At 60.0% G+C, this 57,671-nt stretch carries 45 protein-coding genes (1 of these 45 cut by a window edge); 27 read left to right on the plus strand and 18 right to left on the minus strand.

Annotation, left to right across the window (positions count from 1 at the left end; translation table 11 throughout):
* Positions 1-427: 427 nt before the first annotated feature.
* From H8F23_RS10285 to H8F23_RS10315, 7 genes are all read left to right on the plus strand, one after another.
* Positions 428-781: a hypothetical protein gene (locus tag H8F23_RS10285; protein WP_099758857.1), complete on the plus strand. Its 354-nt coding sequence runs from the start codon at positions 428-430 to the stop codon at positions 779-781.
* 269 nt (positions 782-1,050) lie between these two features.
* Positions 1,051-2,010, plus strand: coding sequence for an AAA family ATPase (locus tag H8F23_RS10290; protein ID WP_007913915.1), 960 nt, complete (start codon positions 1,051-1,053; stop codon positions 2,008-2,010).
* A 5-nt stretch (positions 2,011-2,015) separates the two neighbouring features.
* Positions 2,016-2,960, plus strand: coding sequence for a DUF58 domain-containing protein (locus tag H8F23_RS10295; protein WP_093437905.1), 945 nt, complete (start codon positions 2,016-2,018; stop codon positions 2,958-2,960).
* Entirely contained in the window at positions 2,957-3,454 is a 498-nt protein-coding gene (locus H8F23_RS10300; RefSeq protein WP_194934296.1) for a DUF4381 domain-containing protein, read from the plus strand. The genes H8F23_RS10295 and H8F23_RS10300 overlap by 4 nt, the downstream gene beginning before the upstream one ends.
* The gene (locus H8F23_RS10305; RefSeq protein WP_194934297.1) at positions 3,447-4,526 is read left to right on the plus strand and encodes a vWA domain-containing protein; all 1,080 of its coding nucleotides are present in this window, start codon (positions 3,447-3,449) and stop codon (positions 4,524-4,526) included. The genes H8F23_RS10300 and H8F23_RS10305 overlap by 8 nt, the downstream gene beginning before the upstream one ends.
* Positions 4,523-6,262, plus strand: coding sequence for a vWA domain-containing protein (locus H8F23_RS10310; RefSeq protein WP_194934298.1), 1,740 nt, complete (start codon positions 4,523-4,525; stop codon positions 6,260-6,262). Before H8F23_RS10305 ends, H8F23_RS10310 begins: the two co-directional genes overlap by 4 nt.
* Complete coding sequence (locus H8F23_RS10315; protein ID WP_194934299.1) at positions 6,259-7,896, plus strand: BatD family protein; 1,638 nt, start codon at positions 6,259-6,261, stop codon at positions 7,894-7,896. The genes H8F23_RS10310 and H8F23_RS10315 overlap by 4 nt, the downstream gene beginning before the upstream one ends.
* Positions 7,897-8,112: 216 nt before the next feature.
* On the opposite strand, the gene H8F23_RS10320 is transcribed toward H8F23_RS10315, so the two are convergent.
* The 4 genes from H8F23_RS10320 to H8F23_RS10335 all read right to left on the minus strand — a co-directional run bounded on the left by H8F23_RS10320 (position 8,113) and on the right by H8F23_RS10335 (position 22,815).
* Complete coding sequence (locus H8F23_RS10320; protein ID WP_194934300.1) at positions 8,113-8,415, minus strand: hypothetical protein; 303 nt, start codon at positions 8,413-8,415, stop codon at positions 8,113-8,115.
* Positions 8,412-9,143 carry a DNA/RNA non-specific endonuclease gene (locus H8F23_RS10325; protein ID WP_194934301.1) on the minus strand — a complete coding sequence of 244 codons (732 nt, stop codon included), beginning with the start codon at positions 9,141-9,143 and terminating at the stop codon, positions 8,412-8,414. The genes H8F23_RS10320 and H8F23_RS10325 overlap by 4 nt, the downstream gene beginning before the upstream one ends.
* Positions 9,144-9,271: 128 nt before the next feature.
* Complete coding sequence (locus H8F23_RS10330; protein WP_122599504.1) at positions 9,272-9,745, minus strand: hypothetical protein; 474 nt, start codon at positions 9,743-9,745, stop codon at positions 9,272-9,274.
* Positions 9,742-22,815, minus strand: a complete 13,074-nt coding sequence (locus H8F23_RS10335; protein WP_194934302.1) for a hemagglutinin repeat-containing protein — start codon at positions 22,813-22,815, stop codon at positions 9,742-9,744. Before H8F23_RS10335 ends, H8F23_RS10330 begins: the two co-directional genes overlap by 4 nt.
* 351 nt (positions 22,816-23,166) lie before the next feature.
* On the opposite strand from H8F23_RS10335, the gene H8F23_RS10340 reads away from it, so the two are divergent.
* Genes H8F23_RS10340 through H8F23_RS10350 form a run of 3 tightly spaced genes read left to right on the plus strand, consistent with a single transcriptional unit; the run spans position 23,167 to position 28,630 of the window.
* Positions 23,167-24,411 (plus strand): exonuclease SbcCD subunit D C-terminal domain-containing protein, encoded by a 1,245-nt coding sequence (locus tag H8F23_RS10340; RefSeq protein WP_194934303.1) that lies wholly within the window; start codon positions 23,167-23,169, stop codon positions 24,409-24,411.
* Positions 24,408-28,049 (plus strand): SbcC/MukB-like Walker B domain-containing protein, encoded by a 3,642-nt coding sequence (locus H8F23_RS10345; RefSeq protein ID WP_194934304.1) that lies wholly within the window; start codon positions 24,408-24,410, stop codon positions 28,047-28,049. Before H8F23_RS10340 ends, H8F23_RS10345 begins: the two co-directional genes overlap by 4 nt.
* Positions 28,046-28,630 carry a glutathione S-transferase gene (locus H8F23_RS10350; RefSeq protein ID WP_194934305.1) on the plus strand — a complete coding sequence of 195 codons (585 nt, stop codon included), beginning with the start codon at positions 28,046-28,048 and terminating at the stop codon, positions 28,628-28,630. Before H8F23_RS10345 ends, H8F23_RS10350 begins: the two co-directional genes overlap by 4 nt.
* A gap of 138 nt (positions 28,631-28,768) precedes the next feature.
* On the opposite strand, the gene H8F23_RS10355 is transcribed toward H8F23_RS10350, so the two are convergent.
* The 8 genes from H8F23_RS10355 to H8F23_RS10390 form a co-directional block, all read right to left on the minus strand.
* Entirely contained in the window at positions 28,769-29,026 is a 258-nt protein-coding gene (locus H8F23_RS10355) for a hypothetical protein (RefSeq protein ID WP_038368124.1), read from the minus strand.
* Positions 29,023-29,235, minus strand: a complete 213-nt coding sequence (locus H8F23_RS10360; protein WP_194934306.1) for a hypothetical protein — start codon at positions 29,233-29,235, stop codon at positions 29,023-29,025. The genes H8F23_RS10355 and H8F23_RS10360 overlap by 4 nt, the downstream gene beginning before the upstream one ends.
* A 271-nt stretch (positions 29,236-29,506) precedes the next feature.
* Positions 29,507-29,686: a hypothetical protein gene (locus H8F23_RS10365; RefSeq protein ID WP_007917967.1), complete on the minus strand. Its 180-nt coding sequence runs from the start codon at positions 29,684-29,686 to the stop codon at positions 29,507-29,509.
* 156 nt (positions 29,687-29,842) lie between these two features.
* Positions 29,843-31,018: a lactonase family protein gene (locus H8F23_RS10370; protein WP_194934307.1), complete on the minus strand. Its 1,176-nt coding sequence runs from the start codon at positions 31,016-31,018 to the stop codon at positions 29,843-29,845.
* On the minus strand, positions 31,005-31,316 hold the full coding sequence (locus tag H8F23_RS10375) for a DUF5629 family protein (protein WP_008088034.1): 312 nt from the start codon (positions 31,314-31,316) through the stop codon (positions 31,005-31,007). The genes H8F23_RS10370 and H8F23_RS10375 overlap by 14 nt, the downstream gene beginning before the upstream one ends.
* A 164-nt stretch (positions 31,317-31,480) precedes the next feature.
* Complete coding sequence (locus tag H8F23_RS10380; RefSeq protein WP_194934309.1) at positions 31,481-33,061, minus strand: aldehyde dehydrogenase (NADP(+)); 1,581 nt, start codon at positions 33,059-33,061, stop codon at positions 31,481-31,483.
* Between the two features lie 9 nt (positions 33,062-33,070).
* A complete protein-coding gene (gene araD1, locus H8F23_RS10385; RefSeq protein ID WP_194934310.1) occupies positions 33,071-34,063 on the minus strand; it encodes an AraD1 family protein in 993 nt (330 codons plus the stop codon).
* Between the two features lie 147 nt (positions 34,064-34,210).
* Positions 34,211-35,533, minus strand: a complete 1,323-nt coding sequence (locus H8F23_RS10390; RefSeq protein ID WP_194934311.1) for an MFS transporter — start codon at positions 35,531-35,533, stop codon at positions 34,211-34,213.
* A gap of 193 nt (positions 35,534-35,726) precedes the next feature.
* On the opposite strand from H8F23_RS10390, the gene H8F23_RS10395 reads away from it, so the two are divergent.
* Complete coding sequence (locus H8F23_RS10395; RefSeq protein ID WP_194934312.1) at positions 35,727-37,463, plus strand: IlvD/Edd family dehydratase; 1,737 nt, start codon at positions 35,727-35,729, stop codon at positions 37,461-37,463.
* Between the two features lie 186 nt (positions 37,464-37,649).
* Positions 37,650-38,369: a FadR/GntR family transcriptional regulator gene (locus H8F23_RS10400; protein ID WP_007917986.1), complete on the plus strand. Its 720-nt coding sequence runs from the start codon at positions 37,650-37,652 to the stop codon at positions 38,367-38,369.
* A gap of 263 nt (positions 38,370-38,632) precedes the next feature.
* Here H8F23_RS10400 and H8F23_RS10405 read toward each other — a convergent pair whose 3' ends face one another.
* Complete coding sequence (locus tag H8F23_RS10405) at positions 38,633-41,017, minus strand: efflux RND transporter permease subunit (protein ID WP_095050102.1); 2,385 nt, start codon at positions 41,015-41,017, stop codon at positions 38,633-38,635.
* A complete protein-coding gene (locus H8F23_RS10410) occupies positions 41,014-42,057 on the minus strand; it encodes a WD40/YVTN/BNR-like repeat-containing protein (protein ID WP_194934313.1) in 1,044 nt (347 codons plus the stop codon). The genes H8F23_RS10405 and H8F23_RS10410 overlap by 4 nt, the downstream gene beginning before the upstream one ends.
* A 435-nt stretch (positions 42,058-42,492) precedes the next feature.
* Between H8F23_RS10410 and H8F23_RS10415 the strand changes: the two genes are divergently transcribed.
* The 7 genes from H8F23_RS10415 to H8F23_RS10445 all read left to right on the plus strand — a co-directional run bounded on the left by H8F23_RS10415 (position 42,493) and on the right by H8F23_RS10445 (position 47,822).
* Positions 42,493-43,083, plus strand: coding sequence for an amino acid synthesis family protein (locus H8F23_RS10415; RefSeq protein ID WP_103305754.1), 591 nt, complete (start codon positions 42,493-42,495; stop codon positions 43,081-43,083).
* Between the two features lie 31 nt (positions 43,084-43,114).
* Positions 43,115-43,948 carry an alpha/beta fold hydrolase gene (locus H8F23_RS10420; RefSeq protein ID WP_194934314.1) on the plus strand — a complete coding sequence of 278 codons (834 nt, stop codon included), beginning with the start codon at positions 43,115-43,117 and terminating at the stop codon, positions 43,946-43,948.
* Positions 43,945-45,426: an aldehyde dehydrogenase gene (locus tag H8F23_RS10425; protein ID WP_194934315.1), complete on the plus strand. Its 1,482-nt coding sequence runs from the start codon at positions 43,945-43,947 to the stop codon at positions 45,424-45,426. Before H8F23_RS10420 ends, H8F23_RS10425 begins: the two co-directional genes overlap by 4 nt.
* A 12-nt stretch (positions 45,427-45,438) precedes the next feature.
* Entirely contained in the window at positions 45,439-45,924 is a 486-nt protein-coding gene (locus tag H8F23_RS10430; RefSeq protein WP_194934316.1) for a flavin reductase family protein, read from the plus strand.
* A gap of 133 nt (positions 45,925-46,057) precedes the next feature.
* Positions 46,058-46,462, plus strand: a complete 405-nt coding sequence (locus H8F23_RS10435) for a carboxymuconolactone decarboxylase family protein (RefSeq protein ID WP_016984498.1) — start codon at positions 46,058-46,060, stop codon at positions 46,460-46,462.
* Positions 46,463-46,504: 42 nt separating this feature from the next.
* A complete protein-coding gene (locus tag H8F23_RS10440) occupies positions 46,505-47,257 on the plus strand; it encodes a GntR family transcriptional regulator (protein ID WP_116256671.1) in 753 nt (250 codons plus the stop codon).
* 1 nt (position 47,258) lies between these two features.
* Positions 47,259-47,822, plus strand: coding sequence for an NUDIX hydrolase (locus tag H8F23_RS10445; protein WP_095050096.1), 564 nt, complete (start codon positions 47,259-47,261; stop codon positions 47,820-47,822).
* 112 nt (positions 47,823-47,934) lie between these two features.
* Here the strand turns inward: H8F23_RS10445 and H8F23_RS10450 are convergent, their stop codons facing one another.
* The gene (locus H8F23_RS10450; RefSeq protein ID WP_194934317.1) at positions 47,935-48,243 is read right to left on the minus strand and encodes a DUF1330 domain-containing protein; all 309 of its coding nucleotides are present in this window, start codon (positions 48,241-48,243) and stop codon (positions 47,935-47,937) included.
* A 68-nt stretch (positions 48,244-48,311) separates the two neighbouring features.
* On the opposite strand from H8F23_RS10450, the gene ribBA reads away from it, so the two are divergent.
* The 5 genes from ribBA to H8F23_RS10475 all read left to right on the plus strand — a co-directional run bounded on the left by ribBA (position 48,312) and on the right by H8F23_RS10475 (position 53,699).
* Positions 48,312-49,421, plus strand: coding sequence for a bifunctional 3,4-dihydroxy-2-butanone-4-phosphate synthase/GTP cyclohydrolase II (ribBA, locus tag H8F23_RS10455; protein WP_194934318.1), 1,110 nt, complete (start codon positions 48,312-48,314; stop codon positions 49,419-49,421).
* 320 nt (positions 49,422-49,741) lie between these two features.
* On the plus strand, positions 49,742-50,767 hold the full coding sequence (locus H8F23_RS10460; protein ID WP_194934319.1) for an ABC transporter substrate-binding protein: 1,026 nt from the start codon (positions 49,742-49,744) through the stop codon (positions 50,765-50,767).
* Complete coding sequence (locus tag H8F23_RS10465; protein WP_194934423.1) at positions 50,764-51,711, plus strand: ABC transporter permease; 948 nt, start codon at positions 50,764-50,766, stop codon at positions 51,709-51,711. Before H8F23_RS10460 ends, H8F23_RS10465 begins: the two co-directional genes overlap by 4 nt.
* A 6-nt stretch (positions 51,712-51,717) precedes the next feature.
* Positions 51,718-52,527 (plus strand): ABC transporter permease, encoded by an 810-nt coding sequence (locus H8F23_RS10470; protein WP_007918021.1) that lies wholly within the window; start codon positions 51,718-51,720, stop codon positions 52,525-52,527.
* Between the two features lie 17 nt (positions 52,528-52,544).
* Positions 52,545-53,699, plus strand: coding sequence for an ABC transporter ATP-binding protein (locus tag H8F23_RS10475; protein ID WP_194934320.1), 1,155 nt, complete (start codon positions 52,545-52,547; stop codon positions 53,697-53,699).
* Between the two features lie 202 nt (positions 53,700-53,901).
* Here H8F23_RS10475 and map read toward each other — a convergent pair whose 3' ends face one another.
* From map to H8F23_RS10490, 3 genes are all read right to left on the minus strand, one after another.
* Positions 53,902-54,693, minus strand: coding sequence for a type I methionyl aminopeptidase (map, locus tag H8F23_RS10480; protein ID WP_194934321.1), 792 nt, complete (start codon positions 54,691-54,693; stop codon positions 53,902-53,904).
* Positions 54,690-54,917: a ParD-like family protein gene (locus H8F23_RS10485; protein ID WP_007918027.1), complete on the minus strand. Its 228-nt coding sequence runs from the start codon at positions 54,915-54,917 to the stop codon at positions 54,690-54,692. The genes map and H8F23_RS10485 overlap by 4 nt, the downstream gene beginning before the upstream one ends.
* A gap of 64 nt (positions 54,918-54,981) precedes the next feature.
* On the minus strand, positions 54,982-55,839 hold the full coding sequence (locus H8F23_RS10490; RefSeq protein ID WP_194934322.1) for a LysR substrate-binding domain-containing protein: 858 nt from the start codon (positions 55,837-55,839) through the stop codon (positions 54,982-54,984).
* A 109-nt stretch (positions 55,840-55,948) separates the two neighbouring features.
* Between H8F23_RS10490 and phnD the strand changes: the two genes are divergently transcribed.
* The 3 genes in view from phnD to phnE are tightly spaced (at most 2 nt apart) and all read left to right on the plus strand, a layout consistent with a single transcriptional unit that may run on beyond the window.
* On the plus strand, positions 55,949-56,815 hold the full coding sequence (phnD, locus tag H8F23_RS10495; RefSeq protein ID WP_194934323.1) for a phosphonate ABC transporter substrate-binding protein: 867 nt from the start codon (positions 55,949-55,951) through the stop codon (positions 56,813-56,815).
* Complete coding sequence (gene phnC / locus H8F23_RS10500) at positions 56,812-57,603, plus strand: phosphonate ABC transporter ATP-binding protein (protein WP_194934324.1); 792 nt, start codon at positions 56,812-56,814, stop codon at positions 57,601-57,603. Before phnD ends, phnC begins: the two co-directional genes overlap by 4 nt.
* A gap of 2 nt (positions 57,604-57,605) precedes the next feature.
* Positions 57,606-57,671: the 5' portion of a phosphonate ABC transporter, permease protein PhnE gene (phnE, locus tag H8F23_RS10505; RefSeq protein ID WP_194934325.1), read on the plus strand. It continues 753 nt past the right edge of the window; the window shows 66 of its 819 coding nt (coding positions 1-66); the start codon lies at positions 57,606-57,608; the stop codon falls past the right edge of the window.

The following is a 57,671-nucleotide window of genomic DNA, read 5'->3' on the forward strand; positions in this document are numbered from 1 at the left end:
TTCCTGATTCTCGGGCAGAGGAAACAGGGGGACAGGTGGGTGAAGCTGGACGGGACACTCAGGTCACATTCACCTTCCATAGAATGAGCATCTGCAAAAGCGACTGCCAGCGGTGCCGACAATGCCTTTACGGGTGCTCATCCGTTGCGCAGCTTAAAGGGTGCGACAATGTGTCTGCTTGCGGTGCTGCGACATATTCGGTCATTGGCACGTAAACCGAGGGTCTGGCACCGGTAAACACTAGCAGTCGTGGCGGAAAATGTTGGTCTGAAAGCCCGTTTTTACGGTACATGCGTGCCAGAAATGACCATTGATCCATGTCGCGTTCACGACACATCCTCTGACACTCTCACATGCAGAAATTCCCGAGGACTGGCAGAATCGCGCCCATTAGCGAACTACACGCCCCCAGAGGCAGGAATTGACCATGCAAATGACCACCGCCCTACTGATCGTCAACCCGTGCGATGACGAAGAAGACAACATGGCCATGCTCTGCTGCCACAGCGACAAGGGCGACATGTTCCTGATGAGTCGTTATCCGGATGAGGACGAGCTGGAGATCACTCTGGATGGCGAGCCTTCGACGCTGGACGGGGTGAAAGTCACCCTGACTTCGAATCTGCTGAAGATCGAGATTGGTGCGGCGGATGCCGATGCGTTGAACGGGGATGATGTGCTGGAGATCAGCTTTAACCCGGATATGGTGGATATGGATGAGGTGGTCGAGACCTTGACGAATATCCTGGATGGGACTGGCACCTTCATTAACGAAGTTTGATGGCGCCCAGACTGGCCTCATCGCGAGCAGGCTCACTCCTACAGGTCGGTGTACGACGATCCAATGTAGGAGTGAGCCTGCTCGCGATGGGGCCAGCACAGGCAACCAATCACTCCCCCGCTACTAAATTCCAACAAATCCCCCAGTCATTTCCCGCACTTTGCGCAAAATGCCGTTAGTCGCCACCCCCCGCGATGGATTAAAGTAACGCCCCCAGCCCCGGCGTTATCCGAACGCCTGTGGCCACCCCTTTCCAGGAACAGTCACCGATGGAACATCGTGAAGCGCTGCTGGCGCTGCGAACCTTTCTTTCAACGCAGATTCTCGGCCAGGAAAAACTCATCGAGCGTTTGCTCATCGCCCTGCTCGCCGACGGCCACATGCTGGTCGAGGGCGCTCCGGGTCTGGCCAAGACCAAAGCGATCAAAGAGCTCGCCGAGGGCATCGAAGCCCAGTTCCATCGCATCCAGTTCACCCCGGACCTGCTGCCGGCCGACATCACCGGCACCGAGATCTATCGCCCGGAAACCGGCAGTTTCGTGTTCCAGCAAGGGCCGATCTTCCACAACCTGGTGCTGGCGGACGAAATCAACCGTGCCCCGGCCAAGGTGCAATCGGCGCTGCTCGAAGCCATGGCCGAGCGTCAGGTCAGTGTCGGCCGCAGTACCTATGAGCTGTCGCCGCTGTTTCTGGTGATGGCCACGCAGAACCCGATCGAGCAGGAAGGCACCTATCCGCTGCCGGAAGCGCAACTCGACCGTTTCCTGATGCACGTGAAAATCGGTTTCCCGGACGCTGCCGTCGAACGCCGCATCCTCCAGCAGGCCCGTGGCGAAGCGCTGAACGGCGAGACCAAGCCTGAACGCCGCGTCAGCCAGCAGGCGATCTTCGCTGCGCGCAAGGAAATCCTTGGCCTGTACATGGCCGACGCCGTGGAGGAATACCTCGTGCAACTGGTCATGGCCACGCGCAACCCGGCCAAGTTCGACCCGGAAATGGCCGAGTGGATCGCCTATGGTGCCAGCCCGCGTGGCTCGATCGCCCTCGACCGCTGCGCCCGCGCCCACGCCTGGCTGGCCGGTCGCGACTTCGTCAGCCCGGAAGACATTCAAGCGGTGCTGTTCGACGTGTTGCGTCACCGCATCATTTTGTCGTTTGAAGCCGAAGCCGCCGGCATCGATCAGGATCGGGTGGTGCAGCGGATTCTCGACGTCGTAGCCGTCGCTTGACCCCCATGAACGCCCCCCTGCCGTCCGAACCGGGCATCCGCGTCAGCCTCGCCGAGCTGATTGAGATGCGCCACCGAGTGCGCGAAGTGCAGCTGTTTTCCACGCCGAGTCAGCGCAGCCCGCTGATCGGTCTGCATCACTCGAAATTCCGTGGCCGTGGCGTCGACTTCGATCAGGTGCGGGTCTATCAGGCCGGCGACGACGTGCGCACCATCGACTGGCGCGTCACGGCGCGCACGCAAGAGCCGCACACCAAGCTGTTCCATGAAGAACGCGAACGACCGATTTTCATCATGGTCGAGCAAAGCACACGGCTGTTTTTCGGCTCGGGGCTGATGTTCAAATCGGTACTGGCAGCGCAAGTAGCGGCGCTGATCGGCTGGGCGGCGCTCGGCCACAACGACCGCGTTGGCGGGCTGGTGTTCGGCGACAACGAGCACTACGAAATCAAGCCTCGGCGCAGCAAACAGAGCCTGCTGCAATTGCTCAACCGTCTGGTCAAGGTCAATCAGTCGCTGCACAGCGAACGTGAGCCGGATCGCGATGCGTTTGGCGTGGCGCTGCGCCGTGCCCGTGAAGTGCTGCGCCCGGGCAGTCTGGTGATCGTCATTTGCGATGAGCGCGCGCTGTCCGACAGCGCTGAACAACAATTGAGCCTGCTCTCGCGCCATTGCGATTTGCTGATGCTGCCGCTGTCCGATCCCCTCGATCACGCCCTGCCCGCCGCCGGTCTTCTCCGATTCGCCGAACGCGGCGCGCAACTCGAACTCGACACCCTCAACTTCGACCTGCGCCAGACTTATCGCGCCCAGGCCGAAGCACGCATCGCGCGCTGGGAATTGCTCGCGCAAAAGCTGCGGGTATTGCTGATGCCGCTGAGCACGCAAAGCGAGATGGTCGAGCAGATGCGCGAATTCCTCAATCCGCAGCGTCCGGGGAAAGGTCGATGAACGGCCTCGAACAACTGCAACCGCTGATCTCGCCGCCACCGATTGCCTTCTGGCCGCCGGCCCCGGGCTGGTGGCTGCTGCTTCTGTTGCTGCCGCTGCTGGGCTACGCCGTATGGCGTCTGCGCCGTTTCATCCCGATGAAGAAACGCCCGATCGTCCGTGCCGAACAGCCGCTCGACCCGGTGCGCATTGCCGCCCTCGCCGAACTGGCGCAAATGCCCAAACCCTACGACGGCGCGCCGGCCGGTGCGTGGTTGCAACAACTCAACGGGCTGCTCAAGCGTTTGTGCCGCAACCACTATCCCTACAGCCAGAGCCACACCCTCAACGGCCGAAAATGGCTCGCCTTTCTCGACAACCGTTGCCCGGCTGCCGGCCTCACCCGTTGGATGGTGCTGGTCGAAGGCGCGTACAAACCGGAATGCAAACTCGACGACAAAGCCATCGCCGGCCTGACCCAAGCGGTCGACACGTGGATTCGCAAACATGTTTGAGTTCGCCTGGCCGTGGATCTTTGTGCTGTTGCCGCTGCCGTGGCTGATGCGTCTGGTGCTGCCAGTGGCCGACAGCGGCGAGCCGGCCTTGAAAGTCAGTTTCCTGTCGGACCTCGAAGGCCTCGCCCGCCGTCGCGCCCGCGCCAACCTGCCGGCGTGGCGCCAGCAAGCACCGTTCATGCTGCTATGGCTGTTGCTGTTGACCGCCGCCGCCCGTCCGCAATGGCTCGGCGAGCCGCTGCCGATTGCCGCCAGCGGGCGTGATCTGCTGGTCGCGGTGGATGTGTCCGGCTCGATGGACTTCCCCGATATGCAATGGCAGGACGAAGAGGTCAGTCGTCTGACGCTGGTGCAGCATCTGCTCGGTGATTTCCTTGAAAGCCGCGACGGCGACCGCGTCGGCCTGATCCTCTTCGGCAGTCAGGCTTATCTGCAAGCGCCGCTGACCTTTGATCGCCACACCGTGCGCGTCTGGCTCGACGAAGCGCGCATCGGCATTGCCGGCAAGAACACCGCCATCGGTGACGCCATCGGTCTGGCGCTGAAACGCCTGCGCCTGCGTCCGGCGCAAAGCCGCGTGCTGATTCTGGTCACTGACGGCGCCAACAACGGCGGCGAAATCGAGCCGCTGACGGCGGCAAAACTGGCCGCCAGCGAAGGCGTGAAGATTTACCCGATCGGCATCGGCGCCAATCCTGAGGACAGCGGTTCAACCGGCCTGCTCGGCGTCAACCCGAGTCTGGACCTCGACGAACCGGCGCTCAAAGCCATCGCCGAAGTCACCGGCGGCCAGTATTTCCGCGCCCACGACGGCAAAGAACTGCAAGCGATCAAAGACACCCTCGATCAGCTCGAACCTGTTACCCAGCAACCAACCCAGGCGCGCCCGGCACAAGCCTTGTATCACTGGCCTCTGGCGCTGGCGTTGTGGTTGAGCCTGTTGCTGGTCGCCCGTGAGTTGTGGCCGGACAACCCGCTGCAACGCCTGTTTACCAAGGAGCTGTATCTGCAAAGTCCGCTGCCTGACTGGCGTGAGCGCCTTAAGCGCCTGCGTCTGCGGAGGCGCCGATGATCGCGCTCTGGCCGCACTGGTTCCGTCCGTGGTGGTTGCTGTTGCTGCCGCTGCTGGGCTGGCTGATCTGGCAACTCTGGCATCGACAGAAACGCGCCGGGCGCTGGCAGATGATTTTGCCGCCAGCGTTTCATGCCACCCTGCTCAGCGGCGGCAATGGTCGCGACAGCAAACTGCCGTGGGTTGCCCTTGGCGTGGCGTGGCTGCTGACGGTTCTGGCGCTGCTCGGACCGAGTTGGGAGCGCGTCGAACAGACCAGTCAGAAACCCGCCGATCCGTTGGTGGTGGTGCTGGAACTGACCCCGGAAATGCTCGCCACCGACTCGCCGCCGACGCGACTGGAGCAAGCACGACGCAAACTCTTCGACTTGTTGCAGGCGCGCAGCGATGCGCAGACCGCCATCGTCGTCTACGCCGGCAGCGCGCACACGCTGGTGCCGCTGTCGGATGACCTGGCGACCAGCCGCAATCTGCTCGATGCGCTCAAGCCATCACTGATGCCGGAAAGCGGTCATCGCGCCGATCTTGCCGTGAGTAAAGCACTGGCCCTGCTGAAACAGGGCGCGCTCGGTCAGGGGCGGATTCTGTTGATCGGCTCGTCGCTCGATGAAGAAGAACGCCAAGGCATTCGCCGCGCCCTCAGCGGGCAGTCGACGCAGTTGCTGATGCTCGGCGTCGGCACTGCGGAAGGTGCGCCGATTGCCCAGGAGGACGGCAGTTTCCTCAAGGACGAACAAGGCGCGATTCGCGTGCCGCAACTCGATAGTCCGGGTCTGAGCGCATTCCTCAACAGCGTCGGCGGCGAATACCACCCGGCCCGCCTCGACGAAGCGGATCTTGGCGCGCTCGGCCTGCTCAACGGTCCGCGCAGCTTGCGTGACGATGGCCAGACCGTGCGCCTCGACACCTGGGCCGATCAGGGTTACTGGCTGCTGTTGCCGTTATTGCTGCTCGCCGCGTGCGCCGGGCGCCGTGGCTGGTTGTTCTGCCTGCCGCTGCTGTTTTGCTTGCCGCAGCCCAGCTACGCTTTTGACTTCGAAGACCTGTGGCTGCGTCCCGACCAACAGGGACTGCATTTGCTCAAGCAAAAGCGCCCGGTCGAAGCCGCCCAACATTTCGAAGATCATCAGTGGCAAGGGGTGGCGTTGTACGAGGCCGGCGACTACAGTGGCGCCGCCCAGCGCTTCGCCGAAGGCAGCGATGCCCGCGCCCACTACAATCGTGGCAACGCGTTGGCGAAAAGCGGTGAGCTGGAAGCGGCAATCGACGCCTATGAACAGGCCCTGGAACTGCAACCGGATTTGCGTCCGGCGCAGACCAACAAGGCGCTGGTGGAAAACCTGCTCAAGCAGAAAAACACACCGCCGCCCGCCGAGCCGGACACCAAACCGAGCGAACAGCAAAGTCTGCCGGGCGACGAACCACCCCCAGCGACCGCACCGCCACCGGCGGTAAAAAGTGAAACCCAGAGCGAGGCGCAACCGAGTGAATCGGCCAGCGAACCGCCACCGACCACGCCGCCGCAGCCAGGCCCCAACGAGGTGCCGGGCAGCGGCGAGGAAGAACAAACGGACACCGTGCCGACGCTGCGCCCGAGTGAAGACAACCTCGAAGGCGAGCAGCGTCAGGCACTGGAACAATGGCTGGGCAAGATCCCGGATGATCCGGGCGAACTGCTGCGACGCAAATTCTGGTACGAACAGCAACAACATCAGGATCAGGAAAACACTCGATGACCCGCTTCACCGCTCTCTTGCTGCCCCTGCTGCTCTGCACGGCCACCGCCCACGCGGCCGAGCTGACGGCCAGCGTGGATCGCAGTCGCCTGAACTCCGGCGAGACGGTCGAACTCACCCTCGAAACCAGCGACGTCACCCAGTTCGGCAAACCTGACCTGACCGCGCTGGAAGCGCTGTTCGAAGTGCGGGGCACGCGGCAGGTCAACCAGCTCAATACCCTCAACGGCGACAACCGCGCGACCACGCGCTGGATCATCACCCTGCTGCCGAAAGAGAACGGCAGCGTGGTGATCCCACCGCTGCAACTGGGCGACGCGCAGAGCCAGCCGATCACCGTGCAAGTGGTCGAGAGCGATACCCGCGAGAACAAGAACAGCCTTGATCCAGTGTTCATCGAAGCCAGTCTCGATCAGTCCAGCGTCTACGTGCAGGCGCAGGCGATCCTGACCCTGCGCATCTACCATTCGGTGTCGCTGTACGACGACAGCAGCCTGACACCGCTGCAAATCGCCGATGCGCGCATCGAGCAACTCGGTGACACACGCACCTACGAGAAAGACCTCAACGGTGTCCGTCATGGCGTGATCGAGATGCGCTATGCGATCTACCCGCAACACAGCGGTTTGCTGACCATCGCCCCGCAGACTTTCAGCGCGACACTGGTCGATACGCAGCCGTCACAGGACGCGAATGCGCAGGGGCCGAAACCGGGCAAACTGATGCGCGTCAGTTCCGCCGAAATCCCCCTGACCGTCAAACCCAAACCGCTGACCTACCCGGTCGACGCGCCATGGCTGCCCGCGCGCAGCCTGAGCCTCAGCGAAAGCTGGAACCCGGAACCGGAACACACGCAGGTCGGCGACTCGATGACCCGCAGCCTGACCCTGAAAGTCGAAGGCCTCGCCAGCTCACAACTGCCAGCGCTGCCCGCCACCGAGGTCAACGGCCTGCGCCGCTACCCCGACCAACCGGTGCTGTCCAACCAGAGCACTGACCGGGGCATTGTCGGCAGCCGCGAAGAACGCGAAGCGCTGGTGCCGAGCCGCAGCGGCGCCATCGACTTGCCGACGGTGGACGTGGTTTGGTGGAACACCTTCGAAGACCACCTGGAACACAGCAGCCTGCCGGCGCGCACTCTGCAAGTGGCCAACAACCCGAGCCTGCAAGTCGACACCCCGACCGGCAACCTGCAGCCGAGCATCGCCGATAACGATATGTTGTGGTGGTGGAAACTCAGCACCCTGACCCTCGCCTGCACCACCCTCCTCGGCTTCGGCCTGTGGTGGCGCGCACGCTGGCAACCAGCGGTGCATCGCGCCGCCCAAACCGGCCCGAGCCCGCGCACCTTGATGGATGACATCAAGCGCGCGAGCCAGGCGAATGACCCGCAGGCGACGCGGCAGGCACTGGATGCGTGGGCGCGGCAGCAACCGGAAACGCTGGCGGACATGGCGGCGCGGTTTGTGCCGTTGTCGGATGCGCTGGATGGGCTTAATGGTGCGCTGTATAGCGAGACGGGGCAGCACTGGCAGGGTGAGGATTTGTGGCGGGCGATCCGCACGATTCCAGCGGCGGAACGGGTGCAGGATCCGGTGGGTGACAGTGGGTTGCCGCCGCTTTATCCGAAGTGAACGCCCGATCCCTCAACGAACACTTGATGGATGTATTGGCAGGTCGGACTTGCAACGATCTTGACGTTCGCTTGCCGAAGGGCAGGAAGAAACTTCCCCCTCGGGCTGGATAAACAGGCATCACTCTGGGCCTGTCCTGCTGCGCCGCTCAGACAAACGACAGGCGGCCAGAGCCACCCGTTCGTTTCCCGGAACGCGGAAATGCGGCGTCCCCGATCAATACTTGAATTTCGTTTTCACTTGTTCGCCTTCGCGATAAGATAGGATAAAGGATGTCCATGGCTCGCCGCGAGCGTCTGCATTCTCATGTAACTTTTCTACAAGCGCATAGATTTTCGAATTATTGAAATCAGTTTCAGCGTCCCAGATTTCTGCGCCATTTCTTTCAACGGCGAGGTCGGCCTCCATGTAATTACCCCCCCACTCAACGCTATACCGAAAGGCGTCATAACCTTGAATAATTCCCGCTTCAACAAGTTTAAAAATCTCTTTGACGAGTTCGAAATCTTCAGTAATCACCCGCTTACCTCCGGAGTTTGATGGGCTTCATTTTTGAAAGTCACGGTTTTTGGTTTACCGTCAATGATGTACGTCAATATTAGCGAATCAGGTCGTATTGAGCCGGGATCAGCACGCTCAAACTTGACTGTCGTCGGCCCTACAGTGCGGGCAGGATCGTCCAGCGCCTCTCTGACCCTGTTTTCATAGAACACTTTGTAGGCCGAATTGTTGAAGTTCTTGTCCTGTGGGAAGAGATTATACTGATCGCAGGTTCCGCCCTGGCTGCATGCCTGAGCATGCCCGCCCACGTCGCTATCCCGCCCTTCTTTACCCGCCTCCGTCTGCCTTGAGTCCCGAGGCACCTTCTCTTTGGTCGGGGTGAACGTCAGCTCTTCCACCATACCCTTACTGTTGGTCGTAAACGTATTGCCATTATCCAGCTCATAACGGGTATTGGGGCTTCTGGCAGCAGGATTGTTGAGCAGTTCATATTCATGACTGCCTTTGACGGACTTGGCAGTCTCGACTTTTACCACCGCCTCGACGTGAGGTTTCGCCCCGTCACCATGCACTGGCGAAACAGGAGGTTTGACCGTCGGCCCGTCTACCCATCCTTTGCCCGAAGTATCACCAAACTCATTTGCCCAGCCCGGGTGCTTGGGTTCAATCGGATCGGTAAGTTTTCCGCCGGTAGTGCCCTTGTTTCCTGCGACACTGAAGACCTTGCCAGTGACACTGCCTGCCATGTTGGCTGCGGTGCCCAACGCGATGTTCAGCAGAGTGGTGGCGCCGCGTACATAGATGTAAGAACTGGGGGACAGACCACGTTTTATTTAAACGTGGTCTGTCCCATCGATACTTTCTTTCGAGCGAGTTACTCACCCACCTGAAAAAACGTAATGACGGGGCCGTAGTCACTTTCTGAATTCGAGACTTCCACAAAGAATTTCTGGTCGGGAAATTTCTCTTTCAGCACCATTCTCCAAGAGAAAGCAATTACATTGCACAGCTGAAAAAAAACGCTGTCCGATACATTATCTGCGCACTGATCAAAAAGATCATAAACATGCACATTGTTAATGATCCGTTCGACTTCGCGAACATCATTCATCTCAGCCATTCGCGCAGAGAATGTTTCAAAAGCAAAATTTCGCTCCAGAAAAACTCCCTCCCCAACCGTCAAAAAGTCTGGGAAAAACACCTTCGAAAATAACAACATTTGCTCAGGATGACATTGATCACTGATATATGAAAAAACATCCAGCCCCTCTTGTTCAGTCCACTGTTTTTTCCAGGTCTCGTAGTTTACGGCGTCCTTAACAGGGGGAATTGAGTAGATCCCATTCATGGTATTTCTTCCGGATTGACGCTTCTTGGAGGCGCTTTGGTGGATGGTGACTGAACTCTGACTGACCCATCAGGGAGGGTATTTCTACCATACTCAATAACATGAGGCGTTGGTACACCTGCGTGAGCGGCACCCGTGACATCCACGCGTTTGATGATCATGCCTTGCGAATCGTATACCGCATAACTGGTGATGTTTCCTCGATTATCAGCACGATACAGGGTCGCCCCCTTAGGCCCCAACAGGCTGAATCTACCGCTGACTTGTGTGGCATGCTCCAAGGGGCCTCCAATCAGATTCGCGGCATTTCGCGGGGGGGTCAATACAGACGGAGTATGAGGCGAACCTCCGCCCGTCGGTCCTTTGTTCGTCACCGTGAGAACTCGCCCACCCACTTTTACACCGAGCGACTTAAACTCACCCAACGCCGCATCGATAAGGAAACGCGAAGCAACGACATAGTTATCACCTTCCAGAGGATACTTAACGGTGTTGCCATTCTCATGCTCACCCTTTGCAAGCTCGTTGCTCTTCCTCAGGCTTTCCTCAGATTTACCGGTAAAGAAAGCTGCCAATTTAATCGCTGCGCCATCTTTTAACTCTTCAACTTCCTTACCTGCTGCAGCATTAATCAGAGCGTTTGCAGTAAAGCTCACCATGAATTTCATGGGTCCCATTACAGCTTGAGCTGCAATGGCAACGGTTTTGAGCTGATCACGTTTATCAGCCGGCAACGAATTGGCCACCACGAGCAGGTCACCCAGTTCTGAAAGGGCCGCCTGCCCCATGGGAATGACCTTCTCGTTCACTGTGGTCGTATCGAGATAGACGACCTTGGTTCCCCCACTACCGTCGTTCTTGGGCTCCATGATGATGTTGCCTTGGTCAACCTCCTTCGCCATTTCCTTATCGTAGTCGGCTGCCAGATCGGCAAATCGCTTGAGTCCAGCACGCACTTCGGGGTCAAGGGAATCCATATCCGATGGATTTTTTCCCTGTCGAACAAAGTTTTTTGTGACGGCCAATGCCTGCTCATCACCAAGCTCATTGCGAAGCGAAGGAGACACCTCACTGATATCAACTAGCTGAGCATTGATTGCCAGTTTCAGATTTTGCAGAAAGCTGGCACCGGCCAAAGCCTGTTTGAGCATGTTCTTCTTGAAATCAGTAACGCTTTCGCCCCAACGCTCCAGCGTCTCTAACGGATGGCTAACGGCATCAATGGAGGAACTGCTCGCATACAACGTCGTGCGATGTTCCTCATCCTTGGTGATCTCATAGGCCTTGTTCACATCACGATTAAGACCCGCCGTGGAATCCTGACCGGTGACCTTGTCGTTACGCACGACAATCTGACCTTCACCCACGGTGGCATTCAGCGTCTGCTGACGGTCCTTGTCGTACTTGTAGCCCTCCACGGCCCAGCTGTTTTTGCTCTCGCCTTCCATGCCCTTGTTCGGCTTGTCGGCTTGGGCGCCACCGCCCCCGCCATAACTGCCGCTGACATTGAGGTAATAACCGTGCTCGTTATCCTTGCCGGTGATGTTGCGGTAGCCGAGGGTGTCAGTGTCGAGTTTCAGGTTGCCGTTGTCGGCACTGATCACCGAGCCATCGAGTTGCGTATGTTTTTCGGTACGGATGTCGACTTTGCTTTTGCCACTGATAACAGTCTGATTGTCGACCCAGTTGGTCTTGCCATTGGTCTCGCCATAACCCAGCGAGCCGCTGACCGTTGCACCGAAGCTCACCGCGACCGTCAGGCTGGCGTCGAACTCCTTGCCTTCGACCTTGCCGGTGTTCGGCACAGACGTCACGGTCAGGTTGCGACCGACATCACCGATGACTTCGTCGCCGCGCAGGGTCGCGCCAGCGACATTGGTATCGCGACCGCTTTCGAAACCCAGTTTGTTGCCGGCATACAGATAGGCTTCTTGCTGCTTGACGCCCTCACGGTTGAGATCGCCGATCCCCACATTCGCCGAACCATAAACACCGAAGCCGTCCTGGCCGGCGATGATGCCGCCCTCCGCGCCCCAGCTACGCCGATCGTGTGAACTCTCATAGGCGTTTTGCGCCGAGAGAATGTTCAAATCGTTGCCGGCCTTGAGGGAAATATCCCGCTCGGCGGTGGCCCGGGTGCCGATCAGCGTCAGATCATTTGTCGCGTCCAGATTGATACTGCCGCCGGCATTGAGCTGCGTAGCAGTTGAAGTACCCTGGTTCGATTTGTCTTCTGTGCCGGCATTGCTGACACCTACGCCCAGTTTGAAACCGCCGGTGGTGCCCCCTTTGACGCCGCCCTTGCTCTGGGTTGAATGCCCGTCACTGCTTTCCGAACCGTGCGCAACGTCAAAGGTGATGTCCTTGCCTTTGACGTTGATGTCACGTCCGGCATTGAACTGGCTACCGCTGACATTGACGTTATTGCCAGCGTCCAGCGAGATGTCATTACCTGCAGAAAGTGTCGACGGACGTTGAGTGACCGACGTCTGAGTCTGGCTGGAGCTGACGCTCGAGCCACCGATATGTCCGTCAAATTTCGGTCCACTGAAGAACTGATCCAGCGTATCAACCGACTTCAGTACGCTTGAGCCTTTGCTGACCCCATCCTCACCTTTGCCAGTGCCTTTGAGGCCATCCATGGTGTTGCCGATGTTGTAAGCGGTGGTCACGGTGATGCCGTTGCGCTTGATGCTGTCACGGATGGTGACTTCGCTGGCCTCTTCCTTGGCATCGATGTTGATGTCGCGATCAGCCTTGAGCCGGATGTTGTTCTCGGCGGTCAGATCGGAACCTTGCTGGTTGATGTCGCGACCGGCGTTTACATTGATGTTCATCCCCGCATCGATGGAGCTGCCCGCTGCGGTGTAGCCCTTGCTGTTGACGCCATGTTGAAGGGTTTCGCTGCCAACGAACGTGGTGAAGGCATTGCTATCGATGGTCTGTTTGATCCCGACGCTTTTGTCCGTATCCCAAGTATTGCTGCGCTGCTGATCGATCGAGGCGACTACGTTGACATCGCGGCCGGCATCGAGCGAAACGCTGTTATCGGCACTGATTCCACTGCCAATGACATTGATGTCGCGAGATGCATTGAGAATCGCATCGTGCCCGGCATTGACCTGGCTGCCAATGCTGTTGGAACTGACGACTTCACGTCCGCCATTGTGCGAGGCACCGACGGTAATATCGGCTCCCAGCCCCGGAGTACCGGCAAAGACACCAATGGTGTCCTTGAGCGACATACCCAGTTTTTTCTTGTATTCCTCGGCTCGGTTGTACGCTTGGTCATCCGCAGACGACAGGGTGATATCACCCTCCTTGTCCACGAGACCCGCATGCAGTTCAGCATCATTGTCAGCGTTGACTTCACTGGCGTTCAGACGAACATCTCGTCCTGCCAGCACCACGGCATCATGCCCGGCGTTCAACTGGCTACCAACTTGAGTAACAGCAGTCTGTAAGTGGCTGCTGCCACTTTTCGACAGGCCGAAAGTACCGGTCTTGGTTTTCTTGGTGTAAGAGCCGGATTCTTCTGTAGCGGAAAGAACAGCCACATCGTTGGTCGCACCGACGACGAGGTCTTTGCCGGCGTTCAATTGACTACCGATGATGGTGACATTGCGCCCGCCATCCAGACTCACGGCGCCGTCTTCGTCCTTGGACGAGTTGACAGTCAAGTCACGTCCAGCCTCGATCACGGAAGCGACGTTCTCGCTCTCATAACTTTCTGTCGTGGTGGTTTTGCTGCGCCCGAACGAACCCTTTTTCTTCTTGTAGTAATAAGAAGAACTTTCGTCTTTGGCTGAGGCAACGGTGATGTCCTGAGCCGCATCGAGGCTGACATCTTCCGTAGCCTTGATCCGACTGGCGATGATGCCCAGATCGTTACCCGCGTTCAGCGCGATATCGCGTCCGGCGTTCAATACCGACGACTGTTGCGTGATGCTGTGGGTTTCGTTCGCGCGCTTCTTGCTGCGCGAGACGTAGTCACTCTCGTCGGCGGCCGAAGTAATGACAATGTCATGGCCTGAATCGACGCTGAGATCGCGCTTGGCATCCAGTCGACTGGCAACAATCGCCACGTCACGATCAGCGCTGATCGACAGGTCCCGCCCGGACGTCACTTCAGCGCCGTGCTGCGTAATCGTCTGATTGAGGTAACTGCCGCCCCGTGCATCGGTGCTGCGATTCTGCACTGAGGTGATGTTCACATCGCGATCAGCATCGAGCGTCATGTCCCGACCGCTTTGCAGCACGCCGCCAATGTTGTTGATGTCTTGGCCGGACTCGATTGTCAGATCATTGGCCGCCTCGATCCGAGCAGCGTTATCGAGATAGTCGCGGTGGTACACACTGCCACCGCGGCTGACATCGACACTGGTCACATCACGCTGGTTGATCACGCTGCCGTTGGTGGCCGTCAGGCTGACGTCCTTGCCGGAGATGATGCCGCCGGACTTGTTGATGATGTCGTTGCCGGCCTTGAGCGTGAGGCGTTCGCCAGCTTCGATCAGTCCGGTGTTGGTGAGGTTGTTACCGGCTTCGGCCGACAGGTTGTTTGAGGCTCGCAGCGTGCCAGCGTTATCGAGGTTGCCGCCAGCGATCAGAGTGACGTCGCCGCCCTGAATCAATGCCCCGTTTGGCGCCAGGCGGTTATTCGCCTGCGCCAGATACAGCACCGGTACCAGCACTTTTTCGCCGTTCACTTCGTGCTCTTCGAGCCAGACGATGTCGTGGGTCAGTGCCGCCACCTGTTGCGCGGTCAGGGTGACGCCCACCGACAGGTTGAGCTGATCCTTGCTGGCGATGGCATTGTTCATCAGGTACTTGAACATGCCTTCGTCAGAGGTCTGGCCATCAATGAAGCGTTGGCCGGTGCGGGCGACCACGGCCTGCTGCACCATGCGCTGCTCGAACAGACCATCGCCCAGACGTTTGGCGCTGGTGTCGGGGTCGTAGCCAAGCTTGCCCAGCAGATAGTCCGAGCTCATGAACTGCTTGAGGTTGGTCAGTACCGGGTTGGTTTCGATCAGGTATTTGTGCGGGTTTGAGCGCACGCTGGTATCGGGCAAACCTTGTACGCGCGGTACGTCAAAGGAAGGGCTGCCACGGCCGGGCACCAGCACACCGACTGGACCGTCAGCGGCGGTTGCACCCACGTTGAACTGAGCCGTTCTGTCGTTGAGATTCAGCGACGCGGCATCACTCAACGCCAGGTCGCGTTTTTTCATCGAGACCGGATCGGTCTTGTCGATCTGGAAATCGGTGGCATGTCTGACCGGCATTCCGGTGGTATGTCCAGAGGATGCAGCAGTGATCGAGCCGATTGCCCAGTCTTTGATCGGCGAGATCGCTTGCTCGCTGCCGTCCTTGCGGCTGAGGCGGAACAGACCGTTATCGCCGGTCGGCAGGGTGAAGCCCGGCAAGGCCAGGGGGTTGACCTGTTGTTGGGCCAGGTCTGGCGGTAGCTGTGAGTTGATGCGGATGACGGTCGGCGTGACCTGGCCGGCCAGTTGGGTGGAACCCAGACGCGATGCGCCGGCGGCCGATGCATTGCCGTTGCGAACGACACCGTTGTCCAGTTTGTTGGTCGCGTTTATGTAAACGGTGCCGCCTGCCTGAACCACGGCGTTGGCATTGGCTGTCGGGCTACTTTCGGTAGTAAAGGTGTTGAAAGGTGTCGCGTTCTTGATGATGTCCGGAGCTTCTGCGCGCACGCCAGCGTCGTAGCCTGGAGGAGCGTAACGGAGATTCCCGGAATCGTATTCGATGGCGATCGAACCAAACAGAAGGTACCTGATAGCCTCGCGACCACCTTGACGCCCGCCTATCCGGGTGAGTGATTCAACCGCATTCATATCCCAAGTGTGGATATTGGGAACCATTTTGATCTTTCCGTCCACGACACCGGTTTGGCCCGAGTCATAATCCGGATCGTTTGCGGCGTTGTAATTCAAGACGTCCTGCCAGAAGTCCGGGCCTCTGCTCGCCCTGGGTGCATCAATCCAGCGCGTGATGGTGTAATCCCCGACCGTGGCTCCTTGGTTAGTGAAATTCTCCACGTTGAACGTAAGATTTCGGCCAGCGCTGACAACTGACGCATTATTGATGAATTCGCGCCCGTTCCCCGTAAGATCGCGCCCGGCCGTCAATGTGCCCGAAGCCGAATCCTTGACAATGGTTGAATGGTATTTTTCAACCCAGACCAAGTGGCTCGGGAGACGACTCTCGAAGTTGATGCCGCTAAATGAAGTACACGTCGTGCAGCGAACGCCAATCGTTCCCGAAACGAGCCCGCCACCCGCGGCAACCTCAAACACATCCTTGCGGTTCTCGATGTGATCAGCCGCCAGACTCAGATCGCCCACGCTTTCAATCGTTGCCGAAATGTTATTGATCGAAGAACTCCAGGCGTTGCTGTCATTGCGCGCAATGCTGATGTTGCCCATGCCATAAATATCGGCGTAACGGTTGGTGAGCGACCCCACGCGCAGGTTCATGTCGCGGCCGCTGAAGATCAGCCCGTTCTGGTTGAGCAACGAGTCACTGGTGACCCGCAGATTGCCGGCACTGCCCAACGTCCCGTTGTTGACCAACGACGCGGCGTTGACGGTCAGGCTGTCAACAGCTGTGAGGCGCCCCAGATTGGTCAGGTTGCCGCGACTGGTCAGCGTGGCGGTGGATGCCCCGGTGATACTTGCAACACTGCTCAAGTCAATGCGCGAAGCAAGCAGTCCCAGATCGCCGACGCTGCTCACCCGACCGTTGCCGCCATAGTTGCCAGAGAGCTGGATATCCATGTTGCCATCACTGGCGATCAAGCCTTCGTTGCTCCAGTTACCGCCACGCCCCACCAGTTGATTGGAAGCGAGCAACTGCCCGCTCGCGGTTTGCACAAAATTGCCGACATTCACCGTCAACCGCCCGGCCTGGATCACGCTGCTGTTGGTCCAGCTGTCCGCGTTCAGCGTCAGGCCGCCACGGGTCACCAGCGAGCCGCCGGCGTTCATCACGTTGGCGGTGGAGATACCGAATTCACCAAGGCCGACATGCGTCACCGAACCGCCGGCATTGAGGAAGCTCGGGGCTGCAAGGGTGAAATCAGTGTTGGCGGTTTCCACCAGTCCGTTGCGATTGTCGAACTGGCTGCCGATCTGGAAGTCGGTTTTGCCGCTGGTGCCGAGCGCGCGCAGTTTGCCGCCCTGGTTGTCGAGGTTGGCCGCGCGAATGGCTAAGGTGCTGGCGCTTTCAATCAGGCCGTTGCGGTTGCTCAGGTTGCCATCGGCACCCAGCTCGATGCTGCTGCCGCTGATCTGGCCGCTGTTGTTGCTCATCAGACCGGCGATGGTTTTCACCACGCCTTTGGCATAGATCCCGCCGCCGCTGTTGTCGAGGGTATTACCGCCGGCATTGAGCAGGATGTTGCCGGTGTTGGCGGCGATTCGCCCGCCGTCGCTGTAGATACCGCCGAGCGCTTGCAGGTCGAGGCGACTGCCCTCGATCTTGCCGCCCTGGCCGTTGCGCAACACGCCGCTCAGACGGGTTTGAAGCAAACCGTTAAGGCTTGAGAGCACCCCGCCACGGCTGTCGAGGCTGGCAGCGTTGAGGGTCAGGTCGCCGTTCTGGGCGATGATTTTGCCGCCCTGGTTGTCGATCGCGCCGCTGCCGGTGTTCACGGTCAGCGCGGTCATGCTTTGCACTGCGCCTTTGGCGTTGTTCAGCGCGGTGGCGGTGATGGACACACCGGCATCGCGGCTGGACAGCAGGCCGTCGGCGTCGTTGCGCAGAGTGCCCGCCACGGTGAGGTCCAGTTGGCCGTTGGCCGAGACGGTACCGCGCTGGCTGTTGTTCAGGTCGCCGCTGGTAAGCAGGCTCAACAGGGTTTGGCTGATCAACTGGCCGCCCTGGTTGTCGACGCTGGCGGCGCGTTTGATCAGCAGCGCAGCGCCGCTGCCGAGTGCGCCGTTGACGTTGGTCAGGGCGCCGAGCAGATCGAGCGTGACGCTGTCGTCACCGACCAGACTGCCCTTCGTATTGTTCAGCGGACCACCGGTGAAGGTCAGGGCTTTTTTCGCCATGACGTTGCCGGAAGTGTTGTCCAGACCGGTCGCGCGGATGTCGAGGGTGTCGCCGCTTTTGATCAGGCCACCGGAGGCGTTGCTGATCGCGCCGCCGCTCATGGTCAGGGTTTGTTTGCCGTCACTGCTGACCGTGCCGGCGCTGTTATCAAGACTGGCGGCGGTGATGGTCACTTCGCCGAGGCCGCCGATGCCGCCCTTGCTGTGGTTGAGCAGCGCGCCGCTGAGGTCGATGTTGACATTGCCGAGCTGGCTGGAGATCGCGCCTTCCAGGCTGTTGTCAAGGGTGCCGCCGCTGAGGCTCACGCCTTTCCAGCCGGAGAGCAGACCGTTCTGGTTGTTCAGGTCGGCCGCCGTGATGGTCAGTTGATCGTTGCTGATCAGGTTGCCGCCACGGTTATCGAAACGGTTACCGGTGAGGCTGAAGCTGTTGACGCTGGAGATTTCGCCCTGCTGGTTATTCAGGTCACGCAGGGTGGCGATGCTCAGCACGCCTTTGCTGTTGATCACGCCGTTCTGGTTATTCAGGTCGCGCAGATTGGCAATGCTCAACCCACCTTTGCTGCTGATCACACCGTCCTGGTTATTCAGATCCTGCGCGGTGGTGCCCAGGTCCATATTCAGGCCAGAAACGCCGACCAGCGTGCCGCCCTGATTGTTCAGGCCGGTGCTATTGAGGATCAGTTGTTGGGCGGCGCGGATGCTGCCTTTATTGGTGTTTTTCAGCAGGCCATCGACAGTCACCTCGATGTCGCTGTCACTGAGCAACACACCGCCATCGCTGTTATCCAGACTTGCCGCGCGAACCTGCAACGCAGCGGCGGCAATCGTGCCTTTGATCGAGGTCAGCGCGTTGTCGAGGGTCAGGGTGAGTTTCTGGTTGCTCAGCAGTTGGCCGCCACTGTTGTCCAGCGACTTGGCGATCAGTTCAAAAGCCTGATCGCTGGAAATCTCGCCGCCACGGTTGTTCACGTCGGTGAGGTTTTTCAGTAGTAACTGGTCCGGCGCGTTGATCACGCCGCCCTGATTGTTCAGCGCGCCACCGTTCAGATCGAGGCTGACGGTAGCTCCGCTGAACAGCTTGCCGCCCTGCTGGTCGAGGCCTTGAACATTGGCGTTAAGCGAGTTGCCGGCGCCGAGGCTGCCACCGGTGTTGGTCACCTGAGCGGCACTGACCTCGACGTGGTCGTCAGCGTAAATACTCGCCTGGCTATTGTTGAGTGCACCGGTGCTGATGTTCAGTTTGGTCTTGCTGCTGATCGCACCGTTTTGCTGGTTGTCGAGTGTGCTGCTGTTGAGCGTGAGATCGCTGTTGGTCAGCAGTTTGCCACCCTGGTTGCTGACGGCGCCGCGCGTGTCGACGGTGAGCGTTTTGGCGCTGGAGACCGTGCCGGCGTCGTTGTTGAGGCTAGCGGCGTTGATCGCCAGGGCGCCTTCGTTGACGAGGCTGCCTTGCGCGTTGTTCAGATCCCCGGAGAGATTGATCGCTAGGTCTTTCTGGCTGGTCAGGCGACCACTGTTTTCCAGTGTCTTGCCAGTCAACGTCAGTCCGCTGTCACCGGACAGCAGGCCTTTGTTGCGGTTGATGACGTCGTTGACCGTCAGCGCCAGATTGCCACCGGCGAGCATGTAACCGCTGTCGCTGTTATCCAGCCACGCACCGATCAGGCTGACATCGCTCTTGCTCGACAGCTCGCCGCTGCGGTTGTCGACACGCTCGACGCTGAGCTTCAGCGCATTAGTCGAACCGATCAGACCTTCCTGACGGTTATCCAGACTGGCGGCGGTGATCGTCAGGCCGTTGTCGGCGATGACCACACCGTTGTGGTTATCGAACATGCCAGTCACGCTGAAATCGACATCGCCGCGCACACGAATGTCACCGCTGCTGTTATTCAAACTGTCGCTGCGACTGTCGAGGCTGGCGGAAGCGATCACACCTTTGACGTTGCTCAGGGCACGGTCGATGACGAGGCTGAGTTTTTCATTGCTGAGCAGTTTGCCGTCGTCGTTATTCAGGCTTTGCGCGTTGACGCTCCAGGCCTTGGCGGCGGAGATTTCGCCGGCGCTGTTGTTGACGTCCTTGAGGTTTTTCAGCAGCAACTGGCCCGGCGTATGGATGTTGCCGCGCTGGTTGTCGAGCAGACCGTTGTGCATGTCCAGGGTCAGGTCGCCATTGCTGAACAGCTCGCCGCCGTCCTGCGCCAGTGAGGTCAGCGAGACTTCGAGTTTCTGCTGACTGCCGAGGCTGCCGCCGGAGTTATCCAGGTGCGCAGCGGTGAGCAACAGCGTGCCGTCGCTGGCGATACTGCCGCCCTGTCGGTTCTTCAACTCACCGGTAGTCAGGGTCGAATCGGCCTTGGCGCTGATGATGCCGTTGGCGCTGTTATCGAGACTGCCACTGTTGAGGGTCAGAGCTTTCTGCGAGGCGATCAGACCGCCCTGGCTCAGCACGGAACCGGTAGCGGTCAGCGCCATCGCTTCAAGGCTCGACAGTTTGCCCAGACGGTTGTCGAGGCTGCCGGCAGTAAGGGTCATCTGCCCTTCGCTGCTGATCAGGCCTTGCTGGTTGTCCATGGTCTCGCCAAAGGTCAGCCCGAGCGTGTTCTGGCTGACGATGCGCCCGCCGACGTTGCTCAGACCGATGCCGCTGAGGGTGCTCGCGCCCTTGCTGAAAATCAGGCCGTTGGTCGCGTTGATGATCTGTTCGACTTTCAGCGCCAGTGTGGTGTCGGACAGCACCTTGCCGCCGTCGCTGTTGTCCAGACGCGCGCCGTTGATGTGCAAATCCAGCTGGCTGGACAGTGTGCTGGCGCGGTTGTCGATCTGCTCGACGTTGACGGTCAAAGACTTGAGCGAACCGACCAGACTGTCCTGATGGCTGTTGAGGGTTTTGCCGGTCAGCAGCAGATTGCCTTCGGCGACCAGTTCACCGTGCTCTTGATTGAGGGTGTCGATGTTGGCGTCGATATCGCCTTTGGCGGACATCCGTCCGCCATCGTTGGTGACTGTCTTGGCTTTGAGGCTCAACACACCGCTCGAGGTCAGCAGGCCGCCATTGCTGTTGTTCAGCGTATTGCCTTCGAAGGTCAGCGCCGTCTTGCTTTCGAGGCGGCCCTTGTCGCGGTTGTCCAGGTTGTCGATCAGCAGTTTGGCGGCCTGGTCGGCGCGAATCGTCCCGCCGCGGTTGTCGGTGTTAGCGCTGCTGACGGTCAGGGTGTCGAGACTGGAAATCTTGCCGGCGCGGTTATCCAGGCGCGTGGCCTGCACGTCCATGGCGCCGTTGGCCTGCATCAGGCCTTTGCTCTGGTTGTTCAGTTGCTCGCTGATCCGCGTGGTCAGCGTGCCTTCGCTGGTCAACTGGCCTTGCTGGCTGTTGTCGAGTTGTTGGGCTTTTACCAGCAAGGTCTGTTTGGCGCCGATCTTGCCGGTGCGGTTGTTGATCGCGCCGAGGGCGCTGATGTCGAGCAGACGGCCGGCGCTCATCAGACCGGCAACGTTGTCCAGCGAGGTGACGTTGAGAGCCGCGTCGGTCTGGCTGCTGAGTTCGCCGTTGCTGTTGATCAACTGGCCGATGTTGGCGGTGAGGCTGGCGTTGCTGGTGATCACACCCTGACTGTTCAGCACCTGAGCGGCGTTGAGGTTCAGGGTGCTGTTGCTCTGCACTTTGCCGGCGTTGCGGTTGTCCAGTGTGCCGGCGCTGATCGCAGCGGTTTGCCCGCTGAGCGTGCCGCCCTGGTTGTTCAGGGTTTGCGCGGTGTTGACCGTCAGATTGCGGCTGGCGGTGAGGCTTTTGCCGGTGTTGTCGAGGTTCTGCGCGGTCAGGCTCAGATCGCCGTTGGCATTGCGGCTGCCGTCGGCGTTGACGCCGGCTTCGATGGCACCGGCGTTGGTCAGTTGCCCGCCAGCGCTGAGGTTAATGCTGTCGCGAGCCGCGAGGGTCTGGCGGTTGGTCAGGTTGCCCTGGGTTTGCACGTTGAGCGCGGTGCCGGCGTAAACCGGGCCGCGTGCATCAAGGCTGGCGGCTTTGACGTTGACTGCACCCGTGGCCGAAGTGTCGGCCAGACTCAACTGGCCGTTGGCGTCGAGCTGGATATCGCCGCCGCTGGCAATCAACTTGCCGTCGAGCTTCACCCCGACCCCGGCCTCGGTGCCGACCAGTTTGATCGCCCCGGCGTACATACCGCCGAGCGCCGAAGAATCGATCGCCAGTTGCGGCTTGGTGCTGCCGTCATCGGCCCGCGCCGTGGCATTGAGGGTTTGTGCGTTGACGTCGTTGCGACCGGCGACAATCGTCAGGTTCTGCGCCTGAATCTCGGCGTTGATCTTCGCGCTACGGGTGATGATTTCGAAGCGGTCGACATTGGTTGCGTTAAGGCCCGCGCCCTCGATGGCCACCGAACCCTGATCAACCTGAAAGCGATCCAGTCGGCCGTTATCGAGCACTGGTTTGCCGGTCGTCAAGGTCACACGCGGAGAGTTGATGAAACCGCACCCGTTGCAGGTAATGCCATAAGGGTTGGCAACAATCACCCGCGCCGACTGCCCCGCCACTTCGGTGTAGCCGCGCAACTGACTCGGGTTGCCGCTGATGACTTCGTTGAGAATCGCCTGGGCCGAACCGCTGTTTTTCAGGTTCGGGTTGTCGATGATGTGCCCGCCCAGCTGGGTGAGATTATTCTGCGTCGAGCCGTTGTTGAGGATCAGACCCTGCGCGCCGACGTTGTAATCGTGAAACTGGTTATGCGACAGCCCGCTGGCATTGGGCGTGGCGATGTTGATGATCGGCACGCCATTGCCGGCGCGATCCAGCGAGGTATTCGGGTTGGCCACCACGATACCGTCGGCCTGCGCCCACATCGGTTGCCAGAACATCACGTTGGCCAGGAGAAACGCCAGGCCGCGCTTGGGCATGCCAAGGAATGACTCGCGGGTTTTCACGGCAGCGGCAGGCTGACGGGCGAGAAACGCGTACTGGTGAACGTCCATGTTGAAGATCTCTTTACAACGAGCAGTAAAAGTCGGATGACGGTGAGTGCGCGGTACTTCCTGACAGTCACGAACCTTGCTGCAGATCGTAAAACGGCCCTTTCACCGAATAGTGGCGCACTAATATCAAATTTGCGGCGCGATATTAGATGGCCACTATTTTGGCGTCAATTTTTGATTTACCCGAGAAATCACTTCCGATGAGTGGTATCAAGCAAACCATGACTCAGTGAGTCATCGCTCACCCGTACAACAAGCCCCCCCGCCGCAATAATCTGTAAACTCTCCCCCTCTTTCGCCGCCCTTCATTTCCTCGCGGCCATCACCTCTTTAAATGTTGCGGAGTCCACCTTGCGTCTGTTCCACACCTCCGACTGGCACCTTGGGCAAAACCTGCACGGCCAGGAGCGCGATTTCGAGCATGCGTGCTTCCTCGAGTGGCTGCTGCGCCAACTGCAACTGGCGCAGCCGGATGTGCTGTTGATTGCCGGGGACATCTTTGACACGGTCAATCCGCCGGTCAAAGCCCAGGAACGCCTCTACGACTTCATCGTCAGCGCCCACGAACAGCAGCCATTGCTGACCATTGTGATGATCGCCGGCAACCACGATTCCGGGTCGCGGATCGAACTGCCCGCGCCGTTGATGCGCCGTTTGCGCACCCATGCGCTGGGTCGGGTGTTGTGGCTGGATGACGGGCAACTGGATGCCGAACGCCTGCTGCTGCCGTTGCCGGATAAAACCGGCGAAGTCGCCGCGTGGTGCCTGGCGCTGCCGTTTCTGCGCCCGGCGGAGGTGACTGGCGCGCATCTGGGCGACAACTATTTGCGTGGCATCGGTCAGGTGCATGAATGGCTGATCGAAGCGGCCAACGCCAAGCGCAAACCCGGTCAGGCATTGATTGCTATCAGCCACGCGCACATGGCCGGCGGCTCCGTTTCCGAGGACTCCGAGCGCAGTCTGATCATCGGCAATGCCGAAGCCCTGCCCGCCAGCCTGTTCGGGCCGAGCATCAGCTACGTCGCCCTCGGCCATTTGCACAAGCCGCAGAAGGTCAACGGTGAAGAGCGCATTCGCTACAGCGGCTCGCCGATCCCGTTGTCGTTCTCGGAGATCGGCTATCAGCACCAGATTCTCGACGTCACCCTCGACGGCGAAACCCTGGTCAGCGTCGAGCCAAAACTGATCCCGCGTTCGGTCAATCTGCAGCGCATCGGCCCTGCACCGCTGGCCGAGATTCTTCTACAACTGGCGGACCTGCCGAACATCGATCTGCTCGCCGAAACCCAGCGGCAACCGTGGCTGGAAGTACGCGTAACCCTCGACGAGCCACAGCCGGATCTGCGCCATCAAGTCGAAAGCGCCCTGCAAGGCAAAGCCGTACGCCTGGTGCGTATCGCCGCTGAATACGCCGGTAATCGTGGTGCTGACGGCGTCGAAGACGGCACAGCGCTGATCGAACTCGACCAGCTCACTCCGCAGGAACTGTTCAGCCGCGCCTGGCTCGATAACTACGGCAGTGAAGTCGACGAGCAAACGCTGAAGGACTTCGCCGAACTGCTGCAGGACGTACAACTGGAGGGCGAGCAGCCATGAAGATTCTCGCCATTCGCTTGAAGAACCTCGCCTCGCTGGCCGGGCCGTTCGAAATCGACTTCACCGCCGAACCGCTGGCCAGCGCCGGTCTGTTTGCGATTACCGGCCCGACCGGCGCTGGTAAAAGTACTTTGCTCGACGCCTTGTGCCTGGCGCTGTTCGGCGCGGTGCCGCGCCTGAACAACACCGGCCGTGACGCCAAGGTTCCGGATGCCGACGGTGAAATCGCCACCGGCGACCCGCGCACCTTGCTGCGTCGCGGTACCGGCGAAGGTTATGCCGAAGTGGATTTCGTCGGTGTCGATGGCCGCCGCTATCGGGCACGGTGGGAAGCCAACCGTGCGCGTGAGAAGGCCGGCGGCAAGTTGCAGGCCAGCCGTCAGAGTCTGCGCGACATCGATCAGGATCAACTGCTCGCCAGCCAGAAAGGCGAATACAAAACCCAACTGGAAGCCGCGCTCGGCCTGAACTTTGAACAGTTCACCCGCGCCGTACTGCTGGCCCAAAGTGAGTTCAGCGCGTTCCTGAAAGCAGACGACAACGACCGCAGCGAGCTGCTGGAAAAGCTCACCGACACCGCGCTGTACACCCGCCTCGGCCGCCGTGCTTTCGACAAGACCAAAGAAGCCCGCGAAGCGCACAAGCTGTTGCAGGATCAAGCCACCGGCGTGACCCCGTTGGCACCCGAAGCCCGAGCCGAACTGGATGAGCGCTTCAACGCCGCCCAACAGCAAATGAAGTTGCAGCAGGCGCAGCTCAAACAGCTCGAGCAACAGCACGGTTGGCTCAAGGATTTGCGGGTATTGCAGGACGCGCAGCAAGCCGCCGCCGAGCAACTGCACAGCGCTCAGCAGCAATCGGAAAGTCTGGCCGGCGAGCGGGTCAAGTTGACGCGCCTGGAGCAACTCGGCCCACAACGGCATCAGTTCGCGCGCAAAAGCGAACTCGATGCCCTGCTGACGCCACTGGCCGCGCAGATCACCGCGCACACGCAGCAACACGCCGAACTGACTGAGCGCCAGACGCAACTGGAGCAGGATCTCGAAGCAGCAAAAGTCGCGTTGAGCGAAGCGCAACAACGGCAGAGCGAAAACGCGCCACTGTTGCGTCAGGCCTTTGAAGAACAAAGCACCCTCGCCCGTCTGGTCAAGGATGTCGCGCAAAGTGCCGAAGCCAGGCTCAATGCGCAGCAGGCTTGCGCCGAGGGCCAGAATGCCATTCAAGCCTTGCAGGAAAAACAGACTCAGGTCGCCGAGCGCCTGCAGCGCATTGCCGCCGAGCTTGAGCAAAGCGCTCATCTGGCGCCGCTGAGTGACGCGTGGAATGCCTACCGCGATCGCCTGCAACAGCTGATGCTGATTGGCAATCGTCTGAACAAGGGGCAGGCGGAACTGGCGGGCCTCGAAGAAAACGCTACGCGCAGCGCCGAAGCACTGACCGCGCAAAAGCAGCAACTTGAGGTGCTGTACAAGGAGGCCGGCGCCGAACCGGATGCCGTCGCCGAGCAGATCGGTATCCTCGGCACGCTGTTGCAGGACAATCGCAAACAACTGCGCGCCTTCGAAGACCTGTCGCGCCTGTGGGCCACGCAACAGGATCTGGACAAGCGCAGCAGCGAGCTGCAACAACGCCAGCTCAGCGCCCAGCAGGAACGCGAACGACTGACTCAAGACGGCGTGAAAACCAAAGCCGACCTGACCGTTGCCGAGCAAACCCTCAACGTCACCCGCGAACTGCTTGAGCGACAGCGGCTGGCGCGCAGTGCCAGTGTCGAGGAGTTGCGCGCGCAGTTGCAGGACGATCAGCCGTGCCCGGTCTGTGGCAGCAACGAGCACCCGTATCATCAGCCTGAAGCGCTGCTGCAAAGCCTCGGTCGCCACGACGAAAGCGAGCAGGCTAACGCCCAGCAAGTGGTCGATCAGCTCAAGGAAAAACTCGTCGAGCTACGCGCCGAAGTCGGTGGCGTCATTGCTCAGCAGAAAGAACTGCTGCAACAGCAAGAACAACTGGCCGCCCAGCAGCAAGCGTTGGCGCCGAGCCTCGACGCGCATCCGCTGTCCGCGCAGTTGTTCAATCAGGACGCCAACAAGCGCGATGCCTGGCTCGCCCGGCAAAATGAGCAACTGAACCAGAGCATCACTCAGGACGAACAACGCCAAAGCGCTCTGCTCACCCTGCAACAGGACGCCGCGCGGCTGACCCAGCAATTGCGTCAGGCGGAAACTGCGCACCAGCAGGCCGCGCAGCACCTGAGCAATCAGCAGCGCGAGCTGAGCAGCGACCGTCAGCGTCTCGATGAAGAACTCAGTGCGTTCGGCAGTTTGTTGCCGGCCGACACCCTGGAAGCCTTGCGCCAGGAACCGGCCGCGACCTTCATGCAGCTTGACCGGCAGATCGCCGAGCGCCTGGCGCAAGTCGAGCAGCAGAAAGAAGAACAGGCCGAGCAGCAACAGCGCCAACAGACGCTGGAGAAAGAACAGGATCGCCAGCAGACCCGCGCACAGCAATTGCTCAGCGCCGAACAGCAATTCACCGCGCTCACCGAGCAACAGCAAGCCTGCCAGCAAAAACTCGCCCAGTTGCTTGGCGAGCACAGCAGCGTCGAGCACTGGCAGCAGCAGCTTGAGCAAGCGGTCGAACAGGCGCGCAATGCCGAAACCGCTACCGCGCAGGAACTGCAGAACGTGCGCACGCAACGGGTGCAGATCGCCGCCGAACTCAAGGCGCAGCAAGAGCGTTTGCAGTCACTGGAAAACGAAGAGCAGGACCTGGCCGGCAAGATTGCCGACTGGCGCGCCCGCCATCCGGAGCTGGATGACGGCGGCCTCGAAGACCTGTTGCGAGTCGACGACGGGCAAGTCACCGAGCTGCGCCAACAGTTGCAGCACAATGAAAAAGCCATCGAACAGGCCAAGGTGTTGTTGCAGGAACGTGACCAGCGTCTGCTCGATCATCAGGCGCAGCACAACGGCAACCTGGATGCCGAACAACTGGCCAGCGCCCTCACAGATGTGCAAAACCAGTTCACCGTCAGCGAGCAGCAATGCGCCGAATTGCGTGCCGAACTGGTTGAAGATCAGCGCCGGCAGAACGCCAATCAGGCGCTGGCGCAGCAGATCGCCTCGGCCTATGCCGAATATCAGCGCTGGGCGCGATTGAGTGCCTTGATCGGTTCTGCGACCGGCGACACCTTCCGCAAGATCGCCCAGGCCTACAACCTCGATTTGCTCGTGCATCACGCCAACGTGCAATTGCGCCAATTGGTCAAACGCTATCGCCTGAAACGCGGCGGCAGCATGCTCGGCCTGCTGGTGATGGACACGGAAATGGGCGACGAACTGCGTTCGGTGCATTCGTTGTCGGGTGGCGAGACATTCCTGGTGTCGCTGGCCCTGGCGCTGGGTCTGGCGTCGATGGCGTCGAGTACGCTGAAGATCGAATCGCTGTTCATCGACGAAGGTTTTGGCAGCCTCGATCCGGAGTCGCTGCAACTGGCCATGGATGCGCTCGATGGCTTGCAAGCGCAGGGCCGTAAGGTCGCGGTGATTTCCCACGTACAGGAAATGCACGAGCGGATCCCGGTGCAGATTCAGGTACAGCGTCAGGGCAATGGTTTGAGCACGCTGGAGGTGAAATGAACACGCTGTACTCCTTCCGCCGCTGCCCTTACGCGATGCGGGCGCGGATGGCGTTGCGTTATTCGGGCGTGCCGGTAGAGATCGTTGAGGTTAGCCTCAAGGCCAAGCCGGCCGAGATGCTGGCGATCTCGCCCAAGGGCTCGGTGCCGGTGCTGGATGCCGGTGGGCAGGTGATTGACGAGAGTCTGGAGATCATGCGCTGGGCGTTGGCGCAGAATGATCCGGATAGCTGGCTGCTTGAGAATGATGCGCGGATTGCTGAATTGATCGACGCGAATGATCAGGGGTTCAAGCTGCACTTGAATCGCTATAAATACGCCGAACGCTACCCCGAGCAGCCGATGGAAGTTTATCGGGCTGAGGGGGCGTTATTCTTGCAGAGGCTGGATGAGTTGCTGACCGATCGCGATTACTTGCTGGCCGATCATGCCAGCCTGGCGGATATCGCCCTGCTGCCCTTCGTTCGGCAGTTTGCCCATGTTGATCGTGAGTGGTTTGCGCAGACGCCTTATGTTCGGTTGCAGGCCTGGTTGCAGCGCTTCCTCGAATCCGACCTTTTCACCTCGATCATGAAGAAATGACCCTTACCCTCCTGCTTGATGATCGTTCCCACGCTCTGCGTGGGAATGCCTCAAGGAACGCTCTGCGTGCCAATCGGACGCGGAGCGTCCGGGGCTGCATTACCACGCGGAGCGTGGGAACGATCAAGTAACTCAGGGTCAAGCCAACGCATTGCACATGCCGAGTGCCATGCAATCTATCTCGAACGGGCCGAGAAAATCGGCCGAGACTTTCACCGGTGGATTGCCGGCCATCAGCCCCAGGGTATTCGCCCGTTCGATGTTGTGCGCGATGGTGTGATTGGCCTCTATGGCCCGGGCCAGTGCTCCCACCGAGCCTTGGCCGATACCCAATAATGAAGCGCCGTTGGTGAAGAACGCCAAACCGGCGATCACCCAAAGTCTGTAGCCTTTCATGCTCCGCCAACTCCTGCGAGTTCTGCCCGGTCGACCATCACGCTTTGCGAGCGAACTTCGAACTGGATGCCTGGGTGGGCGACTTGAATCGGCGCTTCAAAACTGTGTTCCATCTGCGAGGCGATGCTGACGACCAGTACCACGGCCAGGTAAAGACCAATGGCCAGATAGGCGCCGCGTTTGGCTGAATGAAGGATTGCGCTGGCCATGGTGTTCTCCCGTGGGCATGTTTCGATGTCCACAGAATCAATCAAAAAAGCCGTGGCAACCACTCAGGGTTTGCCATAGTAAACATCAGCTTCGTTGATTATTTAGCCAGTCTATTTGCGCGTTTGAAGAAACCTATCGTGCTGCGAAAAACACACGCACACGTGTAGGAGCTGCCGAAGGCTGCGATCTTTTGATTTTGCTTTTAAAAAACAAGATCGCAAGATCGCAGCCTTCGGCAGCGCCTACAGGGAGTTGTGCGCAACGGGCATTTCAGTGTTGGGCTTTGTGATCCAGGGCGGCGTAGAAGTTGGCGCTCTGTTGCAGGTATTTCTGGGTGTAGCTCTGGGTGTGGGATTTTTTGCTGTTGATTTCAACGTTGGCACTGGCTGGCAGTACAACGGTGGCGGAGATGGCGGAAGCGGCAATCACGGAGAAGAGATTGAAGTTCATGGCGGTAACCCTCGTGTTCGGTTGGCTTGTTTGCCCGGTTGGGCCGTGAAGCAAACTTAACGCTCGAGGGTTGATCGCTTGAAATGCTTTGTAGCATTACCGGATATCAGCGCGATTAATACAAAGAGACAGGCCCCGTAAACCGGGGCCTGTGGCTTATTGTCGCACTAGAAACTTGAGGTCGCTGGGCGCGTCCATCGGCAGTTTTTGCACGGTTTTGCCGAGCAGACCGGTCTTGCCATCGCGCTCGACGACGACAATTTCGTTGCTCTTCTGGTTGGCAATCAGCAGGAATTTGCCACTTGGGTCGAGGCTGAATTCGCGCGGGTGATCACCTTCCACCGAGCGCTTTTGCAGCTCTTTGAGCTGGCCGCTCGCCGGATCAATCGCAAACACCACCAACTGATTGGCGGTGCCACGGTTGCTGACGTAGAGGAACTTGCCATCCGCCGAGGCATGCAGCGCCGCACCGGCCTTGTCCGAAGTCGGCTGGCCGGCGGCCAGATCGACCAGTTGCGTCTGGGTCAGCACGCCGTCGTGGTAGTCGAACACCGCGACCTGCGCGCTCATTTCCATGGTCAGCCAGGCGTGTTTACCGTCAGCACTGAACAGCAAATGACGCGGGCCGCTGCCGGCAGGCAATGCTACGGATGCGGTTTTCGCTGGGGTCAGCGGCAGCTCCGGGTTGGCCTTGGGATCGAATTGATAAATGAAAACCTTGTCTGCGCCCAGATCATTGGAGAACACGTAGCGGCCGTCCGGCGAAGAGACCGTCGAGTGCACGTGGTTCGAAGCCTGACGCTCGGGATTGACCCGGCTGGCCGGATGCGCGCTCATCTGCACCACCGGTTTGAGTTTGCCGTCGGCACCGACCGGCAATACCGCCAGCGTTCCACCCGGATCTTCCACCACCGAATAGTTGCTGACGAACAAGTGGCTGGCGTCACCGCTGAGGCTCGAATGGGTCGGTTCGTTGCCCAGGCTCTGCACCTGACTGATCAGAGTCAGGGCGTGAGTCTTCGGGTCGATCGAATAGCTGCTGACGCGGCCGACCGGGTCTTTCTGGCCCGGGCCATTTTCATTGACCACGAACAAGCGATGCTGGTCTTTGGACAGGGTCAGCCACGACGGGTTTTCGCCCTTCACCACTTGCAGCGGTTTGGCGGCGATCTGGCCGGTGGCGCTGTCGAAGTTCATTCGATAGATGCCCTGACTGGTGTTGGCGGTGTAGGAACCGACCAGCAACTGGAAGCTTTCGGCATACGCCGTGGACAGGCCCATGGCGCCGACGCTACCAGCCATCAGCAGCGGCCAGAATTTACGCATTTTCATCAGTGTCATCCTCATCGTCGCTGCTGCTGACTACATCGCCATGACAAACCAGGCGGTGTTCACCGATCGCTTTGGTCTCATTGAAATAGCCGACAATCAGCCAGCTCTGCAGGGAGTCATCAAACGTTGCTGCTGCAACCTGCGCCGGCGTGAATTCCCAATGCTTGGCCGCTCGGCCATCGATGCATTCGATGTGCAGGTTGTCGTCTTCGTCGAGGGCGAATTCGAAGGCATGCAGGCCGTCGATTTCGACCATACCGCAGTGTTCGAGGGCGTTGAGAAGGGTTTGGGCAGTCATGGCAGTAAAGTCTTTCAGGGGAAACCGGCAATGATAGCTCATTGTCGTACCTGGCCCTTGTAGGAGTGAGCCTGCTCGCGATGGCGGTGTGTCATCCAACAGATAGGTTGAATTTGAAACCGCTATCGCGAGCAGGCTCACTCCTACAGGGGATTGGTGTGGTGTCAGAGGGCGTCGCGTGAGGGCTTGCCGTCGACGAGGCGCTGGATGCGCAGCGGGTTGGCGTTCTTCAGCGGCTCGGGCAGCAAGCTGTCCGGGTAATTCTGGAAGCACACCGGGCGCAGGAAACGGTCGATGGCCAGCGTACCGACCGAAGTACCACGGGCATCGGACGTCGCCGGATACGGCCCGCCATGCACCATCGAATCACACACCTCGACACCCGTCGGATAACCGTTAAGCAGGATCCGCCCGACCTTCTGTTCCAGCAACGGCGTCAACTCAGGGAAACGTTCAAAGTCCGCCTGCTCGCCAATGATCGTCGCGGTCAGTTGCCCGTGCAGGCCATGCAGCGCAGCGCTGAGTTGCGCCTTGTCCGCCACTTCGACAATCACCGTGGTCGGGCCGAACACTTCTTCCTGCAGCACTTCATCGCCATCGATCAACAGGTTCGCATCGGCCTTGAACAATTGCGGCTGTGCCTGATTGCCCTGCTGCGGGTTGCCGGCCAAATGCTCGATGCCAGGATGCGCCAGCAGTTTCTGCAAGCCATTACCGTAGCTGCCGAGGGTGCCGGCGTTGAGCATGGTTTGCGCCGGTTGATCACCGATCAAACCCGCAACCTGCTGCACGAACGCGCTGAACTGCGGTGACCGGATGCCGATCACCAGACCGGGATTGGTACAGAACTGACCGCAGCCCTGCACCACCGAAGCGGTCAGGTCACGAGCAACGGTTTCCGAACGTTCGGCAAGGGCCTGCGGCAGGACGATCACCGGGTTGATGCTCGACATCTCGGCAAACACCGGGATCGGTTGCGGGCGTGCAGCGGCCATGTCGCACAGTGCGCGTCCGCCCTTGAGCGAACCGGTGAAACCGACCGCCTGAATTGCCGGGTGCTTGACCAGCCATTCACCAACGCCACCGCCGTAGATCATGTTGAACACACCGGCAGGCATCGCGGTTTTTTCGGCTGCGCGGATCAGCGCATCGGCGACCAGTTCAGCCGTGGCCATGTGACCGCTGTGGGCCTTGAACACCACCGGGCAACCGGCAGCCAGTGCCGAGGCGGTGTCGCCGCCGGCGGTGGAAAAGGCCAACGGAAAGTTGCTTGCGCCGAACACCGCCACCGGGCCAAGACCAATGCGGTATTGGCGCAGATCCGGACGTGGCAACGGCTGACGATCCGGCAACGGCAGATCAATCCGCGCACCGTAGAAATCCCCCCGACGCAGAACCTTGGCGAACAGACGCATCTGCCCGCTGGTACGCCCGCGCTCACCTTGAATACGTCCGGCCGGCAACGCCGTTTCGCGGCAGACCACGGCAACGAAATCATCACCGAGGGCATCCAGTTCATCGGCAATTGCGTCGAGAAACTGCGCGCGGCGTTCGGCGCTGAGGCTGCGGTAGGCCGGGTACGCGGCAGCGGCAGCTTTGGCCGCTGCGTCGACTTCCTCTACCGTGGCCTGAATGAAATCGTGCGGCAACTGTTCGCCCGTCGTGGCATCGACGGAGTGCAGTTTGACGTCGCCAGCGGCGCTGCGCTGACCACCAATGTAGTTGTGACCGAGAATCTGAGTCATGGGATCTCCTTAAAGGGTGCCGATGCTGTCCGGTTCAAATGCCGCTGGAACCGGGACGATGCCGTTGACCAGCGGTGCACCGAATTCGGCCTGGCTGATTTCGAAGACGTCGCCCGGCTGGGTGCGGATGCCATCGGCGAACGACAGGGTCGCGGTGCCGAAGAAATGAATGTGCACATCCCCCGGACGCAGGAACTGGCTGTACTTGAAATGGTGGTATTCGAGGTTGGCGAGGCTGTGGCACATGTTCGCCTCGCCGCTGAGAAACTCGTTCTGCCAGAGCACTTCGCCGTCACGCAGGATGCGACTGGTGCCTGCCAGATGTTGAGGCAGTTCACCGGTGCGAAGTTCCGGGCCGTAACTGCAACTGCGCAATTTCGAGTGCGCGAGGTACAGGTAATTCTTGCGCTCCATGATGTGATCGGAGAACTCGTTGCCCACCGCAAAGCCCAGGCGATAAGGCTTGCCGTCGTTACCAATGAGGTAGAGGCCGGCCATCTCTGGTTCTTCGCCAGCGTCTTCAGCAAACGGCGGGACCGGGAACGGCTGGCCCGGGCGAACGACGATACTGCCGTCGCCCTTGTAGAACCATTCTGGTTGGACACCGGCCTGCCCCGCCGCCGGTTTGCCGCCCTCCACGCCCCATTTGAAGATGCGCATGGTGTCGGTCATCGCCGCTTCGTCGCCGGCCTGCTGGTGCATCTTGTCGCGGGCCGAGGCGCTGCCCAAGTGGGTCAGGCCGGTGCCGCTGATCAGCATGTGCGCCGGGTCCGGGTGATCGAGGGGCGGCAGGATGCGCAGTTGCGCGAGCAGTTCGGCGTAGTCGTGGCTGATGCCGAGGCCGAGGGTCTGCACTTGCTGTTCCAGGGTGTTGCCAGCTTCGATGGCGGCGAGCGCCAGATCGCGCACGCTGCGCGCGTCTAGCACTTCGCGCACCAGATCGTTGTCGACCACGCCGACGCGGCGTTCGCGGTTGCTTAATTCGAATTGAACCAGATGCATGATTTTCTCCTATTCCCTCTAAAAAACACCGCAGAACCCTGTAGGAGTGAGCCTGCTCGCGATAGCGGTGTGTCAGGTGACAACTTTTTTACTGATACACCGCTATCGCGAGCAGGCTCACTCCTACAGGGGATCGGTGTGGGTCTGTCAGGTTCGGGTGGCGCCACGGGCGCTGGCGGCAAATTGGTCGACTGGGAGCACGTGTTTGCGTTCCAGCACGCGGTAAACCACGCCCGTCAGAACCAAACCGAACACCATCACGCCCGACAGGAAATACAACCCGGACGCGAGATTGCCGGTGTACTCCTTCAACGCCCCGATCACGAACGGCCCGATGTACCCGCCCAGATTCCCCACCGAGTTGATCAGCGCAATCCCCGCCGCCGCACTCGCGCCGGCAAAGAAGCGCCCAGGCAAGGTCCAGAACACCGCCGTGCAGGAAAACAGCGCAAACGCCACCAGACACAAAGCCGCCAGTTGCGCCACGGGCAGCGACAGCCACGCACTCAGGAACAAGCCAATCGCACCCAGCACATAAAGAACAGCCAGATGCCCGTAACGATCATTCAAACGATCGGAACTGCGCGGCACGATCAACAAGCCGATGATCCCGAAGATGTACGGCACCGACGACACGAAACCGGTGACCAGATCGCTGCCGCCAAACTGTTTGATCAGCGTCGGCAGCCACAAACCCAAGCCATAAATGCTCAACGTCACCGGCAGATAGAACAGCGCCAGCAACAACACACGTTTGTCCTTCAGCGCATGCAGCGGATTGCCGTGGCGGGTCTGGCCGTATTCCTGCAGATCCTTTTTCAGCTCACCGGTCAGCCAGTCTTTCTCGGCCTGATCCATCCATTTCACTTGTTGCGGGCCGTCCGGCAACCAGCGCAGCACCGGCCAGGTCAGGAGGATCGCCGGGGTGCCGATGACGATGAACAGCCACTGCCAGCCATGCAGACCGAGAACGCCGTCCATGCCAAGCAAACCGCCGGAAACGGGACCTGTGATCATCATCGCAATCGGTTGCGAGAGGATGAACAGCCCGAGGATCTTGCCGCGATGGCGCACCGGAAACCATTGGGTGATGTAGTAGAGAACGCCGGGAAAGAACCCCGCTTCGGCCGCGCCGAGCAGAAAGCGCATCACGTAGAAACTGTGCGGGCCCTGAACGAAGGCCATGCCGATGGTGATCGCGCCCCAGGTGATCATGATCCGCGCGAACCAGCGCCGTGCGCCGAAGCGTTCGAGCATCAGGTTGCTGGGGATTTCGAGAAGGAAGTAGCCAATGAAGAACAGCCCGGCGCCGAGGCCGTAGGCGGCGTCGCCGATACCGATGTCGGCGCCCATGTGCAGCTTGGCAAAGCCGACGGCGGAGCGATCCACATAGGCGATCAGGTACAGCAGGATCAGGAAGGGAATCAGTTTCAGCGTAATGCGCCGGATTAGCCGCAGTTCCTGGCTCATGAGATCGGTCTCCGATTGTTGTTTTTATAGAACCTCGGGGGACGCCTCTCACGAAAAACCGTCAGGGCCATCCCTCCGTCGAAAACGACTATATAGTATTACTAATTCACCAACAACACTTCCAAACCTAGGATTTTGCGCTTAGATTAGGCCGTAGCTGGAACACTATAGTCATACAATAAGAGAATCGATCATGTCTGATAAGAAACCCACCCTGCGCTCCGCCCAATGGTTTGGCACGGCCGACAAGAACGGCTTCATGTACCGCAGCTGGATGAAGAATCAGGGCATCGCCGACCACCAGTTCCATGGCAAGCCGATCATCGGCATCTGCAACACCTGGTCGGAACTGACCCCGTGCAACGCGCACTTCCGCCAGATCGCGGAGCACGTCAAACGCGGGGTGATCGAGGCCGGTGGTTTTCCGGTGGAATTCCCGGTGTTCTCCAACGGCGAATCGAACCTGCGCCCGACCGCCATGCTCACGCGCAACCTGGCGAGCATGGACGTTGAAGAGGCCATTCGCGGCAACCCGATCGATGGCGTGGTGCTGCTGACCGGTTGCGACAAAACCACCCCGGCGCTGCTGATGGGTGCGGCCAGTTGCGACGTGCCGGCGATTGTTGTCACCGGCGGGCCGATGTTGAACGGCAAGCACAAAGGCAAGGACATCGGTTCCGGCACCGTGGTCTGGCAGCTCAGCGAGCAGGTCAAGGCCGGCACCATCACGATTGACGATTTCCTTGCAGCCGAGGGTGGCATGTCGCGTTCGGCGGGCACCTGCAACACCATGGGCACCGCATCGACGATGGCCTGCATGGCGGAAGCACTCGGCACTTCGCTGCCGCACAACGCGGCGATCCCGGCGGTGGATGCGCGACGTTATGTGTTGGCGCACATGTCCGGTATGCGTGCGGTGGAGATGGTTCGCGAAGACTTGAAACTGTCGAAGATCCTCACCAAGGAAGCCTTCGAAAACGCTATTCGTGTGAACGCAGCTATCGGCGGTTCGACCAACGCGGTGATTCACTTGAAAGCTATCGCTGGACGCATCGGCGTTGAACTGGATCTGGACGACTGGACCCGTATCGGTCGTGGCATGCCGACCATTGTCGACCTGCAACCGTCGGGGCGTTTTCTGATGGAAGAGTTCTATTACGCCGGTGGTTTGCCGGCAGTGCTGCGGCGTCTCGGTGAAGCCAATCTGATCCCTAACCCGAATGCACTGACGGTGAACGGCAAGTCCATCGGCGAGAACACCAAGGACGCGCCGATCTATGGCGAAGACGAGGTGATCCGCACGCTCGACAATCCGATTCGCGCCGACGGTGGCATCTGCGTGTTGCGCGGCAATCTGGCGCCGCTCGGTGCCGTGCTCAAGCCATCCGCCGCGACCCCGGAATTGATGCAGCATCGCGGCCGCGCGGTGGTGTTCGAGAACTTCGACATGTACAAGGCGCGGATCAACGATCCGGAACTGGAGGTCGATAAGGATTCGATTCTGGTGATGAAGAACTGCGGGCCGAAAGGTTATCCGGGCATGGCTGAAGTCGGCAACATGGGTTTACCGGCGAAGCTGTTGGCGCAGGGTGTGACCGACATGGTGCGCATTTCCGATGCTCGGATGAGCGGCACGGCGTACGGCACCGTGGTTCTGCACGTGGCGCCGGAAGCGGCGGCCGGCGGGCCTTTGGCGACGGTGAAGGAAGGTGACTGGATCGAGCTGGATTGCGCCACCGGGCGGCTGCACCTGGATATTCCGGATGCCGAACTGGCGGCACGCATGGCGGATCTGCAACCGCCGCAGCAGTTGTTGGTCGGTGGCTATCGCCAGTTGTACATCGACCATGTGCTGCAGGCGGATCAGGGGTGTGACTTCGACTTCCTCGTTGGTTGCCGAGGCGCTGAAGTGCCGCGCCATTCTCACTAACACCGCCATACCCTGTAGGAGTGAGCCTGCTCGCGATAGCGGTGTGTCAGTTAGCAATTGTTCAGCTGACACACCGCTATCGCGAGCAGGCTCACTCCTACATTTGGTTTTGTGTACTCCCTCAAGATTGCGCCGTGCCTGCTATGATGCGCGGCATCTCCATCGCTCAGGATCGCGCCACCCCCCATGGATTACCGCAAACCTTCCGACCGCAAAAGCATGCATTCGCGCATCGTCCAGGAACTGGGCATGCAGATCGTCTCCGGACGCTTCTTGCCCGACGACAAACTGCCCGCCGAAGCCCTGCTCTGCGAGGAGTACGCGGTCAGCCGGCCGGTGTTGCGCGAAGCCACGCGGGTGCTGGTGGCCAAGGGGCTGGTGTATTCCAAGCCTCGTGTTGGCACGGTGGTCAAGGCCCGGCGCGAATGGCACATGCTCGACCCGGACGTGCTGCACTGGCTGATGCAAAGCAGCCCGCAGAATGAGTTTTTCAATGTGCTGACCAGTGTGCGCAGCATTATCGAGCCGGCGGCTGCCGCCCTCGCTGCTCAACATGCGACGGAGGCGGATATTGCAGCGATTGGCGAGGCTTACCAGCGCATGGAAGCGGCGCCGACACCGGAAGCCTTGTTGCAACCGGATCTGGACTTTCATAGCCGGATTGCCGATGCGACACACAACGACTTGTTGGCGAACCTGTGCAATATGTTGTCGGTGGCGATTGCCGAGGCGTTGAAGCATTCGAATCAGCGGCCGAATCTGCATGAACTGGCGTTGCCTCGGCATAAGGCGATTTTGACGGCGATCGAGAATCGCGATGCGCTGGGTGCTCGGCATGCGACGTTGGTGCAGCTGGATGATGCGCGTAGTGCTTTGAGTGTTGTGCTCGGCACAGAACTCTCCTGAATCTTGAGACTGCTTGCCCTCACCCTAGCCCTCTCCCAGAGGTAGAGGGGACTGACCGAGGCGTGCTTCGTCATACATCGACCTGAAAAATCGAGTCGATTATGGATTCAAAGCGAATCGTTCACGTCGGTGTAAATCGCCAATCTCCCCCAATCAGTCCCCTCTCCCTCGGGGAGAGGGCTAGGGTGAGGGGCTTTTGATCCTGACCCACAAAAAAAAGCCGCAACCCTAAGGTTGCGGCTTCGTCGTTTCAGCCCTTCAGATCAGTGGGCAAACAGCGAATTACCCTTCTGCCCCGCCAGTTTCTCCGGCTTGATCAGGAACTTCGCCAGCGCCGGTAACAGCCACAGCGCACCGAACATGTTCCACAACAGCATAAAGGTCAGCATCAGGCCCATGTCGGCCTGGAACTTGATCGCCGAGAAGATCCACGTGCACACACCGATCGCCAGGCACAGACCGGTGAACAGCACGGCTTTACCGGTGGATTTCAGCGTCTGGTAATAGGCTTCCTGCAACGGCAGCCCCGCACGCAGGAAACTTTCCAGACGGCTGTAGATGTAGATGCCGTAGTCGACACCAATCCCCACACCCAGTGCCACCACCGGCAAGGTCGCCACCTTCACACCGATGCCCATGAACGCCATCAGCGCGTTGCCGAGTACCGAGGTCAGCACCAGCGGCAGGACGATGCACAGCGTCGCCGCCCACGAACGGAAGGTGATCATGCACATCACTGCCACGCAGATGTACACCAGAATCAGGATGGTCAGCTCAGCCTGCTTGATGACTTCGTTGGTGGCTGCTTCGATCCCGGCGTTACCGGCGGCGAGGATGAATTCCAGACCGTCCTTGTTGTTGTCCTTGGCGAATTCCTGCACCGCGTGTACCGCCCGATCGAGGGTTTCAGCCTTGTGATCGTTGAGGAACACCAGCACCGGCGCCAGCGAGCAACTGTTGTTGTACAGACCATCGGCGCGGGCAATCGAGTTGTTCAGCACGTCCGGGTTGCGCGACAGGGTTTCCCATTTCAGGTTGCCCTCGTTCATGCCCTTGATCATCTGCTTGGACACGGTCACCAGCGAGATCGCCGACTGCACGCCCTCGGTGTTCTGCATCTTCCACATCAGCTCATCGATCGGCGCCATGGCCTCATAACGCGAGCAACCTTCAGCCTTGGTCTTGACCATCACCACCAGCACATCGGAACTGGTTGAATAGTTGTTGATGATGAAGTTGTTGTCCTTGTTGTAGCGCGAGTCCGGACGCAGTTCCGGCGCGCCTTGGTCGAGGTCGCCGATTTTCAGGTTCTGGCTGTACCAGAGGCCGCCGCCGAAGGCGATCAGCGCCAGCACCACCGAAATACGTGCGACTTTCGGGTTGGCGAAGTTCGACAACAGGCGCCAGAACGGATGCTCGCGGTTCGCGTCTTTCTTGCTCTTGGCAATCGCGCGCTTGCTGATACCGACATAGGAAATCGCCACCGGCAACAGGATCAGGTTGGTGAACACGATCACCGCCACGCCGATCGACGCGCCGATCGCCAGTTCACGGATCACGCCGATGTCGATGATCAGCAGCGTGATGAAACCCACCGCATCCGCGAGAATCGCGATCATCCCCGGCAGGAACAGTTGCCGGAAGGTCCGCCGCGCTGCGGTCAACGCGTTGTCGGCCTCGCTGGATTGCAGAGCGATACCGTTGATCTTCTGCACGCCGTGGGAAATACCGATGGCGAAAATCAGGAATGGCACCAGCATCGAATACGGATCGAGCCCGAAACCGAAGAAGTGCATCAGACCGAGCTGCCAGACCACTGCCACCAGCGTCGTACTCAACACCGCGATGGTGCTGCGTACGCAGTTGGTGAACCACAGCAGCAGGATCAGGGTGATGACGAAGGCGATGCCGAAGAACAGCACGACCATCACCAGACCGTCGATCAGGTCGCCGACCTTTTTGGCGAAACCGACGATGTGGATTTTGACGTTGGGATTCTGCGCTTCAAACTTGTTGCGGATCTTGTCTTCGAGTTCATGGGAGAACTTGCGGTAGTCCAGCGCGAGCAACTTGCCCTGGTCTTCCGGGTCCGGGTAGGACTCCAGCAGCGGGATGTCGACGATGCTCGACTTGAAGTCGTTGGCCACCAGACGCCCGACCTGGCCGGACTTGAGCACGTTGTTGCGCAGCAGGTCGAGGCTGTCCTGCGAGCCGTTGTAGCTCTGCGGGATCACTTCACCGCCGGCGAAACCCTCTTCGGTCACTTCGGTCCAGCGTACGCTCGGGCTCCACAGCGACTTCAGCCCGGAGCGGTCGACGCCAGAGATGTAGAACACCTCGTCGTTGATCTGCCGCAGGGTCTCCATGTACTCCTTGGAGAAGATGTCGCCGTCCTTGGCTTCTACCGAAATGCGCACGGTGTTGCCCAGGTTCGCCAGATCGTTGCGGTGCTCCATCATCTTCTCGATGAACGGATGCTTGAGCGGGATCATTTTTTCGAAACTGGTCGACGGCCGGATCAGCGTGGCCTGCCAGAACAGGAAAATACTCACCACCAGGCAGATGAGGATCACTGCCGGACGGTTGTTGAAGATCAGGCGCTCAAGAAACGTCGCCTTGTCCTGCTGAGGAGTGATCAAGGAAGTCATAGCCCCGCCTTCTTATTATTGATCTCGGCACCGTTTGGCAGTGTGGTATGAACGCCACCCTGCCCGCTCAGAATCAGGTTGCCGTCGCCGGCAGCGGTGACCGATGACAGCGAGATGCGGTCCGGACGGTTGAACACGCTGAAGGTCTCGCCGTTGTCGCTGCTGCTGATCACCGAACCGCCGTTGCCGACGATGACGATCGAGCCATCCGGGAGCAATGTGGCGCCGGACAGGCCGAATTCCAGCGATCCGCGCGCAGCTTTCAGCTCGACCTGCTCCCAGGTGCTGCCGAAATCGGTGGAGCGGTAGAGGTTGCCGCGCAAGCCGTAGGCCAGCAGGGTCTGCGGTTGCGCGGTGCCGATCACGCCGAACAGCGAGCCTTCGTACGGGCCTTCGAGTTTTTCCCAGGTCTGGCCGTCATCGGCGGAGCGGAACATGCTGCCCGACTCGCCGACGATGAACAGCCCAGCGTCCTTCACCGCCGCGATGGCGTTGAGGTGGAATTGATCTTCGTTGTCGAGGCGGTCGCTGACGTCTTCCCAGTTCTTGCCGCCGTCGGTGGTTTCCAGCAGCGCGCCGTACGCGCCCACAGCGAGGCCGCTGTTGACGTCCTTGAACCAGACATCGAGCAGCGGCGATTCGCGTTTGAGGTCTTCGAATTGTTTGGTCCAGGTCAGACCGCCGTCTGCGCTGGCGAGGATTTGCGCGTCGTGGCCGACCGCCCAGCCGTGCTTGTCGTCGACAAAGTACACAGCGGTCAGCAGTTGCCGGCTCGGCACTTTGGCTTGCGTCCAGGTTTTGCCCTGGTCATCGGAATAGAGAATGTGCCCGCGATCGCCGACCGCGACCAGGCGTGCGCCAGCGTGGACGACATCGAGAATCAGGCTTTTCGCGGCTTTGGCGGATTCGGTGGCATAGACCACATCGGCTGGCGCCTCGGCAGCAATCACAGGTGCCGATAACGTGGCCAAGCCCAGCATGGAGAGTGCTGTGGCCAGCAACGCGGTGTTGCGTAACGCCGGCGGGCGGCAACGACTCATAGACCTTCCCCTATTTATTATTGTTAGGCCATTGGCCTTCAAGGGCGCCGCAAGTGTGCTCCGCTGATGGCTGGTCAGAAGCATAGTCCTGAAACCCGCAATCCAGAGCCACTTCGGAAGCTGGCTCATCCTATCGGGCTTTCGAAACGTCTGACAATCGGCGCCACGTTATCTTTTGTTAACCGCATTGCCGACGGATTCCCCTGTAGGAGTGAGCCTGCTCGCGATAGCGGTGTGTCAGTCAATGATTTCTTACCTGATACACCGCTATCGCGAGCAGGCTCACTCCTACAGGGGTTGTGGGGGCTTTGGGATCTGAATACATGACCATTCGCCGGGGTGATGCGGCAAAAGTCATCGAGGGGACTTGCACGATCGGTATTATGGTATACCATCAGACGCACAGACACTCTTAATCCCCCAACGGAGCAGCTCATGAGTTTCGAAATTCGCAAGATCGTCAGCTATGTCGAAGAAACCTTTATCGAAGGCGGCAAAGCCGCTGACAAGCCGGTGACCATGGTTGGCCTCGCCGTGGTGATGAAAAACCCATGGGTGGGCAACGGTTTCGTCGAAGACCTCAAGCCGCAGATCCGTGCCAACTGCTCCGACCTCGGCGCGCTGATGGTTGAACGTCTGGTCGGCATCATCGGCGGTGCGGAAAAAATCGAGGCCTACGGCAAAGCGGCTGTGGTCGGCGCCGATGGCGAGATCGAGCACGCCTCCGCCGTCATCCACACCCTGCGCTTTGGCAATCACTACCGCGAAGCGGTCAACGCCAAGAGCTACCTGAGCTTTACCAACAAGCGCGGCGGCCCGGGCACTTCGATCCAGATCCCGATGATGCACAAGGACGACGAAGGTCAGCGTTCGCACTACATCACCCTGGAAATGCAGATCGAAGACGCGCCGCGTGCTGACGAAATCGTTGTCGTGCTGGGTTGCGCTGACGGTGGTCGCCTGCACCCGCGCATCGGTAACCGCTACATCGATCTGGAAGAACTGGCCGCCGAAAAGGCCCAGTAATCACAATAAAAAGGCACTGCAGGAGCGCTCCATGATTCGGCTCACCGCTGAACTCACCCCGGCTGGCACCAGTTACCTGGCGACCGGCCAAGGCCAGCCCGTGGTTTTGATCCACGGCGTGGGCCTGAACAAAGAAATGTGGGGCGGGCAGATTGTCGGCCTGTCCAGCCAATACCGGGTGATCGCCTACGACATGCTCGGTCATGGCGCCAGTCCGCGACCGGCCAGCGGCACCGCCCTGCTCGGTTACGCCGATCAGTTGCTGGAGCTGCTCGATCACCTCAATCTGCCGCAGGCAGCGGTGATCGGTTTCTCCATGGGCGGTCTGGTCGCGCGGGCCTTTGCCCTGCATTACCCGCAGCGCCTGCAAAGCCTGGTGGTGTTGAACAGCGTGTTCAACCGCAGCGAAGAACAGCGTGCCGGCGTCATCGCCCGTACCGCGCAAGCAGCGGAACATGGCCCGGACGCCAATGCCGAAGCGGCGTTGTCGCGCTGGTTCAGCCGCGAGTATCAAGCGGCCAACCCGGCGCAGATCGCCGCGATTCGCCAGACCCTGGCCGGCAATGATCCGCAAGGCTATCTGACCACTTATGAATTGTTCGCCACCCAAGACATGTACCGCGCCGACGACCTGGGCAGCATTCAGGCGCCGACGCTGATCGCCACCGGTGAACTCGATCCGGGTTCGACCCCGGAAATGGCCGAGCAACTGGCCCGACGCATCCCCGGTGCGAAGGTTGCCGTGCTGCCTGAGCAACGGCATATGATGCCGGTAGAGTCGCCGCGTCTGGTCAATCAGACGCTGCTGGAATTTCTGCAATTCGCACACTCCCGACAAAACCATATAAAGGGGATCGTTGCATGACACTCGCACGCTTCCAGATGTGCATCGGCGGAGAATGGGTCGATGCCCTCTCCGGCAAGACCTTCGAAAGCCTCAACCCGGCCACGGCCCAAGCCTGGGCGGAGTTGCCCGACGCCGATGCAGCGGACGTCGAACGCGCCGTGCAATCGGCACAGACCGCTTTCGACAGCCCGGCCTGGCGCGGTCTGACCGCCACCGCGCGCGGCAAACTGCTGCGCCGTCTCGGCGATCTGATCGCGGAAAACAAGGAACAACTGGCGCAGCTGGAAAGCCGCGACAACGGCAAACTGATCCGCGAAACCCGTGGGCAAGTCAGTTATCTGCCGGAGTTTTTCCATTACACCGCAGGGCTGGCCGACAAGCTCGAAGGCGGCACGCTGCCGCTGGATAAGCCCGACCTGTTCGCCTACACCGTGCACGAAGCAATGGGCGTGGTCGCCGCGATCATTCCGTGGAACAGCCCGCTGTACCTGACCGCAATCAAACTGGCGCCGGCCCTCGCCGCTGGCAACACGATTGTGATCAAGCCTTCCGAGCACGCTTCGGCGACCATTCTTGAACTGGCACGTCTGGCGCTCGAAGCCGGGATTCCGCCGGGCGTGGTCAACGTCGTCACCGGTTATGGCCCAAGCACTGGCGCCGCCCTCACCCGCCATCCGCTGATCCGCAAGATTGCCTTCACCGGCGGCGCGGCGACAGCGCGGCATGTGGTGCGCAGCAGCGCCGAGAACTTCGCCAAGCTGTCGCTGGAACTGGGCGGCAAATCACCGAACATCATCTTCGCCGACGCCGATCTGGACAGCGCGATCAACGGCGCGATCGCCGGGATCTACGCGGCCTCCGGACAGAGCTGCGTGTCGGGTTCGCGACTGTTGGTGCAGGACGAGATCTACGACGAATTCGTCAGCCGACTGGTCGAACGCGCCCAGCGCATTCGCATCGGCAACCCGCAAGAAGACCACAGTGAGATGGGCCCGATGGCCACCGCGCAGCAATTGGCGGTGGTCGAAGGTCTGGTCGCCGACGCCATCGCTGAAGGCGCGCGTTTGCGCACTGGCGGCAAGCGTCCGAGCGATCTCGGCGAGGGCTGGTTCTACGAGCCGACGCTGTTCGAATGCGACCGCAATTCGATGAAGATCATGCAGGAAGAAGTCTTCGGCCCGGTGGCGTCGGTGATTCGCTTCAAAGATGAAGCCGAAGCACTGGCGATCGCCAACGACTCACAGTTCGGCCTTGCGGCTGGCATCTGGACCCGCGACCTGGGCCGTGCTCACCGCCTCGCTCGCGATGTGCGCTCCGGGATCATCTGGGTCAACACTTACCGCGCGGTGTCGGCGATGGCGCCGATCGGCGGTTTCAAGAACAGTGGCTATGGACGCGAAAGCGGCATCGATTCGGTGCTGGCCTACACCGAACTGAAAACGGTGTGGATCAACCTTTCTCAGGCACCAATGCCTGATCCGTTTGTGATGCGCTAGGAGTCCTGCGAAATGATCGAACCCGGCATTTACAAAGACGTCATGAGCTCGTTCCCGTCCGGCGTCACGGTGGTCACCACCCTCGACCCGGAAGGCGGCATCGTCGGCATCACCGCCAGCGCCTTCAGTGCGCTGTCGATCGACCCGGCGCTGGTGCTGTTCTGCCCCAACTATGCTTCCGACACCTACCCGGTGCTGCGCGACAGCAAGAAATTCGCGATCCATTTGCTGTCGGCTGACCAGACGGCTGAGGCCTATGCGTTTGCCGGTAAAGGCAAGGACAAAGCCAAGGACATCGAGTGGCATCTGAGCGAACTCGGTAACCCGATTCTGGCCAAAGCGACGGCGATCATCGAGTGCGAGTTGTGGCGTGAGTACGACGGTGGTGATCACGCGATTATCGTTGGCGCGGTGAAGAATCTGATCCTGCCCGCGCAACCGGTGACGCCGATGATTTACCACAAAGGCAAGCTCGGCCCCCTGCCGACCCTGGCCTGACAGATTCACATAATCCCTGTAGGAGTGAGCCTGCTCGCGATAGCGGACTGACATTCAACATTGATGTCGACTGATCCACCGCTATCGCGAGCAGGCTCACTCCTACAAGGGATTTGTGGTGATGGGAGGAATGATGAGTAACGAAAAGTACGAAAAAGGCCTGAAAATCCGCACTCAGGTATTGGGCGAAGCTTATGTCCAGCGTTCAATCGACAACGCCGACGACTTCACCCGTCCGCTGCAGGAAATGGTTACCGAATACTGCTGGGGCCATGTCTGGGGGCGCGAGGGTTTGTCGCTCAAGGAGCGCAGCATGATCAACCTGGCGATGATCTCGGCGCTCAACCGTCCGCACGAACTCAAGCTGCATGTGCGTGGCGCCTTGCGTAACGGCCTGAGTCGTGAGCAAATACGCGAAATTCTGCTTCAGGTCGGCATTTATTGCGGCGTTCCGGCAGCCGTGGACAGTTTCCGGCTGGCCCGTGAAGCCTTTGCCGAAGCCGACGCCGAAGCCTCAGTTAACCCCTCGGCTGTTTAGATGCCCGTCTGGCATGGACAGCCAACTTAAAGAGCGGACCCCATGAAACGCCAGCCACTCGACGACAGCTTCAAGGTCAATCGCAACCCCGTTACCCTGCGCGAAATCGTGCTGGATAAACTGCGTAGCGCGATCATGAATTTCCAGCTCATGCCAGGCGATCGTCTGGTCGAGCGCGATCTGTGCGATCGCCTCGGTGTAAGCCGTACGTCGGTGCGTGAAGCCTTGCGTCACCTGGAATCCGAAGGTCTGGTCGAGTTCGCCGATGCCAAAGGCCCGCGCGTGGCGATCATCACCCTCGCCGATGCGGTCGACATCTATGAGCTGCGCTGCGTACTCGAAGGCCTGATCGTCCAGCTCTTCACCCTGCGCGCTAAAGCCAAGGACATCAAAGCCCTGGAAAAAGCCCTCGACGACAACCGCAAGGCGTTGAAGGACGGCGAGTTGCAGCAGGTGATCGACTCAGTGCAGGGTTTCTACGACGTGCTGCTCGAAGGTTCGGGCAACCATGTCGCGGCGACTCAACTGCGCCAGTTGCAGGCGCGCATCAGCTACCTGCGCGCGACCTCGGTGTCCCAGGAAAACCGTCGCGGCGCGAGTAACCACGAAATGGAAAAAATGGTCGAGGCGATCAAAAGCGGCGATCCGCTGGCGGCGCATCAGGCCTGCGTCGATCACGTTCGCGCCGCTGCTGCGGTGGCGCTCGACTACCTCAAGCGCAAACAGGAAGAGACCGGCGCCACGCCGAACATCACCCTGCCCATCGCGCTGAAAGAACCCCGTATAGGTCACTGATATGTTCAGCCCGAGCTATTGCCCGAAATGCGGTGGCCCTGACCTCGGTCAGCAGGTGCCGCCGGGCGATACGCACGAGCGCCTGATGTGTCGCGGCTGCGGCTACATCCACTACGTCAATCCGAAGATCATTGCCGGCTGCATCATCGAGCAGGACGGCAAATACCTCTTGTGCCAACGCGCGATCCCACCGCGCCCGGGCACCTGGACGCTGCCCGCCGGGTTCATGGAAAGCGGCGAGACCACCGAGCAAGCGGCGATCCGTGAAGTCTGGGAAGAAAGCGGCGTGCGTGCGGAAATCGTCTCGCCGTATTCGATTTTCAGCGTGCCGAAGATCAGCGAGGTGTACATCATTTTTCGTGCGATCGCGCTGGAGATCACCGGGCAATATGGGCCGGAGACGCTGGATTACAAGTTCTTCGCGCCGGAAGACATTCCGTGGGAACAGATCTATTACCCGGCGATCCGGCAGATTCTTGAGCGCTATATCGAAGAGCGCCAGGCTGGGGTGTATGGGATCTACATGGGCAATGATGACAGCGGCAAGATTCACTTTATCCGCTGATCACGCAACCCGCTCTTTGTAGGAGTGAGCCTGCTCGCGATAGCGGTGTGTCAGTCGGTGAAAATTTTGACTGATAAAGCGCTATCGCGAGCAGGCTCACTCCTACAGGGGTTTAGTGGTGTTGCTTAATTGGGGCGATGCCTTCAACGATGATGATTTCCGCCCTCGCCCATTCCTCGCGATAACTTTTCGCCTCCTGATACGCCGCCGAGCGGTAGCACGCCACGGCTTTTTCGTAGCTCTCGAACTCGATCACCACGCTGCGCTGCGGCGTCTGGCGCCCTTCCATCGCCTCACTGCGCCCGCCTCTGGCCAGAAACTTCGCGCCAAACGCAGCGAACGCTGCCGGCGCACGCTGGGTGTATTGGCTGTAATGATCGGCATCGGCTATATCCACATGAGCAATCCAGTACGCCTTCATAGTGACCTCTTTGTTGATTTTGTATTATGGTATACCAATATATTTCCAACGAACCCTGAGAGTCCAGTATGGCCTTCAACAGCATCGAAGAAATCATCGAAGATTACCGTCTCGGCAAAATGGTCTTGCTGGTCGATGACGAAGACCGCGAAAACGAAGGCGACCTGCTGCTGGCCGCCGACCGTTGCACGCCCGAGGCGATCAGCTTCATGGCCCGCGAAGCGCGCGGTCTGATCTGCCTGACCCTGACCGACGAACATTGCCAGCGTTTGGGCCTGGAGCAAATGGTGCCGGCCAATGGCAGCGTGTTCAGTACCGCGTTTACCGTATCGATTGAAGCAGCGGTTGGCGTGACCACCGGCATCTCCGCAGCAGATCGCGCTTGCACCGTGGCCGCCGCCGTCGCGCCGAATGCCCGCGCTGAAGATCTGGTGCAGCCCGGCCACATCTTCCCGCTGCGCGCCAAGGAAGGTGGCGTGCTGACCCGCGCGGGTCACACCGAGGCCGGTTGCGACCTGGCGCGTCTGGCCGGTTTTACGCCGGCCTCGGTGATCGTCGAAGTGATGAACGACGACGGCACCATGGCCCGTCGCCCGGATCTGGAAGTGTTTGCGCGCAAGCACGGGATCAAGATCGGCACCATCGCCGACCTGATCCACTATCGCCTGAGCACCGAGCACACCATTGGACGCATCGGCGAACGGGAACTGCCGACGGTGCATGGCACGTTCCGCTTGATCACCTTTGAGGATCGCATCGAGGGCGGCGTGCACATGGCGATGGTCATGGGCGATCTGCGCCGTGAAGAACCGACGCTGGTGCGCGTGCATGTGATCGATCCACTGCGTGATCTGGTCGGTGCCGAGTACAGCGGGCCAACGAACTGGACGCTGTGGGCGGCGTTGCAACGGGTCGCGGCTGAGGGCCATGGCGTTGTTGTGGTGCTGGCCAATCACGAGTCTTCGCAGGCGCTGCTTGAGCGAGTGCCGCAATTGACCCAGCCGCCGAGACAGTTCAGTCGTTCGCAATCGCGGATTTATTCGGAGGTGGGGACCGGGGCGCAGATTCTGCAGAATCTTGGGGTTGGCAAGCTGCGTCACCTGGGCCCTCCTTTGAAATACGCTGGCCTGACCGGGTATGACCTGGAGGTGGTCGAAAGTATTCCGTTCAGCGAATAACTCACGTCGAGCACAAATCCAAATGCAGGAGTGAGCCTGCTCGCGATAGCGGTGTGACATTGAGCAATGATGTTGACTGACACACCGCTATCGCGAGCAGGCTCACTCCTACAAGGGGTTTGCATTTCAGATCCATTTCTCCGAACCACAAAAAAGGACAGCGGCCAGATAACCGGTAAGGCAAAGTGCTTGCACAAAGCTTGGAATACCATAATATGATATTCCATAGACCGGACATTCCAACGAACGTCCATCTACTGCTCCCGACAGGCGGGCAACAACGCAAGCCCGCTCAAAAACACAACAATGAGGGCGTAAAAATGGTGTTGAACAAAGCTGCAACCGCGATCTTTTTTGCGGGACTGCTCAGCGTCACCGGTCAGGCTGCAATGGCTGCCGAGAGCGTGAACTTCGTCAGCTGGGGCGGAAGCACCCAGGATGCGCAGAAACAGGCCTGGGCCGATCCGTTCAGCAAGGCCAGCGGCATCACCGTCGTGCAGGACGGCCCGACCGACTACGGCAAACTCAAAGCCATGGTCGAGAGCGGCAACGTGCAGTGGGACGTGGTCGATGTCGAAGCCGATTTCGCCCTGCGCGCGGCCGCTGAAGGCCTGCTCGAACCCCTCGATTTCAAAGTGATTCAGCGCGACAAGATCGACCCGCGCTTCGTCAGCGATCACGGCGTCGGCTCGTTCTTCTTCTCCTTCGTCCTCGGCTACAACGAGGGCAAACTCGGCGCCAACAAGCCGCAGGACTGGAGCGCCCTGTTCGACACCAAAACCTACCCCGGCAAACGCGCCCTCTATAAATGGCCAAGCCCTGGCGTGCTCGAACTGGCGCTGCTGGCCGACGGCGTGCCTGCCGACAAGCTCTACCCACTGGATCTGGATCGCGCCTTCAAGAAACTCGACACCATCAAGAAAGACATCGTCTGGTGGGGCGGCGGCGCGCAGTCGCAGCAACTGCTGGCGTCCGGTGAAGCGAGCATGGGCCAGTTCTGGAACGGTCGCATTCACGCCCTGCAAGAAGACGGCGCGCCGGTCGGCGTGAGCTGGAAACAGAACCTGGTCATGGCCGACATTCTGGTGATTCCAAAAGGCTCGAAAAACAAGGACGCAGCGATGAAGTTTCTCGCCAGCGCCAGCAGCGCCAAAGGCCAGGCCGACTTCTCCAACCTGACCGCCTACGCCCCGGTCAACCTCGACAGTGTGGAGCGTCTGGATTCGACGCTGGCCCCCAACCTGCCGACTGCCTACGCTAAGGATCAGATCACTCTTGATTTCGCGTACTGGGCCAAAAACGGCCAGGCCATCGCGACACGGTGGAACGAATGGCTGGTCAAATGAAAATGGCGGCCACCGCGTCCCGTCCCTCCACTGCCACCGGGAGCGCCGCAAGCGCTGCCGGCTCGGCCCACGGAACACAGGCGGTTGCGATGCAGCAAGCCCCGTCCCTCAGACAACGCTGGCGCGGCGCCGGCAATCTCGCTCCGGCGCTGCTGTTCATCGGCCTGTTCTTTCTCGCGCCGTTGATCGGCCTGCTGTTGCGCGGCGTGCTTGAACCGACGCCAGGCCTTGGCAACTATGAACAACTGTTCGCCAATTCGGCGTATGCCCGCGTGCTGCTCAACACCTTTTCGGTGGCCGGGCTGGTAACGCTGTTCAGCCTGCTGCTGGGCTTTCCGCTGGCCTGGGCGATCACTCTGGTGCCGCGCGGCTGGGGACGCTGGATTCTCAACATCGTGCTGTTGTCGATGTGGACCAGCCTGCTCGCCCGCACCTATTCGTGGCTGGTGCTGCTGCAAGCGTCCGGCGTGATCAACAAGGCTCTGATGGCGCTGGGCATCATCGATCAGCCGCTGGAAATGGTGCACAACCTCACCGGCGTGGTGATCGGCATGAGCTACATCATGATCCCCTTCATCGTCCTGCCGTTGCAGGCCACCATGCAGGCCATCGACCCGATGATTCTGCAGGCCGGATCGATTTGCGGCGCCAGTCCGTGGACCAACTTCTTCCGGGTGTTCCTGCCGCTGTGCCGGCCGGGCCTGGCCTCCGGTGGCTTGATGGTGTTCGTGATGTCGCTCGGTTACTACGTGACCCCGGCACTGCTCGGCGGCGCGCAGAACATGATGCTGCCGGAGTTCATCATTCAGCAGGTGCAATCGTTCCTCAACTGGGGCCTGGCCAGTGCCGGCGCCGCGTTGCTGATCGCGATCACTTTGGTGCTGTTCTACTTCTACCTGAAGCTTCAGCCGGAATCCCCGGTTGGCGCCAGCAACGCGAGGTAAGCCGACATGCTCCTGACTCCCAATGCGATGAGCCGGCGCATGCGCTTCGGCCTCTACGCCACCACCGGGCTGATCGGTCTGTTCCTGCTGTTGCCGATCGTGTTTATCGTGCTGCTGTCGTTCGGCTCCTCGCAGTGGCTGGTGTTTCCGCCACCGGGCTGGACGCTGAAATGGTACGGCCAGTTCTTCTCCAACCCCGATTGGATGAACGCCGCAGCGGCCAGCCTCAAGGTCGCCGTGCTCACCACGATCTGCGCCGTGGCCCTCGGTTTGCCGACTGCGTTTGCGCTGGTGCGCGGACGTTTTCCGGGCCGGGAAATGCTCTACGGCCTGTTCACCCTGCCGATGATCGTGCCGCTGGTGATCATCGCCGTGGCGGTGTACGCGCTGTTTCTCAAGCTCGGTTACACCGGGACGATGTTCGCGTTTGTCGTCAGCCATGTGATCGTCGCGCTGCCGTTCACGATTATCTCAATCATCAACTCACTGAAGCTGTTCGATCAGTCGATTGAAGACGCGGCGGTGATTTGCGGTGCTTCACGCCTGCAAGCGGTGTTCAAAGTGACATTCCCGGCGATTCGTCCGGGCATGGTTGCCGGCGCCCTCTTCGCTTTCCTCGTGTCGTGGGACGAAGTGGTGCTCAGCGTGATGATGGCCAGCCCGACCCTGCAAACCCTTCCCGTAAAAATGTGGACCACCCTGCGCCAGGACCTGACGCCAGTGATCGCCGTCGCTTCGACGCTGCTGATCGGCTTGTCTGTTTTGGTCATGGTCATCGCCGCCGCGCTGCGCCGGCGCAACGAAATCAGCGCCTGAGCGCCCAGGAGTACGACATGAGTGCCGTGATCAAAGACGCTTCCCAGCAGAATGACAAACCCCTGGTCAGCCTGCGCAATCTGAACAAACACTACGGTGACTTTGCTGCCGTGGACAACATCTCGCTGGACATCAAGGACGGTGAATTCCTCACCTTCCTCGGCTCCAGCGGCTCAGGTAAAAGCACCACGCTGTCGATGCTCGCCGGGTTTGAAACGCCGAGCAGCGGCGAGATCCTCGTCAACGGTCAGTCGCTGGTGAATGTGCCTCCGCACAAGCGTGACATCGGCATGGTGTTCCAGCGTTATTCGCTGTTCCCGCATTTGTCGGTGCGCGACAACATCGCCTTTCCTTTGGCGATCCGCAAACTGGCCGCCGCCGAGCGCGACAAGCGTGTCGATGCCATGCTGAAACTGGTGCAGTTGGAACAGTTCGCGCATCGCCGCCCTTCGCAACTGTCTGGCGGCCAGCAGCAACGTGTCGCCATTGCCCGGGCGCTGGTCTATGAGCCACGCATTCTGCTGATGGACGAACCACTCGGAGCGCTGGATAAAAAGCTGCGTGAAGATCTGCAGGATGAGTTGCGCCAACTGCATCGTCGCCTGGGCATCACCATTGTTTACGTGACCCACGACCAGGAAGAAGCCATGCGTTTGTCCCAGCGCATTGCGATTTTCAGTCATGGCAAGATTGTTGGTCTGGGCAGTGGTTATGACCTTTATCAGAACCCGCCGAATGCGTTTGTGGCGTCGTTCCTGGGCAACTCGAACTTCCTCAAGCTCAAGGCGCAGGGCAATGCGGCGGCTTCGTTTGAAGGGCAGTCATTGTCGATTCGCCTGACCGCTGGGTTGCACACTGATCAGGATGTGTTGCTGATGGTGCGGCCGGAAAAGGCACTGGCGTTGAGCGTGGCGCAGGCGATCAGCGAACCGCTGCCGTCGGGGTGGAACGAGGTTTCAGCGAAGGTTGTAGAGGTGCTGTTTCTCGGTGAGAGCCAGACTTGCAGCGTGGTCACTTCGGGCGGCACTTCGATGACGGTCAAAGCGTTGTCCGCCGCCGGCATGCCGCTCCAGGCCGGGGATCCGGTGCAAGTACGCTGGGCCACCGCTGATGCCTGCGTTTACACCGAGTGGACCGACGGCGACCTGAACAAGGCTGCGGGTGCTCACTGATAGCGTTTTGTCTGTGAGATTTACCCCCTCACCCCTGCCCTCTCCCCCAGTGGGGGCGAGGGGGAAAGGGAGCCGATCTTCATGCTGTTCAAAACCCGGGTTCGACTCGGTATCCCAAGTCGGCGTAACTCATCCAGACAACTCGGTCAGTCCCCTCTCCCTCTGGGAGAGGGTTAGGGTGAGGGAAACAGTCGACGCGGTATCAGACAATAGCGCGGTAGCCTTCGATTTCATCCGGCCACGCGGTCAAGATTTCAAACCCCGTCTCCGTCACCGCCACCATATGCTCCCACTGCGCCGACAACGAGCCATCCTTGGTCAACACCGTCCAGCCATCTGCCATGTTCTTTACATGACGCTTGCCGGCATTAAGCATCGGCTCCACGGTAAAAATCATCCCGGCCTTGAGCTTCATGCCCTGATTCGGAAAGCCGTAATGCAGGATCTGCGGCTCATCGTGATAGACCTTGCCGATGCCGTGTCCGCAGTACTCGCGCACCACGCTGAAGCCTTCTTTCTCCGCCAGGCTCTGGATCGCATGGCCGATATCGCCCAGCGTGGCGCCCGGTTTTACCATGCGAATGCCCGCGCACATCGCCTCGTAGGTGGTCTTGATCAGGTGCTGCGCTTCAGGTGTCGCCTCACCGACCACGTACATGCGGCTGGTGTCGCCGAACCAGCCGTCCTTGATCACCGCGATATCGAGATTGACGATATCGCCATCCTTCAGCGGTGTGCCCGACGGGATGCCATGACACACCACATCGTTGACCGAGGCGCAGACGGTTTTCGGAAAGCCGTGATAACCGACGTTGGCCGGCACTGCTTTTTGCACATTGACGATGTAGTCGTTGCACAGTTGATCGAGCTGATCAGTGGTGACGCCCGCCTTCACATGCGGCACCAGCATGGCCAGCACTTCAGCGGCGAGTTTGCCGGCAGCACGCGATTGGGCGATGTCGGCCGGGGTGTTGATCTTGATCTGGTTTCTCATGCGCTGACGGCTTCCTGAGTCAGTTGTTGCAAATCCAGCCCGCCGTTCTGTTCGGCGCGGATCAGCAAGCGGCAAATGGCGCTGTGGTCGAGGTTAGGATGCAATTCGGCGAGCATGCCGATGCGCATCCAGTGCTCGGCCTGCGCGTTGATCGAGCGGCTGAGGGCGTTGCTGGAGATACGCAGGTTCTCGTGCATGTCCTCTGAAATCTTTACGATGCCCATATATGAATCCGATACGATGTGTATATGTAACGTATATTAGCCAAGCCTCAAGCGAAATTGCAAATCAACTCAGCGCCGCGTCGAAAAACGATGAGATGAGCCGACTGGAACGCCGCTCGGCCAGACAGTACAGATAGGTCTCGGTAAACAGCTCTTCGCCTTCGATTCTGATCGTGCGGATGTTCGGGTCGGCAATGAACTCCGCTTCTGAAACCACCCCCAACCCCAGCCCACGCACCACCGCCTCACGTAGCGCCTCGCGACTGCCAATTTCCATGGCGATACGCGGTTTGACCTGCGCCGCATTCAGTGCCTGCTCCAACACCAGCCGTGTGGTCGAACCGGGCTCACGTTGCAGCAGGCGCTGCCCTTCCAACTCCTCCAGCCGCACGCTGCCACGATTGGCCAGTGGATGTTCATGGTGGGCGAACAATATGATCGCGTGCCGCGCATAACGCACCGAACACAACGCCGGATCATCCTGCCGCCCCGCCAGCACGGCGATGTCGGTCACATAGTTTTCCAGATCCGACAGCACCTGTGCCGAGTTACCCACGCGGATCGACACGTCGATGTTCGGGTGTTGTTGCAAATAGCTGTCGACCATCTCGATCACATGAAACGGCCCCACCGCACCGACCTTGAGCTGGCCGCTGTCGAGCCGCCCGGAATCGCGCAGCAGGTTGTGCGCCTCCAGTTCCAGCAAGGCGATGCGCTGAGCGATAGGCAGCAATTGCCGCCCAACATCCGACAGCTCGATCCGCCGCCCACGGCGATGGAACAGCTCAACATTGTGCTGGCGTTCCAAGGCCTGCACCTGAGTGGTCAGCGTCGGTTGGCTCAATCCCGACGCCCGCGCCCCGGCACTGAAACTGCCGTGGCGGGCGACAGCGAGAAAGGCCCGTAGTTTGGCGCTGGACATCCATAGACTCCATCAATAGTTAGCTGTCGTTTCGCATATTGAATTGATTGAATGACTGTCACGTGACAGACCTAGCCTGTGGCAACTCCCAACCACACCGTGGAATGCCATGAAAACAATCAAACAGTTTCTGCGTGCCGCCAGCCTTGCCGTACTTGCCCTGAGTGCCAGCCAGGTCTGGGCCAAGGACAAACTGACCATTGGCCTGATCCCCTCCGAAGACTCCCAGGCAATGATCGAATCGAGCAAACAAGTGCTCGACGATCTGCAAGCCAAAATCGGCATGCCGGTGGTGCCGTTCGTGGCCACCGACTACAACGGCATCATCGAAGCGCTGCGTTCGGGCAAGCTCGACGTCGCCTATCTCGGGCCGTTCTCCTACGTGCTGGCGACCTCGGTGGCGGATGTCGAGGCGTTCTCGGTGGCGGTGACCAAGAAGACCGGCCAGAGCGCGTACAAAAGCGTGATTCTGGCGCGCAAGGACAGCGGCATTCATTCGCTGGCCGACCTCAAGGGTCATACTTTCGCGTTCGTTGACCCGAGTTCGGCGTCCGGTCATCTGTTCCCGAAAGCAGGCCTTGAGCAGGCCGGTTTTGCTCCGGACAACCTGTTCAAACGGGTGATTTTCTCCGGCTCCCACGACGCCAGCATCCTCGCGGTGGAGAACAAGAAAGTTGACGCGGCAGCCGTGGCTGACCGCATCTTCGCCAGCGCCGTGGCCAAAGGTGTGGTGAAGCAGGATGACTTCGAAATCGTCTGGAGCTCCAAGCCGATCCCTGAGTCGCCGATGGTCTGGCGCAAGGCGCTCGATCCGGAACTGAAGAAGAAAGTCGCCGACGCGCTGGCCTCGATCAAGGACGTGCCGTGGGGTGATCAGGGCGTGCTCAATGGCTTCCAGCCCACCACCGACGCGTCGTATGACGTGGTGCGCGACACCGCCAAGGTGCTCGATCTAGATTTGCGGAGCATGAAATGATCAGCATCCGCCAACTGACCAAACACTACGGCAGCAACCCGGTGTTGCGCGGCATCGACCTTGAAGTCGCTGCGGGCGAATTCGTCGTCGTGCTCGGTCAGTCTGGCGCCGGCAAATCGACCTTGCTGCGTTGCATCAATCGCTTGGCCCAAGCTGACAGCGGCACGTTGAACGTCGCCGGTATCGACGCCCTCGCCTGCCCCGACACCAGCGTCCTGCGCCGTGAAGTCGCGATGATTTTTCAGCACCACAACATCGTGCCTCGCTTAAGCGTTTTGAAGAATGTGCTGACCGGTCGCCTCGGTTCCGTCGGCACCCTCGCCTCGATTCTGCAGCTGTTCCGCCGTGACGATGTGGCGCTGGCGATGCAATGCCTGGAGCGCGTCGAACTGGCGCACAAGGCTAGCGAACGCACCGATTCGTTGTCTGGCGGACAAAAACAGCGCGTCGGTATTGCCCGCGCCTTGGCGCAACGGCCGAAGGTGATTCTGGCCGATGAACCGATTGCCAGCCTTGACCCGAAGACCGCGCGCCTGGTGTTGCAGTACTTGCGCGATGCCACCCGCGAGTTGGGCATCACCGTGCTGTGCAATCTGCATCAGGTCGAATACGCCCGAGAGTTCGGCGACCGAGTGGTCGGCCTCGCTCACGGCAATCTGGTGTTCGATGGCAAAGCGTCGAGCATGACCGACGCCGATCTGGCGCGAATCTATCCGGGGCAATCGGCGGAATCCGCCGCTGACGTCCCGACGCCCCCCCTGTCCTACCGCACCGCCTCGAGGGCCTGAGCATGCCATCGCAAAACTATCAGTGGGTCGGCGATCGGCCTCGTGGCCCGCGCAGTTGGCTGACCACC

Origin of the sequence: Pseudomonas neuropathica, assembly GCF_015461835.1 — a bacterium.
In the GTDB taxonomy this organism is placed as follows: Bacteria; Pseudomonadota; Gammaproteobacteria; order Pseudomonadales; family Pseudomonadaceae; genus Aquipseudomonas; species Aquipseudomonas neuropathica.

Bases quoted from the DNA above. Each gene is read 5' to 3' on its own strand.
- H8F23_RS10285 (WP_099758857.1), top strand. From the start codon at position 428: ATGCAAATGACCACCGCCCTACTGATCGTCAACCCGTGCGATGACGAA.
- H8F23_RS10290 (WP_007913915.1), top strand. From the start codon at position 1,051: ATGGAACATCGTGAAGCGCTGCTGGCGCTGCGAACCTTTCTTTCAACG.
- H8F23_RS10295 (WP_093437905.1), top strand. From the start codon at position 2,016: ATGAACGCCCCCCTGCCGTCCGAACCGGGCATCCGCGTCAGCCTCGCC.
- H8F23_RS10300 (WP_194934296.1), top strand. From the start codon at position 2,957: ATGAACGGCCTCGAACAACTGCAACCGCTGATCTCGCCGCCACCGATT.
- H8F23_RS10305 (WP_194934297.1), top strand. From the start codon at position 3,447: ATGTTTGAGTTCGCCTGGCCGTGGATCTTTGTGCTGTTGCCGCTGCCG.
- H8F23_RS10310 (WP_194934298.1), top strand. From the start codon at position 4,523: ATGATCGCGCTCTGGCCGCACTGGTTCCGTCCGTGGTGGTTGCTGTTG.
- H8F23_RS10315 (WP_194934299.1), top strand. From the start codon at position 6,259: ATGACCCGCTTCACCGCTCTCTTGCTGCCCCTGCTGCTCTGCACGGCC.
- H8F23_RS10325 (WP_194934301.1), bottom strand. From the start codon at position 9,143: ATGGCAGGCAGTGTCACTGGCAAGGTCTTCAGTGTCGCAGGAAACAAG.
- H8F23_RS10330 (WP_122599504.1), bottom strand. From the start codon at position 9,745: ATGAATGGGATCTACTCAATTCCCCCTGTTAAGGACGCCGTAAACTAC.
- H8F23_RS10335 (WP_194934302.1), bottom strand. From the start codon at position 22,815: ATGGACGTTCACCAGTACGCGTTTCTCGCCCGTCAGCCTGCCGCTGCC.
- H8F23_RS10345 (WP_194934304.1), top strand. From the start codon at position 24,408: ATGAAGATTCTCGCCATTCGCTTGAAGAACCTCGCCTCGCTGGCCGGG.
- H8F23_RS10350 (WP_194934305.1), top strand. From the start codon at position 28,046: ATGAACACGCTGTACTCCTTCCGCCGCTGCCCTTACGCGATGCGGGCG.
- H8F23_RS10355 (WP_038368124.1), bottom strand. From the start codon at position 29,026: ATGAAAGGCTACAGACTTTGGGTGATCGCCGGTTTGGCGTTCTTCACC.
- H8F23_RS10360 (WP_194934306.1), bottom strand. From the start codon at position 29,235: ATGGCCAGCGCAATCCTTCATTCAGCCAAACGCGGCGCCTATCTGGCC.
- H8F23_RS10365 (WP_007917967.1), bottom strand. From the start codon at position 29,686: ATGAACTTCAATCTCTTCTCCGTGATTGCCGCTTCCGCCATCTCCGCC.
- H8F23_RS10370 (WP_194934307.1), bottom strand. From the start codon at position 31,018: ATGAAAATGCGTAAATTCTGGCCGCTGCTGATGGCTGGTAGCGTCGGC.
- H8F23_RS10375 (WP_008088034.1), bottom strand. From the start codon at position 31,316: ATGACTGCCCAAACCCTTCTCAACGCCCTCGAACACTGCGGTATGGTC.
- H8F23_RS10380 (WP_194934309.1), bottom strand. From the start codon at position 33,061: ATGACTCAGATTCTCGGTCACAACTACATTGGTGGTCAGCGCAGCGCC.
- araD1 (WP_194934310.1), bottom strand. From the start codon at position 34,063: ATGCATCTGGTTCAATTCGAATTAAGCAACCGCGAACGCCGCGTCGGC.
- H8F23_RS10390 (WP_194934311.1), bottom strand. From the start codon at position 35,533: ATGAGCCAGGAACTGCGGCTAATCCGGCGCATTACGCTGAAACTGATT.
- H8F23_RS10395 (WP_194934312.1), top strand. From the start codon at position 35,727: ATGTCTGATAAGAAACCCACCCTGCGCTCCGCCCAATGGTTTGGCACG.
- H8F23_RS10400 (WP_007917986.1), top strand. From the start codon at position 37,650: ATGGATTACCGCAAACCTTCCGACCGCAAAAGCATGCATTCGCGCATC.
- H8F23_RS10405 (WP_095050102.1), bottom strand. From the start codon at position 41,017: ATGACTTCCTTGATCACTCCTCAGCAGGACAAGGCGACGTTTCTTGAG.
- H8F23_RS10410 (WP_194934313.1), bottom strand. From the start codon at position 42,057: ATGAGTCGTTGCCGCCCGCCGGCGTTACGCAACACCGCGTTGCTGGCC.
- H8F23_RS10415 (WP_103305754.1), top strand. From the start codon at position 42,493: ATGAGTTTCGAAATTCGCAAGATCGTCAGCTATGTCGAAGAAACCTTT.
- H8F23_RS10420 (WP_194934314.1), top strand. From the start codon at position 43,115: ATGATTCGGCTCACCGCTGAACTCACCCCGGCTGGCACCAGTTACCTG.
- H8F23_RS10425 (WP_194934315.1), top strand. From the start codon at position 43,945: ATGACACTCGCACGCTTCCAGATGTGCATCGGCGGAGAATGGGTCGAT.
- H8F23_RS10430 (WP_194934316.1), top strand. From the start codon at position 45,439: ATGATCGAACCCGGCATTTACAAAGACGTCATGAGCTCGTTCCCGTCC.
- H8F23_RS10435 (WP_016984498.1), top strand. From the start codon at position 46,058: ATGAGTAACGAAAAGTACGAAAAAGGCCTGAAAATCCGCACTCAGGTA.
- H8F23_RS10440 (WP_116256671.1), top strand. From the start codon at position 46,505: ATGAAACGCCAGCCACTCGACGACAGCTTCAAGGTCAATCGCAACCCC.
- H8F23_RS10445 (WP_095050096.1), top strand. From the start codon at position 47,259: ATGTTCAGCCCGAGCTATTGCCCGAAATGCGGTGGCCCTGACCTCGGT.
- H8F23_RS10450 (WP_194934317.1), bottom strand. From the start codon at position 48,243: ATGAAGGCGTACTGGATTGCTCATGTGGATATAGCCGATGCCGATCAT.
- ribBA (WP_194934318.1), top strand. From the start codon at position 48,312: ATGGCCTTCAACAGCATCGAAGAAATCATCGAAGATTACCGTCTCGGC.
- H8F23_RS10460 (WP_194934319.1), top strand. From the start codon at position 49,742: ATGGTGTTGAACAAAGCTGCAACCGCGATCTTTTTTGCGGGACTGCTC.
- H8F23_RS10465 (WP_194934423.1), top strand. From the start codon at position 50,764: ATGAAAATGGCGGCCACCGCGTCCCGTCCCTCCACTGCCACCGGGAGC.
- H8F23_RS10470 (WP_007918021.1), top strand. From the start codon at position 51,718: ATGCTCCTGACTCCCAATGCGATGAGCCGGCGCATGCGCTTCGGCCTC.
- H8F23_RS10475 (WP_194934320.1), top strand. From the start codon at position 52,545: ATGAGTGCCGTGATCAAAGACGCTTCCCAGCAGAATGACAAACCCCTG.
- map (WP_194934321.1), bottom strand. From the start codon at position 54,693: ATGAGAAACCAGATCAAGATCAACACCCCGGCCGACATCGCCCAATCG.
- H8F23_RS10485 (WP_007918027.1), bottom strand. From the start codon at position 54,917: ATGGGCATCGTAAAGATTTCAGAGGACATGCACGAGAACCTGCGTATC.
- H8F23_RS10490 (WP_194934322.1), bottom strand. From the start codon at position 55,839: ATGTCCAGCGCCAAACTACGGGCCTTTCTCGCTGTCGCCCGCCACGGC.
- phnD (WP_194934323.1), top strand. From the start codon at position 55,949: ATGAAAACAATCAAACAGTTTCTGCGTGCCGCCAGCCTTGCCGTACTT.
- phnC (WP_194934324.1), top strand. From the start codon at position 56,812: ATGATCAGCATCCGCCAACTGACCAAACACTACGGCAGCAACCCGGTG.